Raw genomic sequence first — 56274 nt, 5'->3', positions numbered from 1 at the left:
GCGAAGGAAGCGCTGACTGCCGGACGCAAGGTTGTGCTCGGCGTGCGGCCCGAGCATGTGAAGGTGGACGAGGAAAACGGCATTGCCGAGTTCCACGAGGCCGTCGTCGATATCGAGGAGCCGATGGGTGCCGACAACCTGCTGTGGCTCAAACATGCCGGGCATGTGATGTCGGTCAGGATCGGCGGAACGCGGCGTTATGCGCCGGGTGCCCGCGTGCGCCTGAGTTTCGACATGTCGGTGGCTTCGCTGTTTGATGCCACGTCAGAGGAGCGCATCTGAGCGTTCTGTCCCAGCGTCCCGGTTTCGGCCGGGACGTGCGTCTCGGTTGAGGATCAGGCACCATGGAACATTCGAACGGCGACATCATCGATCTTCACGGCGAGTGGCAGCTGGCATCCGCCGATGGCGAACATGGTGCAAGCTTCACCTTGCCGGGCGACGTGCATTCGGCGCTGGTGACATCAGGCATCATTCCCGACCCGTATTTCGGTCGCAATGAAGAGGTCGTCCAATGGGTCGCCGAGCGTGACTGGACGGTCGAGCGCAGCTTCGTCGTGCCGGATGCCTCCGGCAGCTGGTATCTCGACATCGACTATCTCGACACGGTCGCCGTCGTCTTCGTCAACGACGTGCCGGTTTTGTCGGCCGATAATTGCTTCCGCCGTTACCGTCCGGACATCTCGGCCGCCCTCCAGCCCGGCGAGAATCGCATCCGCATCGTCTTTCACTCAAGCATAACAGCCGGCGCCGAACGCCAGGCGCGGCAGCCGTTCTATGTGCCGTACCAGAAAGGCAATTCGCCGATCCCGAACGGCAACATGCTGCGCAAGCCGCAATGCCATTTCGGCTGGGACTGGAATATCGCGATTGCGCCGCTCGGCCTCTATGGCACGGTTTCGGTGAAAAAGCTCGATCCGGCGCGCATCGAACATGTCGAGACCGAACAGCTCCACCATGCCGACGGTCGCGTCGATCTCAAGGTGACCGCCACGATCCACTCGGTCGAGCCTGCCGTCGTGCCGGTGCATTTTGCCCTGGACGGCGAGAGGGTCCGCCTCGATGTTGGCATCAATGCCGGCGAAACGAAGGTCGTTTATGTCTTCGAGGTCGACAAGCCGCGGCTGTGGTGGCCGGCCGGCAACGGCGAGCAGGCGCTTTACACGCTGACCGTCGATCTGCCGACCGAGACCGTTACCCGCCAGATCGGCTTGCGCACCGTCGAGCTGATCACCGATCCCGATGCGGCCGGCAGCCGCTTTGCTCTCAAGGTCAATGGCCGCGAAATCTTCTGCCGTGGTGCCAACTGGATTCCGGCCGATGCGCTTTATTCGCGGAGCTCGGTCGCCAAGACCGACGACCTGCTGCAATCGGCCGTCGATGCGAACATGAACATGATCCGTATCTGGGGCGGTGGGTTTTACGAAGCCGATTGGTTCTACGATCTCTGCGACCTCAAGGGGCTGATGGTCTGGCAGGACTTCATGTTTGCCTGCAATCTCTATCCGTGCAGCGACGATTTCCTCGCGAATGTTGCCCACGAGGTCGATTATCAGGTGCGCCGGCTCGCCTCGCATCCGTCGATCATGCTCTGGTGCGGCGACAATGAACTGGTCGGCGCTCTGACCTGGTTCGAGGAATCGGTGAAAAATCGGGACCGCTATCTGGTTGCCTATGACCGGCTCAATCGGGTCATTGAACAAGGTGTGCGCAAGGCCTTCCCGCAAGCCATCTGGTGGCCGTCGAGCCCGGCGTCTGGTTATCTCGACTATGGCGATGCCTGGCATGCCGATGGTTCGGGCGACATGCATTACTGGTCGGTCTGGCACGAGAACAAGAGCTTCGACAATTATCGCAGCGTTCGCCCCCGCTTCTGCTCGGAGTTCGGTTTCCAGTCCTATACCTCGCTGCCGGTGATCGAGACCTTTGCCGACAAGGCCGATATGAACATTGCCTCGCCGGTGATCGAACTGCACCAGAAGAATGCAGGCGGCAATGAGCGGATCGCCGGCACGATGTTCCGCTATTTCCGCTTCCCCAAGGATTTCGCCAATTTTGTCTATCTCAGCCAGATCCAGCAGGGACTGGCGATCAAGACGGCTGTCGATTTCTGGCGGTCGCTGAAGCCTCATTGCATGGGCACGCTCTACTGGCAGCTCAACGATACCTGGCCGGTGGCCTCGTGGTCGAGTCTCGACTATGGCGGCAGCTGGAAGGCGATGCATTACATGGCGCGGCGGTTCTTCCAGCCGGTGGCAGTCGCGGCAATCCCGTCCGATGACGCTGCGTCCCTGACCCTATCCATGGTCAACGACACGCTCGATCCGGTGACGATCGACATGAACCTGTTCACGCTGACACTCGACGGTAAACGTAGTCCGCTGAAGAGCGTTCAGGGCGATTGCGGCCCGGATCGCGCCGAGGTCCTGCTGACGCTCGACACCACGGAGATCCCGGTCGACGGAATGCTCGCCTGGAGCTTCACAGCATCGAACGGCATGCGTGGCGAGGGGCATTTCCTCAACGGCACCTACAAGTCGCTCGACCTGCAGTCGCCGGAACTCACGACCGGTGTCACGGCGCTTGCTGACGGCTCATTCGAGATTGCGGTCTCGGCAAAGGGGCTCGCCCTGTTCGTGATGATCGAAAGTGCCACGCCCGGCCGCTATAGCGACAATGCCTTCGATCTTTCAGGCGGCGAAACCCGGCGGATCGTCTTCACGCCGTCATCGACCATGGAGTCCGGCGTGCTGCCGGACTTCCGCATCTACGATCTGCACTCCTGCCAAGCGGCGGATTGACCAACTTCAGGGACATAGGCCCGGCCGACGGCACGGGCAGCATCGAGGAGGAAATACCCATGACGAAACTCGGCTTCCAGCTTTACAGCGCCCGCAATTTCCAGCCGTTCAGCGACATCCTGCCCAAGCTTGCTACGGCCGGATATGGCGCCGTCGAAGGCTATGGCGCAATGTATGCGGCGCTCGACGACGCCGGTCTCGCAGCATTGAAGTCGGATCTCGATACGAACGGCCTCACCATGCCGACAGCGCATTTCGGTCTCGACATGATCGAGGGTGATCCGGCCAGGGTGGTCAAGATTGCCAAGGCACTCGGCATCGAAGCGATCTATTGCCCGTATCTGCTGCCTGACCAGCGGCCGAGTGATGCGTCCGGCTGGTTCGCCTTCGGCCAGCGCCTGCAGGCGGCGGGCAAGCCGATCCGGGACGCCGGTCTCATTTTCGGCTGGCACAATCACGACTTCGAATTCGCCACGCTGGAAGACGATTCGACGCCGCAGGAGCAGATCCTGGCCGGCGGTCCCGAACTCGACTGGGAAGCCGACATTGCCTGGGTCATCCGCGGCAAAGCCGATCCGCTCGCCTGGATCGAAAGCTACGGCAAACGCATCAGTGCCGTCCACGTCAAGGATATTGCGCCGGCGGGGCAAAATGCCGATGAAGACGGCTGGGCCGATGTCGGTCACGGCACGGTCGACTGGAAGGGGCTGATGCAAGCCTTGCGCGGCACCAAGGTCAAATATTTCGTCGTCGAACATGACAATCCGAAGGATATCGACCGGTTGATTTCCCGTTCGATCACGTCTTTCAACGCCTACTGATCCCTATCAAAGCAGGACATTTCCCATGGCACGCGAACTCGGCGTCGGCATCATCGGATGCGGCAATATCTCGACCACCTATTTCTCGCTGGCACCGCTCTTCCGGGGGCTGAGAGTGCTGGCCTGCAGTGACCTCAACATGAATGCGGCCGAACTTCGGGCCGACGAATACGGCGTCAAGGCACAGACGCTCGATGAGCTGCTCGCCAATGACGAACTCGATATCATCGTCAACCTGACCATCCCCGATGCGCATTACAGTGTCTCCAAGCGCATCCTTGAGGCGGGCAAACACGTCTATTCGGAAAAACCCCTGGTGCTGACGCTCGAACAGGGCGAAGACCTGCGCCGGATCGCCCGCGACAAGGGCTTATCCGTCGGTTGCGCGCCGGACACCTTCCTTGGCGGTTCGCATCAGCTGGCACGCGCCCATATCGAGAAGGGCGGTATCGGCCGGGTCACCTCCGGCACCTGCCATGTGATGAGCCCGGGCATGGAGATGTGGCATCCCAATCCCGATTTCTTCTTCCTGCCTGGCGGTGGCCCGATCCTCGATCTTGGCCCTTACTACATCGCCAATCTCGTCAACCTGATCGGCCCGGTGAGGCGGGTCGCGGCCCTGACCTCGATGGCGAGCGAAACGCGCACCATCACCAGCCATCCGCGTGCAGGTGAAACCATTCCGGTGAAGACGCCGACGAATATCCATGCGCTGCTGGAATTCGAGAACGGCGCGACGATCACGCTGTCTGCGAGCTGGGATGTCTGGTCGCACCGCCATGCCAATATGGAGCTTTACGGCACAGAGGGCTCGCTCTACGTACCCGATCCGAATTTCTTCGGCGGCGCCGTCGAGGCATCAGGGCGCGACAAGAATATCCAGCCGCTCGATGGCTGGGATCATCCGTTCGGCGTCAACAATCAGGAAAGCCCGCAGGGTGCACGCGCCAACTACCGCACCGCCGGTCTGGCCGACATGGCAATCGCCATCCTCGAAGGCCGTGACGCGCGCTGCTCGCTCGATCGGGCGCTGCATGGCGTGGATGTGATGACCTCGATCCTGAAGTCGGGCGAGACCGGAAATTTCATCACGTTGACGACGACATGTACCCAACCGGCTGCTCTCGGGATAGAAGAGGCGCAAGCGCTGCTTCGCTAAGCGATTGCATCAGCATTCCGGAGGAAAGACATGACCTGGACCCCAGCCGAAGACCGCTACGCGCGGATGACCTATAACCGTTGCGGGAAAAGCGGCCTCAAGCTGCCGTCGATCTCGCTCGGTCTGTGGCACAATTTCGGCGATGACACGCCGCACCAGACCAAGCAGGCGATCTGCCGCAAGGCCTTCGACCTGGGGATCACACATTTCGATCTCGCCAACAATTACGGCCCGCCTGCGGGTTCGGCCGAAAGCGCCTTTGGCGAGATCCTGCGCACGGATTTTCGAGGGTTGCGTGACGAGATGATCATCTCGTCCAAGGCTGGCTACAACATGTGGCCGGGTCCCTATGGCGAATGGGGCAGCCGCAAATACATGATCGCGTCCTGCGACCAGAGCCTGAAGCGGCTGGGGCTCGACTATGTCGACATCTTCTACTCGCACCGCTTCGATCCCGATACGCCGCTGGAGGAAACCTGCGGCGCGCTCGATCACATCGTCCGGTCGGGCAGGGCGCAGTATGTCGGTATCTCGTCCTACAATTCGAAGCGCACGCGCGAAGCTTATGACATCCTGAAAAGCCTCGGCACGCCGCTGCTCATCCACCAGCCGAGCTATTCGATGATCAACCGCTGGATCGAGGAAGACGGGCTGGTCGATACGCTGGAAGAACTTGGCGTCGGTTCGATCGTATTTTCGCCGCTCGCCCAGGGCATGCTGACGGCGAAATATCTCGGCGGCGTTCCGGAAGGCAGCCGGGCGGCGCAGGACAAGTCGCTCAATCCCGACTTCCTCACCGAGCGCAATATCGAGAACATCCGCGGCCTCAACCGCATTGCTGAACGCCGCGGCCAGACGCTCGCCCAGATGGCGCTTGCCTGGGTGCTACGCGGCGGACATATCACCACGGCGCTGATCGGCGCGTCCAAGCCAAGCCAGGTAGAGGATTGCGTTAAGGCGATCGAGAAGCCCGATTTCACTGCCGAGGAACTGGCCGAAATCGATGTCTTTGCCAAGGATGCCGACATCAACCTGTGGGCAGCGTCGGCGGAGCGCAAGGGACCGGCGCGCAAGAAGAAGTAACACTCTCTCCCCCCTTGCGGGGGAGAATGGGATTTCAGCAGCTTAGCGACAGCTAAGTGCTAGAAATCCCAAGAGAGGGGCAGGTCAGGCTGGCATGCCCCTCTCTTGAAAAATCTAGAGCTTAGCCTGCGGCTAAGGCTCTGATTTTTCTTCCTCTCCCGCAGGGGGAGAGGTAACTGCGGAGGAGGAGACACAGATGATCAAGAACCCCATTCTGCCCGGCTTCAATCCGGACCCGTCCTTTATCCGTGTCGGCGAGGATTATTACATCGCCACCTCGACTTTCGAATGGTATCCGGGCGTGCAGATCCATCATTCCCGGGATCTGGCCAACTGGACGCTGGTGTCGCGTCCGCTCAGCCGGGCAAGCCAGCTGGACATGCGTGGCAATCCCGACAGTTGTGGTGTCTGGGCGCCGTGCCTGTCCCATGCGGATGGTCTGTTCTGGCTGGTTTATACCGACGTCAAGCGCTTCGAAGGCAGCTTCAAGGATGCGCATAACTACATCGTTACGTCACCGACGATCGAAGGCCCCTGGTCCGATCCGGTCTATGTCAATTCGTCGGGTTTCGATCCGTCGCTGTTCCACGATGACGACGGCCGCAAGTGGTTCGTCAACATGCAGTGGAACCACCGGGGGAAGGCGAACAACACGATCGGCAAACATCCGGCCTTCGACGGGATCCTGCTGCAGGAATGGGATTCCAAATCCGGCAAACTAATCGGTCCGATCCGCAATATTTTTGCCGGAAGCCCGCTCGGGCTGGTCGAGGCGCCGCATCTGTTCAAGCGCAATGGCTGGTACTACCTGACCACCGCCGAGGGCGGAACCGGCTACGAACACGCCGTCACCATGGCGCGCTCGCGCAGCATCGACGGCCCTTACCAATTGCATCCGAACCAGTATCTGATCACGTCGAAGGACAATCCCGAGGCCGTGCTGCAGCGTTCTGGCCATGGCCAGTATGTCGAGACGCCGGAGGGCGAGGCCTATCACACCCATCTTTGCGGCCGGCCGCTTGCGCCGAAACGCCGCTGCACGCTCGGGCGTGAGACCGCCTTACAGAAATGCGTCTGGAAGGACGACGGCTGGCTCTATCTCGAACAGGGCGGCGTCGTGCCTGCGGTCGAGGTGCCGGCGTTGAAGGGGGCGGTAAAGCAGCCCGAACCGGACGAGATCCTGCGGACTTTCGACACTTCCGGGCTGCCGCCTGAGTTTCAGTGGCTGCGTACGCCCGAGCCGGACCGCATCTTCAGCCTCACGCAGCGGGCAGGGCATCTGCGTCTGTTTGGCCGCGAAAGCATCGGTTCGTGGTTCGAGCAGGCGCTGGTTGCCCGTCGGCAGGAGCATCATCGATTTCGCGTCGAAACGCGGCTCGATTTTTCGCCCGAAACCTATCAGCAAGTTGCCGGCATCACCCATTATTACAATCGCTACAAGTTCCACGCGCTCGGCATTTCGACCGACGAGGAACTCGGCCGTTGCCTGATCATTCTCTCGGTTCCGGGTGACTACCCGGCCGGCAAACTGACATTCCCGATCGGCCAGGGAATCGCGATTGGTAACGGTCCGGTCGACCTTGCGATGGACATCGTCGATAACGACCTGCAATTCTTCTGGCGGCTGTCGGGATCGGCGGATTGGCATTCAGTCGGGCCGGTTCTGGATGCCGGCGTCGTCTCGGACGAAGGCGGCTTTGGCGAGCATGGCTCGTTTACCGGCGCTTTTGCCGGCATGTTCGCCTTCGACATTACCGGCCGGGCAAAACCGGCCGATTTCGACCATTTTCTCTATCGCAGATTATGAAACCAACGCCGGCCCGATCCGGGCAGCAAGCGCTTGCGAACCGGTGATAGCCGCTGAAAGGAGACGTCATGACGCGGTATCTGGTGGCCATTCATCACCCCGACGACTACGATCCATCGATCGCCGAGGACGAGGCGATGTCGCGCGACATCGACGCGCTCAACGACGAGATGGTGGCCGCCGGGATCCGGATTTTCGTCGGCGGCCTGCACCCAGCAATCCGCGCGACATCGCTAACGCCGCAGCCTGACGGCGCGGTCCTCACCAGCGATGGACCTTATCTGCAGACCACCGAGCATGTCGGCGGCTTCTGGGTGCTGGAAGCTGCCGACATCGACGATGCGCTGGCATGGGGCCGCAAAGCCGCCATTGCCTGTCGCGCGCCGGTCGAGGTGCGTGCCTTTCACTGACGAAGGACTTCGCTGCAGGCAACGGGCATGCGAATGCGCCTATGCCAGTCGCTCCGCATGCCACTTCAGGTGATCCTCCATGAAGGTTGAGATGAAGTAGTAGGAATGGTCGTAGCGCTCGTGCATCCTGAGCGTCAGGCCGATATCGGTGCCCTTGATCGCCTCTTCGAACAGCCATGGCGCCAGTCCGGTTTCGAGGAAACTGTCGGCCTTGCCCTGATCGATGAGGAATTCCGGGAATCGGGCGCCATCCTCGACCAGCGCGCAGGCATCGTATTGCCGCCATTTCGCCCGGTCCGGGCCGATGTATTTTTCGAACGCGTCCTGCGTCCAGTCGGCGGTCAGCGGATTGACGATTGGGGCGAAGGCCGAGCAGCTCCTGTAGCGGTCGGGGTTCTTCAGGGCGATGGTCATGGCGCCGTGGCCGCCCATCGAATGGCCGAATATGCCCTGGCGGTCCATGTCGGCGCGGAACTGTTCGGCGATCAGCGCCGGCAGTTCCTCGGTGATGTAGGAATACATCTGGTAGTGTTCCGCCCAGGGCATTTCGGTGGCATTCAGATACATGCCGGCACCCTTGCCCATCTTCCAGTTGGTCAACTCGTCCGGCACGTCGTTGCCGCGCGGGCTGGTATCCGGGCAGACGATGATCAGGCCGAGTTCGGCGGCCATGCGGCGGTATTCGCCTTTCTCCATCACATTGGCATGGCTGCAAGTCAGCCCGGACAAATACCAGAGCACAGGGCGTTTCTCGGTAATCGCCTGGGGCGGCACGAAGACGGCGAAGGTCATCTCGGTCCCGGTGATTTCGCTGTCATGGGAAAAGACGCCCTGCATGCCGCCGAAGGCAGTGTTCTGGGAAAGAATCTTCATCGGTCTTCCTTGTGGTGTCCTGTGGGTCGTGTCGGTCGATCAACCGGCGAGCGCGACGGCCGCATTGACGGCCGCGGCGATCAGCACGGTGTTGAAAAAATAGGAGGTGGTGGCGTGGATCATGTTGAGCTTGCGCATGGCCGTGCTGGTGATCCCAACATCGGCGGTCTGCGCCGTCATGCCGATGACCAGGGCGAAATAGACGAAGTCATGGCCGCACGGTTCCGGTGATCCTGGAAACTCGAGCCCGCCGCGATGGGCAGGGTGGCTGCCCTTGGTTGTCGGGTCGGGCTTCCAGAAGACATGGGCATAATGCATCGCCGCCATCGTGTGGATGGTCAGCCAGCCGAAAATGACCGATCCGGCAGCCGTGAACAGTTCCAGCTGGCCGCCTTTGACGTCGCGATTGAGCACGGCGAACAGGGATCCGATGGCGGCCACGATGGCGAGCGCTGTGACGACCAATATGACGAAGGCCGGGGCATCCGCTGTCTCGGCATGCTGGCGCAGAAAGGCCGGCGTCAGGCGCCGCAGTCGCGACCAAGCGAGCGTCAGATAGGTGATGAAAAATACGATCGCCGGTCCTTCGACGGCAATCGATGGCTCCAGGCGCGCGATTACCGGCAGGGCGATCAGGGTCAGCGCACCGGCACCCATGAAACTGCTGTAGCGGTGATTGAGGATCCAGTTGCGCTCTTGTGTCATCGGTTCATCCGGTGATGCCTGACGATAGCCCGGGTGGGCGTCGTCACTTCTTGAGGCGGCGGCAGAGCCTGTCAAGCGTTTCGAGGAAGGCCGATCGGTCGCGCGGCGAAAACGCGGCATTGTAGCCCTTGCTCTCGCCGGTCTCGCGCAGATGGGCGCCGAGATCGCGCATCGCGGTCGCCATGCCGATATTGGCAACGTCGAAAACCCGGCCGGTCGGGCCGGTGACCTGCGCGCCCGCCGCCACGCAGCGGCCGGCCAGCGGTACGTCGGCGGTGATGACGATGTCCTCGGGGCCGGCGCGTTCGGCAATCCAGTCGTCGGCCGCGTCAAAGCCGCTGGAGACGATGACATTCTTCACCATCGGGTCGCGCGACGGACGCAGGCCGGAATTGGCGACGAAGGTCACCTCCATATTGTGACGTTCGGCCACTTTGAGGATTTCCGGCTTTACCGGGCAGGCATCGGCGTCGACATAGATCATCAAATGGTTTCCCGGCACATCGGCCGCATGGTCAGTTTACGGCGACCTTGGTGGGGCGGAACATATCGACATGCGGAATGCCGTCTTCCAAATATTCCGCCGAACAGGCCTCGAAGCCGAAGGAGGCGTAGAATGCCTTCAGATGGCTCTGAGCCGACAGGGCAATGGTGCAGGCGGGGAAACGTTCCTCGCAGAGCGTGATCGCCTCGCGCATCACCGCATCGCCAAGCCGCTTGCCGCGGTGCGCTGGCGACACCACGACCCGGCCGATCTTGGCCGGGCCAGCGGCTTCTGCGGGCGCAAAGATCCTGGCGGCTGCCAGCAGATCATTGTCCTGCATCAGCCGCAGATGCAGGGCATGCTTGTCCTTGCCGTCGATCTCCGGATAGGGGCATTTCTGCTCCACCACAAAGACATCGACCCGCATCTTCAGCAGGTCGTGCAGTTCCAGCGCGGAGAAGTCTTCCAGTCTCCGCGCATCGACCCGGTAGCTTTCCGCAGTCATCAGTAGACCACGACGCCGCGAATGCTTTCGCCCGAATGCATCAGCTCGAAGCCCTTGTTGATGTCTTCCAGCGGCATGGTGTGGGTGATCATCGGATCGATCTGGATCTTGCCGTCCATGTACCAGTCGACGATCTTCGGCACGTCGGTGCGGCCGCGCGCGCCGCCAAAGGCGGTGCCCATCCAGTTGCGGCCGGTGACCAGCTGGAACGGTCGCGTCGAGATTTCCTGGCCGGCGCCGGCGACCCCGATGATGACCGACTTGCCCCAACCGCGGTGCGAGGCTTCCAGCGCCTGGCGCATGACCTTGGTGTTGCCGGTGCAGTCGAAGGTGTAGTCGGCACCGCCGATCAGGTCGCCGTTGCGCTTTGTCATGTTGACCAGATAGGGCACGATGTCGTCGCCGACTTCCTTCGGATTGACGAAATGCGTCATGCCGAACTTTTCGCCCCAGGCCTTGCGGTCATTGTTGATGTCGACGCCGATGATCATGTCGGCACCGGCCAGGCGCAGGCCCTGCAGCACGTTCAAACCGATGCCGCCGAGACCGAAGACGATGGCGGTCGAACCGATTTCGACCTTGGCGGTGTTGATCACGGCACCGATGCCGGTGGTCACGCCGCAGCCGATGTAGCAGATCTTGTCGAACGGTGCGTCCGGGTTGACCTTGGCCAGCGCGATCTCCGGCAGGACGGTGAAATTGGCGAATGTCGAGCAGCCCATATAGTGATGGATCTTGTCCTTGCCGATTGAAAAGCGGCTGGTGCCGTCCGGCATCAGGCCCTGGCCCTGCGTGGCGCGGATCGAGGTGCAGAGATTGGTCTTGCGGCTGAGGCAGGAATAACATTCGCGGCACTCCGGCGTGTAGAGCGGAATCACGTGATCGCCCTTCTTCACCGAGGTGACGCCGGGTCCGACATCAACGACGATGCCAGCGCCCTCATGGCCGAGGATGGCCGGAAACAGGCCTTCCGGGTCTGCGCCAGAAAGCGTGAAATCGTCGGTATGACAAATACCTGTGGCCTTTACTTCAATCAGAACTTCACCCGCGCGCGGGCCTTCCAACTGAACGGTCATGATCTCCAGCGGCTTGCCAGCCTGTACGGCAACGGCGGCGCGAACGTCCATGGTATATTCTCCCTAGCTGATGTGTCGGCGCGACATTGGCACGGCGGGCCAAGGACGCTCAAGGGCCTTTGGCCCGCTTTTTGGTTCGCCGCCGCTTTTGTGATGGTAGCGCTTACAAAACCGGATCGACCGGCCGGATCAGTGGCACGTGCTGCGCCGCGTCGATGCGCATCTTGCCGGTCAGGCGCGGGTCCTCGGTCACCTCGACAAAGGTGCCGTAGGGCTCGAAGCCGGAGCGGCGATAGAAGGTGATGGCGCCCGGATGATCGAAATGGCAGGTGTGCAGCCAGAGCCTGGTGATCGGCTTTGCCCAGGCCTTGTCCAGCGCCTGGTTCATCAGCCAGCGGCCGGCGCCCTGGCCGATCGCTTCCGGTACGAGGCCGAAGAAGACCAGTTCGCATTCGCCAGGCTCGCGGAAATCGAGTTCAAGGATGCCGACCGGCGCCCCGTCTTTCATCGCGGCGAAGAGCTCGATACCGGGATCGGCAAGGGTGGTCCTCAGCTCGTCATCCGGCATGATCAGCCGCGATACCCACATCCAGTCTTCGCCGACGCGGCGAAACAGGCTGCGATACTGGTCAAGGTCGACATCGATCCAGCGCTCAAGCGCCAGATCTGGGGCTGCCGTTGGCTTTGCAGATTCGAGCCTCTGGCGCATTTCGAGGCAGGTGACGACATTGGCGATGGTGCCGGCGGGAAGGGCGGAGTAGCCGAGCGGCAGAATGGGATTGTCGGTTTTCATGGCTCTTTTGGAGCCAGTTCGGGCCTTGAAGTCAAGATCAGTATCCCGTGTCAGACGATTTTCCTCACCCTGTGCCGGGCTCAGCCAAACAGCCTGTCGCAGGCATAGATCACCGCATAGGCATGGATGGAGATTGCCGAATAGAGGCCGAACCCGGTCATCAGCCGTTCCGGTCCGGACATCGGGATCAGTTCGTGGCGCGGCTTGATCGTGCGGGTCCGGATCATGCTCAGCAGCGTGAAAATCGCCAGCCCTGACACTAGCACCATCGAGGGCAGGCCAATGCGCCAGCAGGTCCACAAGATCACGCCGGTAATCCCGAAACTGCCCAGCGCCAGCATTTTCTGACTGACGAAGATCTGCCGCAGGACCTGGCCGCCATCGAAGCGGTAGGTAGGCAAGAGGTTGAGCAAATTGAAGGCGCCGAGGATCACCAGAAAGATCAGGATCGGTCCTTCCGTTGCCATGTGGTGGGGAAAGCCCAGCACCGACTGATGCCCCGCGACGATGATCGGGACCAGCAGAGCCGATACGCCGGCGCCCATGAGCGCACAGGTGGCGACTTCGAACAGGCTGTTATAGGGCCGCCCGCCGATTGCGATGCCGCCGAGGAACGGGATGAAGACCATGCGCACGCTCGGATGGCCGAAGGCGCGATAGGCGACCACGTGGCCAAGCTCGTGCAGCACGATGACTAGGGTCAGGAAGGTGGAGATCATCAGACCGGCCGGGTTGAGGCCGAAAAACGGCCAGAGCAGCAGGGTGGAGGCGATGACCAGCAGCGTCTGCCAGAACGGGTGTTCGATATGGGTTCTGCCGGTATGCACGCGTCCCTCGACGTGATCGTCCAGAGCCTGCAGTTCGCGGCGTATGGAAAACAGGCGCAGCAGGTAGAAGGCAAGTCCCCGATAACTGTCGGTTTGTTCGAACGTGACCAGCGCACCCTGTTCTGCCGGTTCGATCTGGCGGCTTTCTCGGTATCCGGCCCAGAAGGATTGGTCCAGCGTGCTGTCGGAGACCACGCGCAGATCGCAGGCGAAACTGCCATTGGCATTCATCGAGGCACGGTCGACGATCATGGTCCGCTTTGTCGGCTTGCCGTTGCGGTCCGGTTGGCGGTAGGCGAATTCGACACGGTCCGGATGTCCTGCCACCGGTTCGACGGCGATGACCGACGGGTGCCAATCGGTCAAGGCGCCGGCCGGCCGGGTGATGTTCCACAGATCCTCCGGGCGCTTGCGCACCGTGCGGCTGACGCGGATGGTGCGGCGGCCAAGCGGTGCTGCCATCATCAGCCAGAGCAGGCCGAGATTGATCACGAGCAGGATTATTGCGGCTTGATGTGTCGCCAACACTGTCTCCTCGGGCCGGGAATGGCAGATGCCACCCTAGGCCGCATGTCTTATGTTTGAGTTTCTGGGATTGCTAAAATACAAGACAAAAACGACCGGGGCACCGGCTACGTCGCGCCTTTCAGGCGGCATGGCTCTCGTCGAGAAAGACCGAGTCCTGCACCTTCAGCCACCGGATGCCACGGTTGTCCGGACCTGGCGGCGGCGGTTCCATGCGACATGGCAAGAGATGGTCGAGAAAAGCCGACCACCGCGGATCGTCCGACGGGCTGTTCGGCATAAGTGCAGTGACCTCATCGGAGGTCAGGACACAGTCTGGAACCATAGGAATGGGTGGAAGAAGAATGTCGTTGGCCGACAGCTTCTGTGTTCCGGCAATGACACATGCCGGAAACGAGAAGCGAAACTCGCTCATGTTTCTCTATCCTGTTTCATCATGAAACTGGCGATCAGGATAGATATCGATCCATTGCGATTTCGCTAAAGAAATACGTTAGCAATATCTTATTGGCTTGCGCCGACGTTCCGATCGCCCGTGGCCCGTTTCTGCTCGCGCCAAAGAATGAAGAGACCCGAGCCGACGATGATCAGGATACCGAGCCATTTCGAGGCACTCGGAAACTCGTCGAAGAACAGATATCCGAGTGCGACAGCGGCGATGATCTCGAAATACTGGAACGGCGCCAGCACCGACAGCGGCGCCATGCGGAAGGCACGCACGACCAGAAGATGGATGAAGCCGGATATCGTGCCCAGCAGTGTCAGCAGCAGTAGGCCGAGCCAGGACGCGGGCAGGGAGACGGTAAAATTTGCATCGCCGGCACTGGTTCCGATCGCGAGCGCTGCGGTCATGAACAACGTACCGCCGATCCCCGCCAGTGTCTGCATGGTCATCGGCGAATCGGCGTCTCCGATCGCTCGGTTGAGGAACATGTAAAGCGCAAAAAGGAAGGCACAGGCGACCGGCAGCAGCGCCGTCAGGCCGAAGATCTCGTAGCTCGGCTGGATCACGATCATCGCGCCACCGAAGCCGACGACAATGGCGAGCCAGCGGCGCCAGCCGACCTTTTCGCCCAGAAACATCGCTGACAGCGCTGTCAGGATAAACGGTTCGACAAAGTAGATGGCGAAAACGTCGGCGAGCGGCATGTATTTGACGGCCATGAAGAACAGCAGGCTCGCGGCGCCATGCAGTGCGCCGCGCAGAAGGTTCATCCACGGCCGCTTGGCCGCGAGCGCTGAAATTCCGCGCAGTGCGAGCAGGAAGGGCAGGGTCGAGGCAAGCTGGAACAGGAAACGGTAGAATGTCACCTGGGCCGGCGACATGCCTTCGACGGTTGCCATATATTTGGCAATGGCATCCATCACCGGCAGGACCAGCATGCAACCGGCCATCAGGACCATGCCGCGCAGGGGATTGGACGAAGAATTCGACGGCTGCATGATGGTTGCCCCTGGCGATTGTCAGGCCATCAAGCACAGGCGCCAAGGCAGATCAAGGAACGGGAGCTGCCCTGCCCGTCGTAGCAAACAGGCAACTTGTCGGTTTCTGGCGATTTCCTGCATGTGCATGCCGTTGCCGGGGTGGCGGTCCAATGTTAGCCCTCCTATATTCGTCTGGAGGATGCAAAAGACTGGCTGACAACCGGACGCTCCGGTACTCGGCGGTTTGCCAAGGGAGGACGGTGCATGCCGAACCGCAACAGCGCTTCAAGGATGATCGATTCGAGCGATGATACGCTGGGTGGGCGTCTATCGACCGCGCGCGATGCGGCGGGCATTTCACTCGTCGATCTTTCCAATCGTCTCGGGGTGAGGAAGGAAAGCCTGTTGAACTGGGAGGCCGATCGCTGCGAGCCACGCCCATCCCGGCTGATAGACCTTGCCGGCATTCTCGGCGTGTCGCCCATGTGGCTGATCACCGGCCATGGCTACGGTCCTCTGGAGGAGACCGACGAATTGCCGCTGGAGGCGCTCCAGGTGCAATTGCGGCGGCTGAATGATGCGCATCAGGAATGCGGTCGGCTGATCCGCCAGATCAGCCAGCAGATCGAACGCTACGAGGACCGGCAGAATGGTAAGCGGGGCCTGTCCGATCTCGATGGTCCGGTGATCGGCCGGGCTTGATGCATCAACCCTGATTGTCGTTGACGGTGCCGCCGAAAACCTGTTCGAATGCATCGCGCAGCCGCATGTCGACATCGGTCATCATCACCGGCAGCCCGAGATCGACAAGGCTCGTCACACCATAGGAGCTGATTCCACAGGGCACGATGCCCGAAAAATGGTCGAGGTCCGGATCGACATTGATCGAAAGGCCGTGAAAGCTCACCCAGCGGCGCAAGCGGATGCCGAGTGCCGCGATCTTGTCTTCGGCCATCGTGCCATCGGGTAAAAGCGGCTTTTCTGGCCGGCGCACCCAGACGCCGACCCGGTCCTCGCGGCGCTCGCCACGGACATTCATGCTGTCGAGCGTGCGGATCACCACTTCTTCGAGGGCCGCAACATAGGCGCGCACGTCCTGACGCCGCCGCTTGAGATCGAGCATGACATAGGCAACGCGCTGGCCGGGGCCATGATAGGTGTATTCGCCGCCACGTCCGGTGGCGAAGACCGGAAAGCGATCCGGCTGGATCAGGTCGGCGGAATCAGCGCTGGTGCCGGCGGTATAGAGCGGTGGATGTTCGACCAGCCAGACGAGTTCATCGGCCGTGCCATCGGCAATGGCCGCCACCTGGCGCTCCATTTCGGCCACGGCTTCTTCATAGGGAACAAGCCCTTCGGTGATCCGCCAGCGAACGGCAGGACAGCCCTCGGCCGCCTGCATGGAAAGATCGAGATCGGTGCGTTGCATGAATTTTGCCTTCGGGTGAAAACCCTTGTTTTCCCTTTACTTGGCAAGAAAGCCCCCGGAGTTCAAGGGGAGTTGGGCGCTTGTCGTTGCTGGGTGTTTCCAGGCTTATCCACCGGTTGAACCGATTTTTCAAAAATCTGTCACAGCGGGCTTGTGGACCCCGGATGCTTTTGCTACATGCAGCCCCGCCGGAGCAATTCGGCGCCTACCACGATGCGGTCGTGGCGGAATTGGTAGACGCGCAGCGTTGAGGTCGCTGTGTCGCAAGACGTGGAAGTTCGAGTCTTCTCGACCGCACCATCTGACTGAAGAAAAGCCCGCTTTTGCGGGCTTTTTCTTTGTCTTCTGTCCCACGTCAGAACCATGCATGGGACACATTCACTCGATCCATCGCGCCTAAAGCAAGCTTCCAGCGCTCGACTCGTCGCGTGTAGACCTCGCTGGTCTTGGCTTCTGAGTGGCCGAGGATGGCCATGATTTCGTATTGGCTGCAGCCCAGTTCTGCGAGCAGCTCGGCCAATCCCTTGCGCACACCGTGGGCAGAGAGATGGGGCAGTCCTGCGTCGATGCACCAGCGCTTGAACATCGCCGACATGCTGTCTCCGCTGGCGAACGGCTTGGCGCCTCGGGCGAGGACGTATATCTGGCCCTGCACCTTTGGCGCCCGCGTTGCGGCCTTCAGCGGCGGCAGGAGAGGGATAGTCACCTCCGACGAACCTTTCTTCATCGGCATCCAGCGCAGCGCCTCGATGCCGTCCAGTAGGCACTCGTGCCGCCGTCCGAGCATAGTCAGGTCTTCGATTCGGCATCCGGTCCAAAGCAGCACCGACATGGCGACATGAGGCGTGGCGCCATTCTTGTGCGTCTCGAAAAACTTTCGGACGTCTGCCGCCTTCCACGGCTGGGCGCCGTCGCCCTTTGTGTAGACGCGATCAATGCCGCGCGCCGGGTTTTCTTTCAGATACTTACGCTTAAGGCCCCAATCGAACATCACGGCGACGGCCTCGATGAAGGCGTCTGCCTGGGCTGGCGTCGAGCCCATCTGGTCCTGCATCTCGATCAGCCGATGCTGCGGGATCTCCATGACCTTGTCCGGATCGGCGACCAGGCGCTGCAGCAGGTTGAGCTTCTTCTTCACCGTTTTGGGGCTGGTGGTTCCGGCCTTCACGCGCTCCTCAAGGTATTCGAAGTAGGAGGCGACGAGCCAGCCGATTGAGCGCGGCCTCGCCAGTTCTGATTCCTTCTTGATCACCTCAGGCTGAAAGCCGAGGCGCGCCAGCCGGTACTGCTTCTGAAACTCATCATGACCGGGCCCGCAAAAGATGCGGATCCGCTTCTTGACGTTGCCCTCTGGGCGCACGCGATAACGCACACCGCCGGAGGGCAGCTTCTCGACGAGAAGCCCCCGATAATTGACCTTCATGGATGACCTCACCATTCCTTGAGGCCTCCATCCTTTTTCGGGGACGGTCGAGCGGCAATGGGCCCGCAGTGGATTTCAATTTGTCCACCGTTTACGCACACCTTGTCCACAGATAGACCAGCTTCGCAAATCGCCGTCAGGGTAATGCGCAGAGCTTTTTCACTCGCGCGTGTTCGGCGCGTGCTTTCCTTGCTGATCGGCACGGCGATGGCGGCGTGTTTGGTCATGCCACCGTCCCTTGCGATTGCAGATCCCAGATAAGTATCGCGCGAACCGATGCGTCGGGGCATGCAATGCCGACGGCGATTCGGCTATTTGCTGTCACGAAGTACGCGTTGCAATCGAAGCCGGTGCCGGAATAGGAAGTCTCGCCACAGCAGATGACAAGATCGACGCGCTCGGCCTTGTAGCAGGGGGACGCATCGGTCGCGGCGAGTTCGTCGGCGGGTGCGGAGGTCATGTCTGCCCCACCTCCCTCATTGCCGGTGTGGGGGCGTGGCGGAAAGTCAGTGATGGCGCCGTGCCCTGCTGTCGACCAGGCGTCACATTGGTCGGGTAGCACCATGGCCACGTCTTCTTCAACCATGCGCGGCCACTGGTGGAATTTTCTAACCTTCCTCGCGGAGCGCTCCTTGTTGAATTCGTCCATAGTCAGTTCGCGCAGCCATTGAACTGCGGCGTCAAAGTCGTCAATCTCGTCCGAGAGCGCTCTGCGGTTTGGCTTTCCGTCCGCTGGCTCTCCTTGGTTGAGGCCTTGGATTATGCAGCGCGACAGGATACTTGCCGGTTCGGAGGTTTCTTCGCTTGCCTTGCCTAGCGTCTGGTGGATGAGGCCGCTCGGCTCGGGCTTCCAAAGAGTGTTGCTCATCTGGGCCTTCAGTCGAAACACATCCCTTGAGTCCAATGAAGCCCTGCGAGGAGGACGCAGCGATGGATAGGATCCATGGCAGCTTTGCGGCTTTCCATCCTTCTGGGAGAGGCACGGCCACTCTTCTTCGAGATGTCTGTAAGGGTTGTTAACGTCGGCCTCCTGCGTTTTCTGCAGTTCGAGCCGATTGATGAGAGCCTCGCTCTCGAGGGCGGTGATGACGTTCTGCTTAGCCATTCTGCGAGCCCTCCAAAGTTGCTGGCGCATTGACCAAACTGGCGATGGCGTCGATTTCTTCCGCGGTATGCCGAAGGGGCTTCGGGGGCACATCGTAATTCTTCGATCCGCGTTGGCTCAGAGCGCGTGGAGCGCGTCAGAGTGAAGCGTGATCAATTCCCCAATTCGAGTTTTCCCCACACGCTTGCAGGAAAGCCGCGATGTTCCTTGCTGCGTCCTCCAGGTGAGCTGGCCGCCGCAGCGCCGCTTATTCGATCTCATCTGCACGGGTGCGACGAAAGTTCTACACCTCCGCATATAGATGATCGCAAGCCCCGCTGGTTGCCTCGTTGTGGAGCAGTCATGGACTCAATAAAAGGCTATATAAACCAATAATTTACGAAGGTTCGTTTCGATCCGGGATAGCGCCAAGCTACCTCTTCAGCAGTCAGGTAGGTGGGATCTTCCATCACGGCAACTCCATGGAGACATGGCTTTATTGGCTTTGGTACCGGTTCGGACTAACAGCCCGGCATCGGCAGAGAATTGACCAAAAAATCGGCTAAGGGAATGCGAATTTCCGGGTGGCATTGAGCAAGCACGATCAGAATGGCATGTTCTCGGCGGCGACTTCGCGTTCTTGCGTAGTTTTTCGTAGCCGACCAAAGAGCTTGCGTTGAACGAAGTTTCGCGGTTTTCGCAAAGCAGACTTGATGCAACCTCTTTGGAAAGGGAGCCAAGGGGTCTTACCCCTTGCCCTGGTGCTCCGGCCTTCGTCATTACATGGGCGAAAAAATCGGCCGCGCACATGGGACGCGGCCGGACCTCGATGGGAACATGCACGCCATGACCAACATGATGCGCTGGCGCAAGGGAGGTGGCGAACGGCGACGGGCCGATCGCGCTGCTCGGCCCCGTCATATCAGGACCGGTGGTGACCATCAGAAGGGACAAGGCCATGTGCCACACCAGGGATGGCAGCCCGGCGAACCTGCCCAATGCCACGCTGGCGGGTGAGGCGACGAAGACGGATGGCTCGATTTGATCGTGTTGACAGTTGTGTCGATGTCGGGCTGCTGCAACATCGGCCCGGATCCCATGACGCATGAGAGCGAGCATCGAAAGGTCCGGGCAAAGGGGCCGCACGGATCGGCAAAGGTTCAACGGCCAGTATAAACTGAAGGCCTTGCGCCGCGTGAGCCGAAACGCCTTTGTCCAGAGGCAGGCGAGGGTGTCGACACCTACCATGACGCGGTTGTCTCTCTGACTGACGAGAGTGCGCCCAACACGAACTCGATTGACCTGGTCTGACCGAAGACCGGCGGCAAATGGCCGCCTCGATCTCAGTTCCGCAACGTCGTTCATCCGCTTTTTTCCGCCGCCGGCGCAGCCGGCTTTGCATCGCGAAATCAAAATAGCGGTTGCCCGACGCCCTCCATGTCATTGCGGCCCAACAAGCCACCCCATTGCGCCAAGCGCAACAGGGAGCCCCGGGGGTGCGTCTCGATCATCTCCGGTCGTCCGACCATCATCGAGATCGCGATGGGCGCGATCCGATCAGCAAAAAGGATATATCATCATGGCAACGATCGGCACCTTCACCCGCACCGACAATGGCCTCACCGGCTCGGTCAAGACCCTCACCCTCAACGTCAAGTCGGTGAAATTCGTGCCCGCCGAGGGCGACACCGAAAATGGCCCGGACTACCGCGTGTTCGCCTCCACTGTGGAATTCGGGGCCGCGTGGAAGAAGCAGTCCGACAAGGGCAATGCCTATCTCTCCGTCAAGCTCGACGATCCGAGCTTCGCCGCTCCCATCTATGCCAGCCTGGTCGAGGCGGAAGGCGAGGAACTCTCCCTCATCTGGTCGCGCCGCCGCACGGCCAACGGATAAGGTCAACGGCCAGGCCCCGCGAAAGCGGGGCTTCGCCATGCTCAGGTCCGCCGCCACTGCTCGAAAATACGGAGAGCTCCGCTCCCTTTGTCCTGACCGGCTCCACAGGAGTTCCGCCGATCCTTGCGGGGAGCAAGGGAAACTTTTCCCCTTGCTCCCCGCAAACGCCGCCTGCGCATGGCAGGCCCGCCGCTCAGCAGAACGGTACTGATCCCCATAGGCGATCTCCGCCATTGCGTTCCGCTCAAGCCTGGCAGGCCGGCCATGCTCGCCGGCATTTGCCCCCTCCATCCCCGCGCGCTCACGCGCCCCCGGAAAGCATGTCGAGGGACATGCCTTCGGCACCAACGTGAAAAAACAGGAGCAAGGTCATGAATTTCAACGATAACTTCCAGATTGGCCAGCAGGTCGCCGAGGGGTTCCGTGTCGACGTGTCGCGTGGTGTGCATAACAGCCGGGTTTCGTCAGAATGGTTTTCGCGCCCCGACGATGAGCGCTACCTGTCGTTGACGGACCTCTATGACAGTGTGAAGGCGAGGGCGGATCGTGCTACGACCCGCACCGTGGAAAGCCGCGCCGTGCGGGTCGAGGCGAGCCGTGACAATGCGGAACGGCTGGCGCTGATCGTGCCCGGACGTGATCAACCCATCGCCCCGACGCATTGGAGCTTTGGTCAGCTGTGCAGCCTTGTCGGTGCACCCTCCACCTATATGCGGCAGCTGCCTGCGCCGTTGGCTGGCATCAATCTGCAGCATGGCCTGCTGTCGCACCGCGCTGAGCTTGTGAAGACCTACGAAGCGGATACCGGCCGCATCGAGCTTCGGGCAGTGACCGGTCCCGACTACGGCAGGATATTCGACCATGAACTCGTGGCGGCGGTGATGAAGATCGCCGGCAATGGCGTGGGCGATACCATGTGGAAAGTGCCAGGCGTTCTGGATTGGGGGTCGATGACGCACAACCCCTTCGTGGATATTACCAAGGACACAACGACGCTTTATGCCAGTGACCGGGACGTTTTCCTGTTTCTGGTTGATGACACACACCCGATCGAGGCCGGACGCCTGCCAAACGGCGATCCTGACTTGTATTTTCGAGGCTTCTATTGCTGGAACAGCGAAGTCGGCGCCAAGACGCTCGGCATCGCCTCCTTCTATCTTCGCGCCGTGTGCATGAACCGCAATCTGTGGGGCGTCGAGAGTTTCGAAGAGATCACCATCCGCCACAGCAAGTTCGCCGCGCAGCGCTTTGCTTATGAGGCCGCACCGGCATTGACGAACTTTGCCAAGTCGAGTGCTGCGCCTTTCGTGGCCGGGATCAAGGCGGCGCGGGACAAGATCGTCGCCCGCACTGACGAGGACCGTGAAAGCTTCCTGCGCAGGCGTGGGTTCTCGAAAGCGGAAACCGGCCGGATTATCGAGACCGTGTTGCGCGAGGAAGGCCGTCCGCCGGAAAGCGTCTTTGATTTTGTGCAAGGTCTGACAGCCCATGCCCGCACGAAAACGCATCAGGACGGGCGCCTTGAACTTGAGGCAAAGGCAAAGCTCCTGCTGGAGCGCGCGGCATAAACGACAGGACCGGGCGCAGCGTTGCTAGGACGTCGCGCCCGGTTCCACCCCGAAAGCGTGTGCGCTTCGATTTTGTGGCCGATCGAAGGTCACCCGAAAAGCTGTAGCGCATCGCGAGCGGCTGCGGTGCCCGACGCATCGTCGCCGCTCGCCGGGCGTCGCCCGGCTCGCAAGATCACCCACTGGCCCCGCGAAATGACCATGGAGCAAATGTTCCAGGGCAGTCGGCACTCGTGCCGTAGTGCGGCGAAAGGGTCTGACAACTCCTGATATGTGAGGAGGGACGCAAGCGCCGACTTGTAGGAAAGTCGGAGAAAGCGAAAGATCACGGGAGATTGCGGCATGACCCAGTCAGACGCGAACCATTCGTCTGCGGCGATCACGCCAGGTGGAACGACTTCGCGGTCCCTGCAGGTTGGCTCCGGCACGGCCATGGCCCATCACGGCGAAATTCTCCAGGGTGTCTTTCCAGACGATGATGGCAGACTTCACCGTGGCCTGCTTACGCTCCCGCTTCCCGGCAAACAATCGCATGTCACATTCTGGCCTGATGCCGGACCGGGCATACGCACTCGCCCCGAAGGGAGAACCAAGGCCGCCCGCGCAGCCCGGCTCGCGCTTGATGCGCTGGGGTATCCAGATGCCGAGGGCTGCCTGACAATCGAAAGCACGATTCCGCTTGGGTGTGGCTACGGATCGTCCACCGCCGATGTCGTGGCGAGCATTTACGCCATTGCGGCGGCGGCCCATTCGCAGATCAGCCGCACGACCTTGTGCCGCCTTGCCGTTGCTGCCGAGACCGCGACAGATGCGATTGCCTTTGTTGGACAGGCTGTGCTGTTTGCCCATCGCGAGGGGAGGGTGCTCGACTATCTGCCCGGCGATTATCCGCCGCTCTATGTCATCGGCTTTTCCTCATCGGAAGACGAACCGGTTGACACGGTCGACATGCCACCCGCCCGCTACACCAGCACGGAGATCGAAACCTTCAGGGTTCTGCGGGGCCATGTGCGCCACGCGATTGCGCAGCAGGATCCCAGATCAATCGGCCGCGTCGCAACAGCCAGTGCGCGGATCAATCAGCGTCATCTGCCGAAGCGTCGGTTCGACGACCTCGTCCGGCTGGCGCAGACCGGCGGCGGCCTTGGCGTGCAGGTGGCTCATAGCGGTAACCGCATGGGCATCCTCCTCGATGCGCGCGACGACAGCGCAGCCGATCGGGCCGAGAGCATTGCGCATGCTGCCAAGAGGGAAGGGTTCACCGATATCATCCGCTTCGTGGTGAATGCGGACGGTGCGCCGGCATGGGTGCTGGAATGACCATCGAAAGCTATCTTTCGGATTTTGAGACGCCCCGGATCGTCCCGCTCTCAGCAAACCTCCATGCCGCGCAGTTTCGCCTGATGAAGCTGCTGCCTGCCCGTTTCATGCTGGATCGGGCCGAAGAGCGCGGGCTCCTGAAGCGAGGCAGTCATATCGTCGAAACGAGCTCCGGCACCTTTGCCCTGGCGCTCGCCATGCTGTCGGTCGAGCGTGGCTATACGCTGACGATTGTCACTGCCACGAGCCTCATGGATGCGTCGTTCATGGCGAGGCTGGAGCAATTGGATGCATCCGTGATCCTGGTCGAAGATGAGAACCGCACTGGCAATCAGGGCGGCCGCCTTGCCGCACTTCATCGCGTCTTCGACAGCCGACCGGATGCCTTTGGCCGCAACAATATGATAATCCCGACAATCCTGCCGCCTATGCGCGGCTTGCTGAAATCCTGGTCGAGAAGGTCGGCCGCATCGACTGCCTTGTTGGCAGTGTCGGATCGGGCGGCTCGCTGTGTGGCACGGCAAGCTATCTGCGCCGGCTGTTTCCGGGGTTGCGGGCAATTGCGGTGGATACGAACAACAGCGTTCTGTTCGGGCATCAGGCTGGTCCCCGTCTGCTGCGCGGGCTCGGCAACAGCATTGTGCCGAAAAACCTGGATCATGCCCTGATCGACGAAGTACACTGGGTCGGTGCGTTTCAGGCGTTTGCCGCCACCCGGGACCTCTATCGTCATCACGCCATGTTCTTCGGTCCGACCAGCGGTGCTGCCCATCTCGTGGCGGACTGGTTCGCCAGAACGCACCCGAACCAAACTGTCGCTGTGATCCTGCCGGACGAGGGTTATCGCTACCAGTCCACGGTCTATTCTGACGACTGGCTGGAAAGTCTTGAAGGATGGCCGCCTGAGAGGAAAGCCGCACCGTCGAAGCTCTTGCGCATCGCGCCGGCGCGCGAAGACGCTTGGACGCATATCGACTGGTCGCGGCGGCGGCTGCAAAACGGTTGATCCCATAGCAGTACCGAGCAGCAGGGCAGCGCGGGACATCGTCGTTCGAGCGAGGCAACAACTCGCCCCACACGGAACGCTTTTGCCGGGGGAGGTCGATCCCGGTTTCCGCTTCGCGGCGCGATGCTAAACCTCCTGCGGCGTCCCTGTTTCCGTCAAGAAGCGTGTCGAGAATTCCCGCTTTCACGGCCCTTCAGGCAGGGCCGCCGCTATGCTGAAAGCTCCGATACTCTTCATTTTCTTTTGTAAAGCGGCCATCTGCAGGGCATCGATATGGAGCATATCCATCCGGGGCCGACCTGCCTTATCCAGATCCTTCGCCCAGGAGAATGGCGAGCAGTTCATGCCGCGTGTCGGCGAAGGGATTGACGACCGTTACGCCGCCCCAGGTAAAGCCCTCATGCATATCTTCCGACAACAGGACACGGCAACCAGCCTGCGAGGCGACCGTGAGGATGACGGCATCCCAGATGCTGAACTGGTGATCGCTGACGAGATCCATGGCCGTCACCATCGTCTCGGCCGTGGTGGCCGCAACCGGAAACGTATCGCGCCAGCCAAGCACCGCATCACGCGCATCGCCGCGACTTCTGCCTGCCTTGCGCACCAGGACGTTGAAGAGTTCACCGAGGGCCTGAACCGGGATCACGACCGATGTCTGGGAAATCCGTTGCAGCAGATCAAGCGCAATATCCCGCTTCTCGCTGTTGTTCACGCCCTCCGCATAGGCGAGAACATTGGTGTCGAAAGCGACCTTCACGCTTAGTCCTCGTAAAGCTCATCGCGCGACCAACGGCCCGCTTCGACGACCGGCTGCTTGGCAAGGCGGGACAGCAGGGCAGAGCGCGCGCCGGATGTCGTTTCCTCCTTTGCGTCCGCCGGCAGGATACGGGCGACAGGCTTGCCGTGGCTGGTGACCACATAACTGTTTCCCTCCCGCACACCCCGCAGAAGGACGGAGAAACGACGATTGGCATCTGCGGCAGAAACGGCTTCGTCCATGATGAACCTCAGAAAGTAGTGATATAACCTACAATAGGATCCAAGGCCAGGTTTGACAAGATGTTATGGGGGTTGCAGCAGCGAGCAGCGGGCACAAGCATGACTCCGGATTTGACGCTTAGAGATCCAGTCCTGAGCGTGGGTAGCTGGCCGGTGAATATGAACCCTGCCTCGGGACAATGGCGCGATGATCGGACATCGCGCCATTCTGTGTCAGCATGGCTAGCCTGCCATCCGGGTTTTCAGTCTCTTTGCCAGCGGGGCCATCAAGACGGCGATCGTGAAGAGGATCACCGTCAGGCTGATCGGACTGTCGAGGAAAACCAGTGGATTGCCGAGGCCAAGGATCAGCCCCTGTCGGAGGTTTTCCTCGAACAGCGATCCGAGCAGGAAGGCGAGCAGCAGCGGAGCCAGATCGAAGCCGGCCTTGCGCAGCCCATAGGCGATGAAGCCGCACCCGATCACCACCCCGACATCGAACAGACTGTTGTTCATGCTGAATGCGCCGATGACGCAGAAGAGCACGATGAGCGGCGCCATCATGGTCTGTGGTATCCGCAAAAGCAGCACGAATACGCGGATCAGCGGTACGTTGAGGATAATCAGCATGGCATTGCCGACCAGCATGCTGGCCACGATGCCCCAGAAAAGCTCGGGATGTTCCGTCAGCATCTGCGGACCCGGCACCACATTCTGCATTAGCAGCGCGCCCATGATGATGCCGATGACCGCATTGGCCGGAATGCCAAGGCAGAGCATGGGAATGAAGCTTGCCTGGGCGGCGGCGTTATTGGCGCTTTCCGGCCCCGCGACACCCTCGATTGCGCCCTTTCCGAAACGTTCCGGCGACTTGGAGATCTTTTTCTCCAGCATGTAGCTGGCGAAACCGGCAACGAGTGCGCCACCGCCGGGCATCAGCCCGAGGAAGAAGCCGAGCACCGTCCCGCGTGCGATCGGTCCGGTCGAAACCTTCCAGTCCTTTGCTGTCGGAAGCAGGTCCCGCAAACGGTAGGACGGCATCGGCGCGGTGTCGGGCGATGCCTTTCGCTCGATCAGCATCAGCATTTCGCTGACGCCGAACAGACCCATGGCAAGGACAGCGATGTTGAATCCGTCGCGCAGATAGCTGACCCCGAAGGCGAAGCGCTCCTCGCCGGAGATCAGGTCGACGCCGACCGTCGACAGCAGAAGACCGAGCGAGACCATCGTCCAGGCCCTGATGCGCGACCCTTCGCCGATGCTGGCGGCCAGGACCAGGCCGAGCGCCACGATCGATGTCTTTTCGATGGGGCCGAAGGCAAGAGCAACCGAGGTGAAGGCCGGACCAACGATCGTGATGGCAAGGGTCGCACTGATGCCGGCGATGAAACTGCCAAAGGCGCTGATGCCAAGGGCGGCGCCCGCGCGGCCCTGTTGCGCCATCGGATAACCGTCGAAGCAACTCACAAGGCTGGCGGCTTCGCCCGGCACGCGCATCAGGACAGAGGTGATGGACCCGCCATAGAGCGAGCCGTAATAGATGCCGGCGAGCAGGATGATGGCGCCGGTTTGGTCGAGCATCATCGTGACCGGCAGCAGGAGGCTGACTGTCGCAGAGGGCCCAAGGCCTGGAAGAACGCCGACGGCTGTTCCCAAGATTGCGCCAAGCAGCGCGATGGCGAGGTGGGTGGGTTCGAGCGCTATGCCGAGACCCATGACCAGTTGCGAAAAGGAATCGAGCATCACAGGCTCCATTCGCCGCGCGGAAGCGGCACAGACAGAAGCCCTTCGAACAAGCCCCAGGTCGAAAAGGCAAAGGCGAAGGCCAGAAGCAGTGACCAGGTCCAGTCCATCCGTTCGATGAACCTGAAGACGGCAACCAGAAACAGGAATGCCGAGAGCGCAAATCCGATCAATTGCAGCATCAGGCAGAAAAGCCCAAGGGCTGCGCAATAGGTCAAAAGGCGGGGAAGCTCGACGGGTTCGGTTGCTGCCGTCTTCTCCAGGTTGCATCCGAGGCTTGTGTAAACCAGGAGAAGTGCGGCCAGAAAGGGGAACAGGCCTGAACCGGGTTCTCCATAGGCCCAAAGCTGGAGATTGGCGGCGTTCACCGCCGCGCCAAGGCCAAGGGCCATCAGGGTGTAAGGGACAAGGCGGGCGATGTTCATAGACGGATCCCCATCTCATCGATCTGTTGCCCGATCCGCGTATAGGCCTGCCCGGCCATTTGCGTAAATTCATCGCTCTTCTGGAACAGCGGATAGCCGTTGATGACCCGGATGAAGTCGGCATACATCGGACTGGCGATCATCTCGCGGATCGCATCTTCCCACCAGGCAATGATCTCCTGCGGCAAACCGGCTGGTCCAAACAGGCCATAGGATGCCGGAATGGCAATCGGATAACCCCGCTCGGCAAAACTGACCATGCCAGCATGTCCCGCATTCGGATTGGGGCTGGTTTCGGCGAGCAGGCGCACGGAGCCGGCGGCCAGATGCGGGCCGAAGTCCGATGACACGACCATATCAATATGGCCGCCCAACAGGGCCGTGACAGCATCGGCACCGCCGCGGAATGGCACGAAGGTCGCAGCGGCCTTCTCCGTGCGGAATGCGGCATCGGTTGCGATATGGGCAAGGCCCCGGGGTGCCGCGGTTGCCCACCGCAGCTTTGACGGTTCCTTTCGGGCATAGTCGAGAAGTTCGTCCCAGGTTTGGAAGGGGCTGTCGCTGCGCACGAAGCAGGGCACCGAGATCCCGGCATAACTTGCGATATAGGTGAAATCGCGTGTGGAATCGTAAGGGACTTTCTGAAGATGCGGAGCAACAAGCAGGGGGCTGACCGAATAGAGTGACAGGACCGATCCATCAGCGGGTGCGCGGCGCACCTGATCCGTCGCGATCGTGCCACCAGCCCCTGGACGAAAATCTGGTGTGGCCACGACACCGCGTGCCTCTTTGACATAATTGGCAACAACGCGGGTGGCGATATCGCCGGCACCTCCGGCAGCAAAGCCGACAATCAGAGTTGGATTCTCCGCTGGATAGGCGCTTTTTTGCGACCATGACATGCGCGGTGCGATCGTCGTCAAAAATGCGGTCGCTGCTATAAATTTTCGTCTTTCCATAGGCATAACATTCCCCTTCTTCTTAAAATGCGTGCGCGCGGCCGGCCCATCAGGGCCTTTGTCAGGCCATTCCTCCGTTTGCGAAGACCGAGAGGGCGCTCTCGACATCGCCAAAGGGCGATGCCGTGTCCGGCGATGCGGATCGGTCAGTGTCCTTCAGGCCGGATGCCGTCACTACTGCCACGACCATTTCATCGCGGTCGATGATGCCTCGCTGTCTGGCCTCTCGGATTGCCGCAATCGGGATCGTCGAGGACAGTTCGAGAAACAGGCCTTCGGTGGCGGCGACTTTCTCCTGCAGGGACACCAGCCCCGCATTGGAGATCGCCAAGGCTGCGCCTTTCGTTTCGCGCAGTGCCTTCAGCGCCTGGAAGGTGCTGCGTGTCGCGCCGATCGACACGGCCAGCGCGTCAAAGGCTGCAGGCATATCCGGGATACGATCCGTCTTCTGCGCGATGGCCTGTTCCAGCGACCCGTGCACCTCGGCTGCCAGCAGTTTCGGCATCTTGTCGATCGCGCCTCGCTGAAGCATCTCGCGAAAACCGAGCCAGACGCCGGCCAAAGCGTCGCCGTAACACACCGGCAAGGCGCACCAGTCAGGGGGCTTGCCGCCCATCTGTTCGACGATCTCGAACGCAATCGTCTTGTAACCCTCGATGCCGATCGGATGGCTGCCGACGACGGGGTGGCGATAGGGTGAGGTCGCAAACCATCCGAACCGCGCAACACCTTCCGCCAGAAATGCCCAGCGGTCTGACTTGTTCTTGAAAGGCACGACCTCGGCTCCGTATTTCCGGATCTGCGTCAGCATCGGGCCGGCCGATCCGGCAAGCGTTGCGACGACACAGGGCAGTCCGGCCCGCGCGGCATAGGCAGCAAGCGATGCCCCAGCATTGCCAGTCGAACTGGTTGCCACCAGTTTTGCGCCCGATTGTACGGCTGCCGTGATCGCGACGGTCGAAAAGCGATCCTTGTGCGACCAGGTCGGATTGCAACCCTCGTTCTTCAGGAGAAGACCGGGGATGCCGATGGCTGCGCCAAGCTTTGTCGCCGGCAGCAGCGGCGTGAGGCCTTCGCCAAGGGAGATCGCATCCTGCCGGTCGAATGGCAGGCTGTCCGAATAGCGCCAAAGCGAGGGCAGGGACCTGTCCGAGTCGACCGGTGGCCGGCCAGCGGCACGTCGATAGACCATATGGAGGTTCGATGGCGCCTCAGAAAAGCAGGTTGGGCACCCCTTGGAATCGATCGCGAGATCGAGGGGGAAGTCTTGCCCACATCGGTAGCAGGCATATGCCGCGGCGCGAGCCATCAGCCCAGCACCGTCATGCTGGTGCCGTTGTTCGACAGCATCTCCGCGCCGTTGGCCCGGACGACGAGCATGTCCTCGACCTGCAGGCCGATCCGACCGAGCTCGTAATAGGGCGTCTCGATGCAGACAACCATGCCTTCTTCAAGCACGTCACTGCTTGTCGCCGAAAGCAGCGGCGCGTCGTAGCCGTCAAGGCCGATGCCGTGTCCGACATGGCTTCGCTGATAGTGAGCGATGCCTTCGCTCCGGACGGTCTCGACAACAGCCTCGAAGACATCGCTGGCAGCAACGCCCGGCCGGATCAGCTCGATGCCGCGTTGAACGCCCTTGTTCAGGGCATTGTATTTCGCCTGGATGTCCTTGGAGGGTGAACCCAGGCTGGCGATGCGGGCAATATCGGCACGGTAATTGCCATAGTGACCGCCAACGTCGAAGCGGATGATGTCGCCCTGGCGCAGCCGTCGCTCGGAGGGCTGGACGTTCATGAGGGCGCTGCGTTCGCCGAAACCGATACACCCGAGGACAGGGACAGCATCTTCGCGAACCGTTTGGCCGTGAAATGCACGGGCGAGCTCGATTTCGGTCACGCCCTCGGTGGCGATGGCGAGTGCCGCCGCGACCGACCGTTCGGTAATGGCCGCGACCGTTCTGAGCCGGTCGATCTCCAGTGGCGTCTTGACGGCACGGACGTTGCGAAAGAGCGATGCCGCCATGACCCATGTCACACCGGGCAGGTCGCTGCGCAGTCGTTCGGTGTCGCCGGGGAGAAGCCCCATTTCGTCAATGCCGATCCGGGCTTTCTCAAGCCCGGCCTGCCGGATTTCCAGGACAAGGGCCTTGATCGCATCACCGTCGTCGCCAAGGGCATGAAGAGCCACCTGACGGGCGCTGACCGGGTCGAGCTCAACAGACGGCGCGTGATCGATGGGGAAGGCGCCATATCGGCGTATTCTCGCTGTCACCTGTTGATCCGCCACTAGGTCCAGAGTCGATGTGCCGGCGATGACGACAGGCTGCCCATCTGCGTCACCTGAAGTCCAAACGACGAAAGCCTGCGGGCCGCGCCGTATCCATTGTGGCAGCGACCAGAACCCGCTGGTGTAGAGAACATTCTCCGGCGCGGTGGCCACGATGGCGTCGAGTTGATGTGCGGACATCGCCGCTTGCAGCCGCTCGTGATTAAGCAACATCGGTCTCTGGCCTCCCTTTGCTCGAATGCGTATCGTCGAACCCCATGGCTTTGGAAATGCGGGCTGCGGCACCCAGCACTTTCTGCGCAATGTCGGTGATCTTGGTCTTGGGTTGGAGCACGCGGGGGAAGGCGACGCTCATCCCAGCGATGGTGCCGCCGCCAGCATCGTAGATCGGTGCTCCAACGGAGATCACACCCTCGATATTTTCCGAAATCGCCGTGGCGTAGCCGAGTGATTGGGCTAGGTGCAACTGTTCGAGCAAGCTTCCCAGGCTTGTCAGGGTTCTTGACGTGCGGGCCTCGTACGGGCCTTCCCCGAGGAGGTTGGCGACTGCGTCATCCGACAGGTTGAACAACAGTGCCTTTCCCAGCGCCGTCGAATGCAGCGGCATCACTTCCCCCGGCTGCGCGCGGATGACCACCGGACTGTCGGACTGCACGGCGAGCACATAGACGCCCGTGGCGCCTCGCCGCAGGCCCAGAAATCCGTTGAACCCGCTGTCCGATGCCATGGTCTGCAGCTCAGTCTCCGTGAGCGACAGCAGTCGCCCGCGCTGAAACACGTGCTGCGCCAGCCCGAGGACGGCGTAACCAATCTGATAGCGGCGGGTATCTGCGTCTTGCTCGACATAGCCCTGCGAGGCCAGCGTGTTGAGCATGCGCTGAGCGACGGCGGGGCTCAGATCCAGCCGGCGCGCGACTTCTCTGACGCCGAGGGCTTCGTTCGAGCTCTTCAGGAGGCCAAGAATGTGAAGGCCCTTTTCGAGGGACAGGCTGTTAGACATTTCATGTTCCTATTATCGAAACAGTGTTCCATATAGTGTACAATAGACGCACTCTCTCCCCGTCGTGTCAAGGCGAATGTTCACTATAGTGTGTCGTCATAGAGTGTACGGACACCGAAAAATCATCCGATGGATATACGGGCGATTGTCGGTCTCAATGTATTGCGCATCCGGCGCGAGCGGGCTCTGTCTCAGGAAGAGTTGTCGCACATCTCTAAGCTGACGCGGGCATATCTCAGCGGACTCGAGGCGGGCAGGCGCAATCCGACAATCGTGTCCCTCAGTCGTTTGGCTGAGGCCCTGGGCGTCGACGTGAAAGATCTCGTGTCTTAAACATCGCCGATGCGGCCATTTTAATTCATGATGAATATCAATTAACTATGCGGGTTTTCTGTAGCGATTTCTACGGTTCAATGCCGCTTCACTGGTTCGGGAACCTGTCGTCGTATCAGGACTTCGACATCGATCTGCATCGCAGCCGAGATGGCCTCAAGCGCGTCAAGCGTTGGTGAACTCAGCTCCCGTTCCAGCTTGCCGATATAGCTTCTGTCGAGACCGGCAAATACCGCAAGGCGTTCCTGCGACAGCCCCCGTTGCTGTCGACAAAGCCGAAGATTTCTCGCAAAAATCGACGTGAGTTTCATGAGCAAGAAAAATCAGAATACGGCTCCGCCTGCCACCTACTATAGTCATCAATCGCGCATTCCGGGACTTGTGCCGCCGAAACTTTGATGATGATAATCGCCTCAAGGATTGTTGTTCTTTAGAACGTTTCCGGCGATCCTTTTGCGACGTATTCCGCAAACTTCCGCATGTGTTGCGGTCATGGAATCTAAATCGACACGGGCCGCGTCCGTCAGGCGAGGCTCATGATTGCCTTTTCATGCCTTTTGCTCGTGAGACGACGAATGATTGGTCTATCAATTTCACAGTTCAGAAAACTGACGCCCCGGGAAGTTGAAGTGCTCACCTGGACGTCGCAGGGCAAGACGGCCTGGGAAGTGTCCGTCATCCTGAGCATTTCGAAAAACACTGTGCACACCCATCTTCGAAATTCGAAAGACAAGCTCGACACGTCGAATGTCGTTCATACGATTGTTGAAGCAGTGAGGCGGAATCAGATCAAGATCTGACGTCGTGCCATAGTTAACCTCCCCATCCATTTCGTCCGTACATCGCTCCGTTTTGTCCCAGCCGCTGCTGACCGTGTGGTCAGCGGCCCTGTGCTTCCTGTTGTATCGCGTAGGAGTGCCCCCATGGTTTCCGAGACGGTTTGGTCGTCGCCGCAGTTCGCCAGTCAATTCCCGCCGCTTGACCGCAGTGGCTTTGCCTTCGAATTTCTCAGACGAAACACTGACTATCGATCTGACTTTGCAGCCATTGCCAGTCAGGGCGGCACTGTGGCGAAACGCGACGCCCTACAGGGTCTGACGTCCCGTTGGGGGATTGCCTTTCGCGCTGGATCCTGATGTCCCCGCATGGTTGGCGCACCCTTTTTGGCGCCCAGATCTGGACCCGGAGGCCATCGTCGTCGCAGAAGCGCCAGCCGGATTTTCAGGATGCCTCGAATTTGATCCGAAAGACCTGCCTGTATCGGTGAGGGGAACGGATCGCGACAGTGCCGTCTACATTCCAGCCTCTGGGACGAGCGACAGTTTGCGGATGTGGTTTGCCGGGAGGTCACCGCCCGCCAGACTGGCTGTCATGCTGCCGTTGGACCCTGACCTTGAGGTTCGTCTGCACAGCCTGCGACGAATGCACCGATGGCTGACACGCAAGCCGGCGGGTCCAGCCATGCGCCAGCAACAGATTTCAGCGTTTCATCGCCATCGCCTCATTCTGATGCTGAGGATCCTGGACGGGCTTCGTGACGGTGCCTCGAGGCGCGAGATCGCCAGTGTCATATTCGGTCGGGACGTGCGCTCCATCTCCGCCGTCGACTGGCAAAATACCTCGGCGCGTCGGCACCTTGCTCGTCTGATCGCTGAGGGCAGGGGCTATGTCAGCGGTGGCTACCGTCGCATCTTGCGGGGTGGCCCAACCAAGGGACAACTTTTCCACAACGCCGCTCATGAGCGCACCAGTTCCGCCTGACTGGTGAGGCCGGCATTCGATCGCCGGGGACAGGTTGCTTGTTGGCGAATTCTGTCACTCCGTCGGTCCGCAGTTTTTTCGCCATTGTCGCAATAGACCCGCCGCATTGAAGGTGGCCGCGATGGAGGCAGACGATGCAGGAAAAAACCGACAGCACCTGGCCGCGCTTCGTGCGCACCGCGGAAGCGGCCCGTCTTCTCGATCTTTCGCCCCGCACGCTCGAAAAGCATCGCTGCGATGGAACCGGGCCGGTCTATCACAAGCTCGGCGGCCGCGTCGTCTATGCCGTCACCGACCTTCATGCCTGGATTGACGCATCTGCACGCCGGTCCACGTCGGAGGCCGCTTCGAGCGCCCGCATGCCGCAAGTGTCGATGGCCGCTCGCGCCATTGGCATGACGCGCTGATCGCCGCGATGACCGGGCACAGGACATATCAGGGGCAGCAGCTCGAGCTGTTTCAGCCAAGCGGCGGCAATATTGCCGCCCGCGATGCACAGGACCTCATGTCCTGGCCGTTCTTCTCACTGGCCAAATCCCGCCGCGTGGCGCCGATCGACTTTCGCATGGGCGATGTAGCGATCCGCGTGGAGGCAACCGCCGAACACGGCATGGCGACGATCTGGGACGCGGACATCCTGATCTGGGCTGCGTCGCAGATCGTCGAAGCCCGCGACAACGGTCTGCGGACATCACGGCTGATGTCAGCGACGCCTTATGAAATCCTCACATTTATCCATCGAGACGATTCCGCCCGCAGCTATGAACGGCTGAAGGCAGCGCTCGACCGACTGCAATCCACCACGATCGCCACCACGATCCGCCAGCCGTCCGAACGGCGCAGGCACCGCTTCTCATGGATTGCCGAATGGAAGGAACGGCTTGATGCGGAAGGCCGCCCGTTCGGCATCGAGCTTATCTTGCCGGACTGGTTTTATGCCGGGGTCATCGACGATGCGCTGATCCTGACCATCGACCGGGATTATTTCGATCTGAGGGGTGGCTTTGAGCGTTGGCTCTACCGGCTCGTGCGTAAACACGGTGGCCGCCAAACAGGGGGCTGGAGCTTCGATCTGAAGCACCTGCACCTGAAGTCCGGCAGCCTCTCGCCCCTTAAGCACTTTGTCTATGACCTGCGCGGCATCGTCCAGCGCCAGCCGCTGCCTGGCTACCGACTTGCGCTCGTGACCGATCCGGACGGCCGTGTGCGGCTGACCTTTCAACCAACCCTAACCGACCCGTCTGGCATTGCCGCGTTCCGCGCGCCGCGCCGCCGGACGATCAGACTGTGAGCAAGCTGTGGACAGACCCGTGCTATCGAGGACCACCAGGCCCGTGCTATCGGGGACTGGATTCCCGTGCTATCCGGGACCGAAATCGGACTTAAGCCTCCGTATTCCTTTTGTTCTTCGCTCCCCTAACGTTCCTAACCTGGATTCCTTCGGAATCTTTCTAACGGACCGCCCTGTATCGGCGGCCGGTGGATCGCCGGCCACGCCATACGTTTGCCCCGATGCGGCATCCCTCTCCACCTCTGCTGCGGGAGGACGGCGATGAAGACGGGTGTACAAGCTGAAAACCTTCCGCCCGTCCAAACCCTGGTCGAACTGACATGGCGCGAGAAGCGGATCGAACACTGGATCCGCTTTGGCCGGATCGCTGAAGAACAGCGCATCGATCGTCACCGCCGTATCGTTGGCTTTGCTCCGGGTAGTGTGTTGGCCTTCGTCCGTTGGGCGGCGAACGATTACGGCACGGTGGTTTCCCGTATCGACATCCTGCGCGCCGTGGCAGCAGGAGAGGCGTTCCAGACGCTGCCCTTCGTGCGTCCCGGCGGCGACATCCTATTGCGCATCCACGGTTGGCCGAAGGTCGAAACAGTGCTGAACACTATCGACGCGATCGAAGCACTGGGCATCGATCCGGCCGACGTCGCTCCAGATCACTGGCGACATCTCCACAACCGCCTCAGCGTCAACGCGCCGTCTCGGGCCTACAGCCGCGAACAGCATCGGGCTTGGCTCAAGCGTCGAAGCTTCCCCTCGATTGCAGACACCACCACTGGCAACGATCGCGATGGAGAGACACCATGACGCGCTTCGCCTGGGTAGTAGCGACATATTTTTCCGCACTCGCCACCGGCGTTGCGGCATTCGTCGATCCACCGAAGACGCTGATCTGGAACGCCAGTGCCAGCGCGCCGCTCGGTCTTTATCGGGTCGTCCCGGTCGATCGCATCGAGGTCACCGATCTGGCAGTGATTATGCCGCCCGACGAACTGGCAAACTTCCTGGATGAGCGCCGCTATCTGCCGAAGGGCTTGCCGCTTCTCAAGCGCGTGCTGGCGCTCAGTGGCACCGAAGTTTGCCGCTCCGGCGCTGACATCATCGCCTACGGGATGGCTTACGGACAGGCCCGCGAACGCGACAGCCAAGGCCGATCGCTGCCCGTCTGGCGGGGATGCCAGCAGATCGCCGAAAGCGAAGCCTTCTTCATGAACTGGGACGCACCCGACAGTTTCGACAGCCGCTATTTCGGGCCGCTTCCCCTCACAACCGTCATCGGTCGGGCGCTTCCGCTCTGGACGGTCGGCGATCCCCATCCGGCTCCAGGCAGCCTCCACGAGTCGGTATTCCGCGAGCCGAAATGCTCGTCCCTTCAGCAACGAAAGGATTACCCATGACCCAGATTGGTACGTTTACCCGCAACAGTGACGGCTTTTTCGGCCGCATCCGTACGCTCACCCTCGATGCCGAAGTGACCATCCTGCCAGCCGATGAGACCGACGCTGAAAATGCACCAAACCATCGCATTTTCAGCGATGGCATTGAGGCTGGCGCGGCATGGGACCGCACCGGAGAGAGGGCAGGGGCATATCTATCCGTGACCATAGATGATCCGGCCTTTGTCGAGCCGATCCGTGCCCGGATGTTTGCGTCCGACACGAACAAGGATGTCTGGGTCCTCCACTGGACGCGCAAGAGCAGGCGCGACGAACAGGGGTGACCGTCATGCGCTGCCATCCTTCTGGCAAAGCGACAAGTGTAATCCCCTTGAGCGATCGAGCTGTGGTCAATCCCCTCGACCCGATTGCCTGCAAGCAAGCCGGCGCGCGCAGCGAAGGTCAGGGGCGGAGGCCTGTTTTCCGGGAAGTGGACACGTCATCAGGTGTCGCCCGTCCGGAAAATGTCGGTCGCAGGCGAAGCCGTGCCCTTGACCGCAGCGAGCACGATGGCAGGCTGATGGTGTTTCGGGACGGCGGTACTCACGCTGCCGTTCCGACGATCACGGCGATGTTCGTCGCGGTCATCCTGAGCGTCACGCAGCCATGCGTGGCGTCAGCCGATCCTCTGAAGTACGATGCTCTGTCGGATCGCGCAGTCACGGTCGCCCCGCCGTCTGATCTATGGGCAATGCACATCACGGACGCTGCCCGACGTTTTGCGATTTCCGAACGGTGGATAGGCGCCGTTATGCAGGCTGAAAGTGACCATGATCCGCTTGCCGTCTCGCCGAAAGGCGCGATGGGGCTGATGCAGATCATGCCCGCGACTTGGATGGAACTAAGCACACGGTATCAACTCGGCGGCGATCCCTATCAGCCGCGTGACAACATTTTCGCTGGCGCTGCATATCTCGCAGAGCTGCATGATCTCTACGGCTCGCCGGGTTTCCTCGCGGCCTACAATGCTGGCCCCGGCCGCTATGAAAAACACCTTGTCTCTGACGAACCCCTGCCGGCCGAGACCGTCGATTACGTTGCGAAAATCATGTCGCTGATCGACGGGGATAAAGCCGCCCCCAAGGGCACAGTTGTTCACCCGTCGCGCCCTTCATGGTCGATTGCGCCGCTGTTCGTCGCGCGTTCCCTTGCCGGGAATAGTGATGATAACAAGACCGTCAATCGCCCCTCCGATCGTTCCTCTAGCGCTCGTACGATCGTCGATCTGTCGGCGCTCGCACCGCCGTCCGATGGCCTGTTTGTGCGCCGCAACATCGAACAGGAGGCATTGCGATGATTGTCGTGGTCTCTGTTGCTGCTTGGGGCTGGATCGTAGGGATTGCGGTGTGTGGAAGGCCAGCGGGAGACACGACCGAGGCAAGGCGAGATAAAAGCAGGCGATGTGTGCCTGCGTTCGGTCCTGTGTTTTCAGGGACATATAGTGCATTTGCGCGAGGTGCGCCTGATCGGCGCAGCCTGCGCATTCGCCATTTCGCCAAGGTTTTCCGCGCGATTGCGCGATGTGTGGGGCCTCAGCCATGAGCGGCGAGGACGAATTTCGCATACGGCCAGGCCGTATTCGCTCTACCCGCGCTCAAGCTGCCCGGCCCTTCATCGCCCAGGCCCTTGCGGCCGCTGAGCGGGCCGGAGGCATGGTCTCGCGCTCCGGCAAGATCAGTTCGGGGCGCCGCTCGCGGTACGGGCGTGGCCAGCGCGCGACCGTGCAGGCCAACCGATTGCTCACCGGCCGATCACGCAACACGGTCATCAAGACGCGCGTCGTCCGTCATAGCGCTCGGGCGACGCCGCTCGCCGCCCACCTCAGCTATCTCCGGCGCGAGGGCGTCACCCGGGATGGGGAGAAGGCCCGGGTGTTCGGACCTGAGACCGAGGACGCCGATCCCAAGGCCTTCGCGGAACGGTGCGACGGCGACCGGCATCACTTCCGGTTCATCGTCTCGCCCGAGGACGCGACCGAGATGTCCGACCTCAAGACCTACGCCCGCGACCTGATGGGGCAGATGGAGAAGGACTTGGGCACCCGCCTCGACTGGGTCGGCGTTGACCACTGGAACACGGATAATCCGCACGTCCATATTATTCTGCGTGGCCGTACCGATGACGGCCAGGACCTCGTCATCTCCCGCGACTATATCAAGGAAGGCATGCGCGCCCGCGCACAGGATCTCGTCACCCAGGAGTTGGGGCCGCGCACCGATCACGAAATTCGCCGCAACCTCGAACGGCAGATCGAGGCGGAACGCTGGACCAATCTCGATCGTCAGCTTGCCCGAGACAGCTATCGCACCGGCGTCGTCGATCTCGCCCCGCAGCCTGACCGCCAGCCCGACGAATTCCACACGATGAAAGTCGGTCGGCTGCGGATGCTGGAGACGCTCGGCCTCGCAGATCAGGTCGGCCCCGGGCAATGGGTCGTGGTGGACAATGCCGAGGCGACTTTGCGCGAGCTGGGAGAACGCGGCGACATCATCAAGCGCATCCATCGCGGTCTGACCGAACGCGGTATCGAGCGCGGCGCTGCCAACTATGTGCTCGCTGGCGAAAGCCTCGACGATCCTGTGGTTGGGCGGCTGGTCGATCGTGGTCTCGATGATGAGCTGAAGGGCACGGCCTATGCGGTGGTCGATGGCATCGACGGGCGCACTCATCACATCAAGCTGGCCGACCTTGATGCCGCTGGCGACAGCGCGCCGGGCTCGATCGTCGAGCTTCGCAAGTTCGATGATGCACAGGGCCGCCGCCGCGTCGCGCTCGCGGTCCGCTCCGATCTCGACATCCAACGGCAGGTTCATGCCACCGGCGCCACCTGGCTCGACCGGCAGGCCATCGCCCGCGATCCCGTGGCGCTCGGTGGCGGCGGTTTCGGCGCTGAGGTGCGTGACGCGATGGACAGGCGCGCCGAACATCTCGTTGGCCAGGGTCTCGCCGAGCGGCAATCTCGTGGCGTCAGCTTTACGCGTGGTTTGATCGAGACGCTGCGTCAGCGCGAGGTGGACGCCTTTGGCCAGAAGCTGGCGACCGAGACCGGCAGGCCCTTCACCAAAGCCGGTACCGGCGAATACGTCGCCGGCACATATAGGCAGCGCTTCGCACTCGCCTCCGGTCGCTTCGCCATGATCGATGACGGCCTCGGCTTCCAGCTCGTGCCCTGGACGCCATCCCTCGAAAAGCAAATCGGCCAGCATGTCTCCGGCGTCTCGCGCGGCAACAGTGGTGTCGACTGGAGCTTCGGGCGCAAGCGTGGGCTCGGGATGTAATCCAATAAAGAAAGGAACGCGCCATGTCGGCGACCAAGATCCTCTGGGGCCAAATCATCACCGTCTGCCTGATCGTCCTCATGACGACCTGGGCGGCGACACAGTGGACAGCATGGCGGCTGGGGTTCCAGCCGCAGCTCGGCGTGCCGTGGTTCGAATTGGCCGGCTGGCCAGTCTACTATCCGCCGGCCTTCTTCTGGTGGTGGTACTTCTACGATGCCTACGCTCCGCCAATCTTTGTCGAAGGTGGTTTCATTGCCGCGTCCGGGGGCTTCATCGCTGTTGCCGTGGCGATCGGCATGTCGGTCTGGCGAGCACGCGAGGCAAAAAATGTCGAAACCTACGGCTCCGCCCGCTGGGCAGGTCCAGACGATATCAAAGCGGCCGGTTTGCTCGGCGCTGATGGCGTCGTGCTCGGTAAGCACGATCGCGATTACCTTCGCCATGACGGGCCGGAGCATGTGCTGTGCTTTGCCCCCACGCGGTCCGGCAAGGGCGTCGGGCTGGTCGTGCCGTCGCTGCTGACCTGGCCGGGCTCCGCCATCGTCCACGACATCAAGGGCGAGAATTGGACGTTGACCGCTGGCTTTCGCGCTCGCCATGGTCAGGTGTTGTTGTTCGATCCGACCAACGCGAAGTCTGCTGCCTACAATCCGCTGCTGGAAGTCCGCAAAGGGGAATGGGAGGTTCGCGACGTCCAGAATATCGCCGACATTCTCGTGGATCCGGAAGGCTCGCTGGAAAAGCGCAATCACTGGGAGAAGACCAGTCACGCGCTGCTGGTTGGAGCGATCTTGCACGTCCTCTATGCCGAGGCTGACAAGACACTCGCTGGCGTCGGGGCCTTCCTGTCTGATCCAAAGCGGCCAATCGAGTCGACGCTGGCCGCCATGATGAAGACGGCGCATCTGGGGGAGGCCGGGCCGCATCCCGTCATCGCGTCCGCCGCGCGTGAGTTGCTGAACAAATCCGATAACGAGCGATCCGGCGTACTATCGACTGCCATGTCGTTCCTTGGGCTCTATCGTGATCCCGTCGTCGCCGAAGTCACGCGCCGCTGTGATTGGCGCATCGTCGACATCATCGGCGGAAAACATCCGACCACGCTCTACCTCGTGGTGCCACCGTCGGACATCAACCGCACCAAGCCGCTGATCCGTCTGATCCTCAATCAGCTCGGTCGACGCCTGACCGAGGATCTGCAGGCGAAAGGCAACCGCCATCGGCTTCTCCTGATGCTCGACGAATTTCCGGCACTCGGCCGCCTCGACTTCTTCGAGAGTGCGCTTGCCTTTATGGCCGGATATGGCCTCAAGGCCTTCCTGATTGCGCAGTCGCTGAATCAGATCGAGAAGGCTTATGGTCCGAACAATTCGATCCTCGACAACTGCCATGTGCGCGTCAGCTTCGCGACCAATGACGAACGCACGGCCAAACGGGTATCCGACGCGCTCGGCACCGCCACCGAGATGAAGGCGATGAAGAACTATGCCGGTCACCGGTTGTCGCCGTGGCTGGGGCATCTGATGGTCTCACGCTCCGAGACGGCACGGCAGTTGTTGACGCCGGGCGAAATCATGCAGCTTCCGCCTTCGGACGAGATCGTCATGGTGGCGGGTGTCCCGCCGATCCGGGCGAAGAAGGCTCGATACTACGAGGATAGCCGACTTCAGGAGCGTGTTCTGACCCCGCCGACGCTGACCAAGCCAAAGGCAGGGCAAGCCGACGACTGGAGCAGCCTGGCCCTGCCCAGGCCGCCAGACCTGAATACACGCATCCCGACGCAGGAGGTGGCAGACGACGACCCGACGGAATCCGAGCGTCGGCATCAGCCCGAACTCAGCCGGACGAAAACCGTCGAACGTAAGGATGTGATCGAGAATGAGTTTGAGATCGATCCTCGCGACGAGGTCGAAGAGGACGCCGCCCGTTTCAGCCGCATGAACCAGACCATGCGCCAGGTGGCGCGGCAGGCCGCGCTCGACCCGGGCGATGGTATCGAGCTGTAAGGAGACGATTGTGATAAAATCTCCGAAGAAGCAGCGCCTTTCTGTCTATCTCGATCCTGACGTCATGAAGGCGCTTGTGGTGTATGCTGCGCGGCGCGATCAATCGCTATCACTGATCGCCGAAGCGGGTATTGCGTCTTTCCTGTCGCCGGACGCGGCTGAGCGACAGGAGGCCGCTACCACCAAGCGACTCGACCAGCTGGACCGCCGCATGACGCGCATGGAACGCGACCTCGGCATTGCCGTCGAAACGCTGGCAGTTTTTGTTCGTTTCTGGTTGACGACAACCCCAGCGCTGCCAGAGCCTGCCGCGCAGGCGGCCCGGGCCAAATCAAGCGAGCGCTATGAGGCGTTCGTCACCGCCTTGGGGCGAAGACTCGCGAAAGGTCCAAAGCTCAGACAGGAAGTTTCCGAGGATATTGGGCAAGGAGGCCACGAAGACCGTTGATCGTGTCTCACACGCGATCTGTGTACCGCCGCGTTATCGTATAAAGCGCTTGGATCCGACGATCGACGGCATGCCCGACTGGCCGTCTAGTCGCGATGGCCCTTCCATCATCCCCAAGGGTCTTTCCGCCCGCCCATGGGTCAATGACATCTAGTCCGAAGCCTTCGAAATCCTTGGTGTTGCGCGTCGCAAGGGTCAATTGGTGCGCGACGGCGGTCGCTGCAATCAAGCCGTCCATTGAGGCGAGCCCGCGACCACTTCGCTTGGCAAGAGCCATAAGATCACCCCAAGCCAAGGCGACAGGCGCATCCACCGGAACAGTCCTGTTTTCGAAGCGTTGAGGCAGATCATGCGTGAGCCATTCGTTAAGGGCGTCGCGCTTTCGCCCAGCATCCATCAGCGCTTCACCGCGGCGAATTTCAGCAATCGAGGCGATGCTGTTAAATGTGAAAGAGCGCTTGATCGCATTGAGGTTACATCGAACACTGGCGGCCATTGCAGTCCGTTTCTCAAGTCGGGCTGCTTCCTTGTCGTTCAGTCGCTCCGAGGCAACAGCCTTTCACTCGAACTATCCAACTGCCGGGTTGAATAAAGTCCGGAAATCCCGTATTTTGCGGAAAACAGGAGGCGTGGATGACTTCGACTGTGACGGCGGCTGCCGTATCCAAGAATTTTGGCGCCTATCAGGACGCCGCCGTGCGTGAGCCGGTGATCATTACCAAGAACGGCCGGCCGCGGACGGTATTGATTGCCTACGAAGACTATTTGCGCCTGGCCCGCCGCGACCGACGTGTCGAGGTCACCGCGATGCTGGGCGACGACGATCTGGCAGTGGTCGAAGCGTCGGACATGGAGCCGGGTTTAGATCACCTCGATCGCGAACTGGTGACTAGCAAGAATGCTGCCAGCTGAACCGAAAGTCGGCTGGATCTTTCGCTATTCCTACCTTTGGCACTGGCAGCATCTGGAAGGCCGTGAAGAAGGCGACAAGGATCGCCCGGTTCTCGTGCTGGCGCTGGTTGCAGCGCTTGAGGATGGAACTCCCGTTGTGCGCGTGTTGCCGATAAGCCACACGCCACCGTTCGATCCGGCGGATGCCATCGAGATACCGTCGGCCACCAAGCGACGCCTCGGTCTGGACGACGAGCGGTCATGGATCATGCTGACGGAAAGCAATCGCTTTGTCTGGCCGGGGCCCGATGTTCGGCCGATCGACAGCGAGAGCGGCTATCACGGGCCTTTGCCGCCGGCACTGTTCGATCAGGTGAAGCGTCGATTTGTCGAACTGGCCAAAAGCCGGCGCCACCAGGCGACTGCGCGCAGCGAATAGGCCGTGAAGTCCTTGCGGTTTTCGCGATGTGCGGGCTTGTCGTGATTATGACCGGTCTTGACCCGCATCGCCTCGGGAGATTCGATGCGGATATCGATATCTTCCGAGAAGCGGTTGATGATGCGGTTGCCTTTGGAGAGCGATGTGCCGCCCTTCAGCTCGAACCGCATTTTCAGCTGCTGCAGGCCCTACAGTCAGTGCATGATCCAGTAGTCTTTTTCGACCAGCACCGGCTGAACCTTCATTGCCTCGGCGACGATGCGCAGCAGGGACGCGAAATCCTTATGGTTATGCAGGAAATCAGTTGGCATGCGCGCCCGCTACAAGGCCGTTGAAGAATTTGCGGGTGCGCACCATGCCATATTCCTTGGCAGCACGGGTACCGACGCCGCCTGCGGCAAGCGTGCCGTCACAAGGCGCTCATGGATGAACTGAACAAAACCGCCGGGGACAAGGTTGCTTTAGTGATTTCGATGCAATCTTGGATTGCCCAGTGATTTTCGAGGCCGATGGCGGGTGAGATGGCTCGCCGAAGCACAAATATTGAAAGTCGTCGACAAATCGAGTTATGGGCCGCACCGAATAGTTACATCCACCGCCTGACCTTTGTCACCGGGTAACCTGTCAGAAAGCCGGTCATAGATGATCGTGCAAGGTTTCGCGGTGGGAAGCGACACTTGATCGCCGGGACGCATTGTATGCCATTCATCGTCGATCTTGAATGGCGAACTCACACTGCTGGCGTCGCCAACTGCAATCAGCACCTGCTCGTCCGTGACATAAGCGGTTTCGTCTTGGAATATACGATGTTTTTCCGTAGTCGGTTTCGTGAGCGAAGCCAGATCCGGGCGTGTCTTTTCAGTATTCTCCACCTGATTTTCAGTGTTCTCCACCTGATAAGTGTCGAGCTCTTTCGGATTTGCATTGGATTCGGTTGCGTATTCTTTGCTGCCGAAGACGGTTGTGCCTGTCAGTTGTGCGAAGCTGACCAAATTGATCCAATTCGGTGAATCCAGATAGCGCCACTGTATGTGATCTGCGGTACTGCGCAGCTCTATGCTGCGGCCATCGTCGCCACGGTCGCCTTTTTCCCCTTTGAGGCCCGTCTGTGACGACTGACCGGATGTCTTGTCGAGTTGCCGACTGAGTGTTTCAATCTGCGCTTCCAGTTGAATGATTTTCGTCTGGGATGCGTCGAACTGGTTCTTCAGGTTTGAGCCGTAGATCGAAACACTTCCAATGACGCCGATGAAGCCGAGTATGGTGGCGCCTGATCCCGCAAACTGCTTCAGTTTTTCGAAGGGTGACGTTGCGGACTCGTTCTGCATCGAATTGAATGTCCCTTTTTGATGCTTCGCCAACGATCAGAGATTAGCAATTCAGTCAGACGAGATCCATTTCCGTTGCGTGTCCGATCTGGTCCGGCATTTATGTCGCTCACCTAGAGTTTGATGTCCGCAGCCGCTGCGACCGGGCTCGGTTTCACCCTTGCGTCGAGCAACGCGCGATTGTGAAGGTTGTGGTCGAAGAGCCAGCTCCACAGGACTGACGTATTGCCATCGGGAATCTTCTCGCCGGCAAATCCGAGCTGGTAGGTCTCCTGGAAGCGCGCGGTCAGCGAAGGCTTGCAGCTTTCGCTTTGCGGCGGAACGGTAAAGCCCCATGAAAGGTTCTGGAGCCTGCGCAGGAGGCGTATCTCGGCCGCTATCAACGGGTCGTCGAGAACCTGCTGCTGGCTGACCTGTCGGGTCATCAGTGGTGCTCCTTCGATGACCGCTGCGCCAATCCAATTGATGTTGTATGGCGCGCCGGCATCCGCACACATGCCGATTTGCGCAGTCTCGCCCCAGCGCCAGTTGTCCGGTTGTGGCAACTCACCGTATTTCTTCGAAAGCGCAGCCAGGACCTGGCCCTGCGTCAACGATCCGAGCGGCGAGAACAGGCTGCGCGCGACGGCATAGACCCTGGGTTCCAGTGCCATGGGCCCATAAAGAATACCGACGAGGTCCGTGCCTCCAGCACCGACATACAGTCTCGCGCTTTCCGCAATGGCCGATGGATCAGCGCTGTCGCCCTTGAGTTCGAGCACCCGTTCAATCTTGATCTGTTCGCGTAAAATCGTCTCGGCCTGCGCCTGGCTCATACCCACTTCAACACCAAGGATGCTCAGCGATGCCGTTTCGACGGGCTTGCGTTCGACAGCTGCATCGATGGCGAACGTCGCCATGATGGTTCTCGGCTTGACGGCGGTCTTTTCTCCGAACCATCGGACTTCTGTCGGCACTGTGTCGAGAATGACGATCGGCTTGCCATCGCTGGGGTCCTTGCCGATCACCGCCCGCCGGATGTCGAGATCCAGGCTTATCGCCCGCGGAAACGCCTGGCTTGGCGGTGAAGGCAGGTTGTCGAGCGGGATGAAGACGTCTTTGCGTGCAGTCGGTGCCAACTGCTGGGTGAATGTGAGTATCGTCTTCGGCGTGACCGAGCGCCCGTCGAGGATGATCTGTTGATGAAACAGATAACCGCGATGTTGCGCGAAGCTCTGCTGGTCGATCCCGAGCTCGCGGAATGCGTCCAGGTAGGCTTGTGCCGGAGCCCCCTGATACTTGCTGAAGCCCGAGATATCATCGATGTTCTCGTAGATCAGTTTCTCTGGAAGGGTTTCTATCCTGAGCTCGGTCCAGCGCCGGAACTTTGGGCCGAGGCGCTTGACGTCGGCCTCTGTCAGTTGTCGGTAGTTCTTCGGAAAGAACCTGCCCCAGGGCGCTGGATCGGTGTGGATCACATCACGGCGATCAGCTTGTTCCTCCTCCCATCGGATCGACAGGAGCGCGCGAAGAGCATCCTCGTCGATGGGCGTCTTGCTGTATTTGGCAAGCAGAAGTGCCGTGGTTTCCGTATTAAGTGGAAGGCGTTGCGGTCTCAGTTCAAGAGCCACAGTCTCCTGACTGTCATCCTGGGTGGCCGCCGGCGTCGTGACCGTCGAATAGAGAACACGGTCGCGACGTTGGGGATCCATCAGCATGATCTGCTCGATCGAAACATCCAGTCTGGCAAACGGCGTCTGATCAGTCGACAACGCCTCGGCGCGAACCGGCTTTATCTTGAACAGGGCCGGGAAAGTGCGGCCGGGCCGGTCCTTCACTAGGCCTTTGGCTGCCAGGGGCGCGATGGGGAGAGCAGTCAGCGCCTCCGAATTCTCGGTCTCAATCTGGATCTGTCCCTCGGCGAGCTGTATGATATCGGGCGCGAGCGTGATGGCGAAACTGGCTGCAGTGATGGGAAATGCCTGAGCACCGTCATAGGTCCCCAACGTAACCTCTCCCATCAGGTAGAGGGGTTTCGAAACGTCCACCTTGCTGGCGGCCAACATGTCTTCGCCTTCCTGCACCGCCGCCTCGCGGGTGAATTCGTCTTTTTCCACGACAAAGCGCGACGCTGTCACCAGACGGCGCGAAAAACTTGGATCGGCCAGGCGTTCGGCGGTGATCGCAGCAATATTCCATCGTGACAGATAGGTACCGTCGGGGGCTTGGCTCCCGGGGAGCGCCTCCACCGGAGGCACGAACTCTGAAAGGTCCAGGGCCATGATGCGGCGTGTGAGGCCCGGGTCTTCGTAGAGACCGACCGCCGTGACCGTTCCGCTCATTTCGGCCTGGATCTGACCGGCTTCGAAGACGCCTATCCTGTCTTCGCGCAGTGCAACCTGTATTGCGCGCAGCTCGAGATCGAAGCCGTAATAGGCCGTGATTCGCCCCTGGTTTTTCTTCGCCTGCTGCACGATCCGTCGGGCAATGGTCGGATCGACCTTGACGAAATTCGGGAAATCCCCCTTGAGATTGGTCCTGAGACGGATGCCCGGTAAAAACAGATTGTTTCCAGGCCCTGCGCTGAAAGCGCGCCGCTCCAGGTCATAGGCCTTGAAATCTGCCGGTGTCGCAACGCGCGTCGCCACGGGGAGGCGAGGCGCATCCGCCTTGAGCTGCGGAAGCAGATCTCGGTTGAAGCGGGTGACGACGTCCTCCTGCGCAAACGGATCGATTGCAATCTTGCGCAGTTGTTCCAGTTCGTTGCGGCCTTCCGGGAAGAGCGTTCGATAGACGCTGGGCTCGGCATGCGCGAGCGCGATATTTCTGGCGGTGCCGTAGGACTTCGGTGGGACGGGAAGCTTGGAGATCGCCAGCAAGCCTATGGCCTTTTCGAGATTGGACGGCTTGTCGGTGCTCGATGCGTTTTGCGAGGTGATGAAGACGCGGCCAGCCTGTTGGCTTAGCCCGAGGCGGGTCCATGACGTCAGATTGTTCGTCGCAATCGGCTTTTCAGTTTGAGCGGAAGCGGGTTCCGGTTCCGCGAGAACCTCCATTTTCTGCAGCAGCGATCCCAAGCCATCCTCGAGAGCCTTTGGCTTCAGATGCAGACCGGCGCTCTCAACAATGCCTTGCGCAAAGATGCTTCTTTGACCGTACTGATCGTTCTCGGCCTTGAAGTTGCCGATCCTGAACCGCACCGCCATGAACACCGATCGGCTTCCGGTGGCGTTTAACCTGTTGGCGAACGCCACGGCGTCGTCCTTGGCCATCGGTAAGTTGAGGTCCGAACGCCAGCGTCCCGTCTCCACGATCAACCGGCCGCCGACGGCGTGAAATTGCATCTCGGACCCGAATTCGCCTTTGAGCAGCAGCGGGAAGTGCCCCTTGTCAAAGTCATAGCTGCCGATCTCAACCATTCTGACGCGGGTCACGATCATCGGTTTTGTGCTGGCATGTGCCGCCACAAAACTGCGCAGAGTTTCAATTGCCCTCGCCTTGTCGAATTCGGTGCCGTCCCGGTAGGATTGATAGATCGGCGCGATTTCGGCCGGGTTCCAGGCGCCTCTTTGTCGCTGGGCAAGGCGTTCAAGCAGGAATTTCAGGAATTCATCATCGTTCTGTAGCGCGGTATCGGCACCCAGGATGCGTCGAATGACCTGCTCGTTGAGTTCGGCTTCGGCACCATTGTACATCGTCGGCCCTTGCGGCCAGTCGAAATATTCGCCTTCGATCTCGGCTGCAGCGAGTTCTGCGCCGCCGGTTGTGCCAGTCGCCGAGCCATCTTGTGCTACATCCTCGGACATTGGCCCGCCGTCTGCACCCGTAGCATCGAGCGCCAATCGCAGGGCTTCCTGCGGCGGGGTCTGGTTCGCATCAAGACCGAGACCGGAAAGAAAGGCCACCACAGCCGCCGCCGTCTTGCGTCCTGCCCGCCCGTCGATGGCCCCTATATCATAGCCCAGATCCGCAAGCGCTTGCTGTAGGTCGGCCATCTCGTCCGACGTGAGCGGGATGTCGCCCGCCGTCGACAGCACGGTGTCTCCGGCGTTTTGACCCATCAGGCGATCGAACTGGGCGCGGGTCAGCACTCCGGTCGGTTTGAGCCCTTGCGAAGCCTGGAATTGTCGAATGGCCTCTCGCGTGCGTGGTCCTGGCTGGCCATCTGGCTCTCCGACATCGTAACCAAGCGCACCTAACTGGACTTGTGCGGCATAGAGCTGATCAACGCTCAAGCCTGAGCGTGCGTCCTGTCGGTGGGTCGAGCGCCTTGGGGACGGGGTGTTCCTGTGACTGCCGTCGAAGAGCTGCCAAAGCGCGTTGCCTCCAACCCGGCCCAGAAGTTCATCCGCATAAGCCACTGCTGGATAGAATGCCAGCCACAGAGCAAGGCTCCAAGTTGCCGCCGTCGCTATCGACATGGATCTCCCCCAATTTCCTAAGGGGCCACGATAGGGTCCGCCAGCGGATCCCGGCAAGTTGGCCGGGATACCGCTTTGGACGTAGCTGATCCACCAATTTTTGGCTCGCCTAAGGATCTCTGACGACTTTGGTTTTTCGCAATACTCCGCATGCGGATTCTTTGCTTGGCAGGGTAGGACATCCGCAGGCTCCACCCGATCAGCTCTTAAACAACACGGGAAGGTCGCGGCGTCCGTCCACGACCCGGACTATCTCGACGGTATGAACAGGAACATCAACGGCGTCGGGTCTTGTCTCATAGAGTGTCCACAATGCCGGTTTCGACCGGCCATTCTGCGAGGCATTTTCTCACCTGTTTTCTGGCAAGGCCTGGGCATGCTCCAACTCCGAGATCGACCGGTCGGCGCGGGGATGAAGGGACTAAGCTCGGATACCTGATCGGGCAGGCGGGCTATTTCCATGAGGGTCATCGCGCCGTCGATGACTGTTTCGCGCTGTTGGAGGTTCTCGCTCGGGAAGTCGATGGATCGGCTTCCACCGCTTTTGCCGAACTCTATGGAGCAAGCCAGAGGTCGCGTGTCCGGATATTTGCCGAGAACAGCCCCTTCGATATGAAGGACCACCTGAAGACTCGAGGCTACCGGTGGTCCGACGGCAGCGACGGCCGTCCCAAATCCTGGTGGATCGAGGTGGGTGAAGAAGCGCTCGACGAAGAGCGCTGCTATCTCCGGGCCGAAATCTACCGTTATCCAGACGCCGATCCGCCCATCAAACGCCTCACTGCCTTCGACCGGTTCCGGGCCTGACAGCCCCTTCGGCACATCTCTGATTGGACCTATGTCTTGAGCGCATGGCCGACCTGAGACCTTGTGCCTTATCGACGTGCGGACAAGAGCCTATATCCCAATCATCGAAACGACGTTGGAACCAAGGCAAGGTTGCTGGCGTCAAGAGACCTCACGAAAGGGGATCATCATGAACGTAGCACGCTCCTTCAACAACTGGCGCAAGTACCGTCAGACCGTTGACGAACTCGGCCGCATGAGCTCACGCGAACTGCAGGACCTCGGTATCAATCGCGCCGACATCCGCAGCGTTGCCCGCCATTCGGTCGCCCGCTAAGCGGCTTTTTCCAACTTGTCGAACTGATACTACGCCCGCTGATGACGCGGGCGTTTTTGTATCTACTTGCCACGATGGCCTGAGTTGGAGATTTCTTTCGTTATGTCAGGAAGAAGCCTTACATATTTCGCATAGCTGCACTGCAGCAAAGTCTATTTAATGTGCGGAGAGAATGGGTATCTTGGTTTCATCGAAGCAATGCACCTCCTCCCGCAGAGCTTCGAATTCAGACGGCCCACTCCTCCTCCCAAGGGGCGTCTGTCGGAACAGCGGCACTCCTCCTCCCAGTCGCTGTTCGGTTATTTTCGGAAAGCCTGCCGCACCTCCTCCCGCGGCAGGTTTTTTCGTTTCAGGACCGCCGTCTCAGAGTTCGAGAGCGAGCTGTGGTTCTTGCCCGCTCTCTTCGGTGTTCAGCGATGACAAGGTGATCCCAAGCAGCCGCACCGGATGTTTGAACGGGAACACTGAGGCGAGCAGGGTCTCTGCTATCTCCAGGATCATGTCGATGTCCGAAAAGGATCCCGCCACGGTCTTGCTGCGTGTCGCCTGGCTGAAATCCGAATACTTAATTTTGACCGTGATCGTCTTTCCCGTGATGTCGTGCGCCTCGCAATACCGCCAGACCTTCTCGGCCATGGGTCGCAGCTCGGCTTTGGCCAGATCGAGATTGTCGATGTCCTCGATAAACGTGTCTTCCGCGCCAACCGATTTGCGGATGCGATCGGGTCTGACGCGGCGTTCATCGATCCCACGGGCAATGCCATAGAAATACGGACCGGACTTCCCAAAATGCTGCTGAAGGAAGGCGAGCGACTTTGATTTGAGATCGAGCCCCGTTTCAATCCCGTGCTGTTTCATCCGCTCTGCAGTCGCCGGTCCCACGCCATGAAACTTCTTGACGGGCAGGGCTTCGACAAAACCCGGGCCGTTCTTCGGCGTGATGACCGCCTGGCCGTTCGGCTTGTTCAGGTCGCTCGCCATCTTGGCCAGAAACTTGTTGTAGGAGATGCCGGCCGAGGCATTGAGGCCGGTGACCGCCTTGATCTTCGCGCGGATCTCCAGTGCTATCTCGGTCGCGATCTCCATGCCTTTCCGGTTTTCGGTGACGTCGAGATAGGCCTCGTCGAGTGAAAGTGGCTCAATCAGGGGCGTGTACTCAGCAAAAATCTCTCGGATCTGCTGCGAGACCTGCCGATAGACCTCGAAACGCGGTGGCACGAAGATCAGATCAGGGCATTTCCGCCTGGCGGTCACCGATGGCATGGCGGAATGCACACCGAACGTCCTTGCCTCGTAACTTGCCGCCGCCACGACGCCACGAGCTGCTGATCCACCGACGGCCAGTGGCCGTCCGCGCAAGTCCGGATTGTCGCGCTGCTCAACCGAGGCATAGAAGGCATCCATGTCCACATGGATGATCTTACGCACCGGGGCGCTATCCATCGCTTCGGCTCGCAAAGTGTCCGGCGGTGCATCGCGTTCGGGTTGTTCGCTGCCCCGGTTGTGACGATTGGCGATGCTCAAAGCAACTGACCTTCATCGTCCAAATTGGGTTTGGGCTGAGGTGGTACGATCACCAGCATATTGGCGGGGAGGGGACGTTGCAGATGGCGGGCCTCCTCCCTGGGCGTTGTCAGCCAGATATCGACTTCCTCCGGCGTGGTCAGAATTGCCGGCATGGCTTTTTCATGGATGGGAGAAACGATCTCATTCGGCGACGTCGTCAGAAACCCGAACAGTTCGTATTCCTGCTCACCATCCCTGACTTTGCGTACACCCTTCCACGGTGTCCAGAGCCCCGCGAAGAACATCAGCGGCCGATCCTCGTTGCCGGCGAACCACGCATTCGGCATACGGCCGCCTTCGACCTTGCTGGCCGGATCCGGCTCTGCAAAGGAGGTGAACGGAACGACACAGCGGCTGGTGCTGCCAAGCCAGCGGCGCCAGTGAGGCGAACCGACATTGCGGATATTGGTGACACCAGGGTCGTATTTCTTCACATAGGCCGGTGGAGAGGGCATGCCCCAGGTTGCGCGCGCAATCTCCCGGTTCCCGTCCTTGGCTACCCGAACAACCGGTGCCTGATAACCCGGATAGACATCAAAGCTTGCTTCATTCCAGCCCGCGTGATCCCTGATTGCCTTTGTGAACTGAAGAACCGCCTCACGGGTGGTGGTCACATTGTAAAGATTGCACATTCGATCCTCCTATTTCCACATGGCGCGCATGCGCTCCGCGACATCGATGCGGATCTGCTGCGCGCTTCGCTCTGACCTGGTGGCCGAGACCTTTGGCCATGTCGTCACTTCGAAGAATTGCAACAGCATTGCCGGGATGAACCGCGTCCTTGCCGCATAAACGTGCCGATCCCCTTGAACGTTCTGACCGTGGGTAAAAAACCGCTGCGGCGTGATCAGCGAAAGGCTGTCTCTTGCGCGCGTCATGGCAACATAGAGCAGCCGGCGCTCTTCCTCGAGTTCCTGGGTCGTGCCGGTTCCAAGATCAGAAGGTATGCAGCCGTCGACCACATTGAGCATGAACACCGCTCGCCATTCCTGGCCCTTGGCCGAATGAATGGTCGAGAGGATCAGATAGTCCTCGTCAAGCAGAGGTACCCCGGCCTGATCGCTGGTGGCATCCGGCGGATCAAGCGTCAGTTCGGTCAGGAAGCGTTCGCGCGAGGGATAGCCGCTGGCGATCTGCTCAAGCTGGAGGAGATCGGCCTTGCGGGTCTCGGCATCTTCATGGATGCGATCGAGATGCGGCTCGTACCAGAGGCGTGCCTGCCCGATATCGGACGGCCAACCATCTTCGGTCTTGCGCAGGCCTGCCAGCAACTGAACGAAACCTGTCCAATCCTGGCCGGTCTTGGGCGGGGGTGAGATTTCGGCAAGGGCAAGCAGCGGCTCAGGATCGGCCGCAATCGTCTCGAGAATGTTGCCGGCCGTCTTCGGCCCGATCCCAGGTAGCATCTGCAGCAGCCGGAAGCCTGCGACCCGGTCGCGCGGGTTCTGGGCAAACCGCAGCACCGCCAGCATGTCTTTCACATGGGCGCTGTCGAGAAACTTCAGACCGCCGAACTTGACGAAGGGAATGTTGCGGCGGGTGAGCTCGACCTCGAGCGGACCGCTATGACTGGATGTGCGAAACAACACCGCCTGGTTCTTCAACGTCATACCCGTCTCGCGATTGGCAAGCACCTGGTCGACAATGAAATTTGCCTGCTCGGTTTCATCCTTGACAGTGACGAGCTTGGGTCGCTCCAGCGATTGCCGGTCGGTCCACAGGTTCTTGGTGAAGCGCTCGCGCGCCAGATCGATCACGCCATTGGCGGCCGCCAGGATCGGCTGCGTCGAGCGGTAGTTACGATCAAGCGTGATGACGTCAGCGGCCGGGCTGAAGGAGGATGGGAAATCGAGGATGTTGCGAACGGTTGCCGCCCGAAACGAATAGATCGACTGCGCATCATCGCCGACCACCGTCAACCCACGTCCCCCAGGTTTGAGCGCCATCAACACCGAGGCCTGAAGCCTGTTGGTATCCTGATACTCGTCGACCATCACATGATCGAAGCGATTGCCGATATCGTCGGCCAGATCGGGATCGCTGACCATCTGCGCCCAGTAGAGCAGCAGATCGTCGTAATCGAGCACGCTCTGGGCCTGCTTGGCTTCGACGTAAGCGGCAAACAGCTGCTTCAGTGGTTCTTCCCAAGTCGCCACCCAGGGATAATGCTGGCGCAGGATCTCGTTCAGCGGTGACTGCGAATTCACCGCCCGCGAATAGATCGACAGGCAGGTGCCCTTGGTCGGAAACCGGCTTTCGGTCTTGGAGAACCCGAGCTCGTGACGGGCAAGGTTCATCAGGTCGGCGCTGTCTTCACGATCATGGATGGTGAAATCGACGTTCAGCCCGATCTGTTCGGCATAGATCCGCAGCAGCCTTGCGCCAATCCCATGAAACGTGCCCGACCAGGAAAGCGCATCGGTGAGCACGCCTGAATTGGCGCCAAGCACCTGTTTACAGATACGCTCGACGCGGCGCGACATTTCCGAGGCTGCCCGACGGGAAAATGTCATCAGCAGGATTCGCCGCGGATCGGCGCCGTTGACGATCAGATGCGCGACCCGGTGCGCCAAGGTATTGGTCTTGCCGGACCCGGCGCCGGCGATGATCAACAGCGGTCCTGCCACCTGTCCGTCTGCCAGTCCAACGCCATGTTCCACAGCCTGCCGCTGTTGCTCGTTCAGTTTTTCCAGATAGGCAACCGTCATGCCATGATCCCCGATAAGTGCCTGTCTGTTCTGGCCGTTTTGGGCTGGATGCCCGTCGCTTGTGCCCAGCAACCCGCCATCCCCATATTAGCCGCTACGAGAATCAGCATTGACTCATGTGGCGGATAAGAACAAATAAAGAACATAACAGCCGCGATCGCTGCTGGAAAGCCCTGAACAGTATCGAGAAGATATCCGCAGCCTATGCATGACTCCGCCCTCAACCCGACCATCGCAGATCTTCGCGAGCGCATCCAGCGCCTCGAAGGGACAGCTGTGCGCAGGGGTGAGGTTCTGTCATTCGGTCTTGCCGATATCGACGCAAAACTACCCGGTGGTGGGCTGGCCTTCGGTGCCCTGCATGAGGTGGCCGGTGGAGGGGCAGATGCGGTCCATGGGGCAGCGGCCGCTCTGTTTGTCGCAGGCATCGTCGCGCGAACCAAGGGCGACGTCCTCTGGTGCCTGACACGGCCGGATCTCTTTGCGCCGGCTCTCGCCCAGGCGGGGCTCCATCATGACCGGGTGATCTATGTCGAGGCGGACCGGGAAGAGGACGTTCTGACGAATTTCGAGGAGGGCCTGCGTTTCGGCGGGCTTGGCGCTGTTGTCGCAGAACTGGTGCGACTGCCGATGACCGCCTCCCGGCGGCTGCAGCTTGCAGCCGAGGCTTCGGGAACGATCGGAATTGCGCTTCGACGATGGCGGCGCCCGACGGAGGCCGCGGACTTCGGTCAACCCACGGCCGCCACAACCCGCTGGCGTATCAGCGTCCTGCCTTCCGAGCCGCTTCCCGTGCCGGGCATCGGGCGGGCGAGATGGCTGGCGGAATTGATCAGAGCAAGAGCGGGAGAAGCCGC

Annotated in this window: 58 protein-coding genes, 1 tRNA gene and 3 pseudogenes (1 of these 62 only partly in view); 33 read left to right on the top strand and 29 right to left on the bottom strand. The window is 60.6% G+C overall.

What is annotated here, in order from left to right; genetic code table 11:
- From PDO_RS04990 to PDO_RS04960, 7 genes are all read left to right on the top strand, one after another.
- Nucleotides 1-282: the final stretch of an ABC transporter ATP-binding protein gene (locus PDO_RS04990; protein ID WP_007598611.1), read on the top strand. The gene continues 807 nt to the left of window position 1, outside the view; 282 of the gene's 1089 nt are visible here — the last part of the coding sequence; its start codon lies beyond the left edge, outside the window; it ends in the stop codon at nt 280-282.
- Nucleotides 283-344: 62 nt separating this feature from the next.
- Nucleotides 345-2801, top strand: a complete 2457-nt coding sequence (locus PDO_RS04985; protein WP_007598609.1) for a beta-mannosidase — start codon at nt 345-347, stop codon at nt 2799-2801.
- 59 nt (nt 2802-2860) lie between these two features.
- Nucleotides 2861-3622, top strand: a complete 762-nt coding sequence (locus PDO_RS04980) for a sugar phosphate isomerase/epimerase family protein (protein WP_007598607.1) — start codon at nt 2861-2863, stop codon at nt 3620-3622.
- Between the two features lie 25 nt (nt 3623-3647).
- Nucleotides 3648-4781 carry a Gfo/Idh/MocA family protein gene (locus PDO_RS04975; RefSeq protein ID WP_007598604.1) on the top strand — a complete coding sequence of 378 codons (1134 nt, stop codon included), beginning with the start codon at nt 3648-3650 and terminating at the stop codon, nt 4779-4781.
- A 30-nt stretch (nt 4782-4811) separates the two neighbouring features.
- On the top strand, nt 4812-5864 hold the full coding sequence (gene mgrA / locus PDO_RS04970; protein ID WP_007598602.1) for an L-glyceraldehyde 3-phosphate reductase: 1053 nt from the start codon (nt 4812-4814) through the stop codon (nt 5862-5864).
- A gap of 196 nt (nt 5865-6060) precedes the next feature.
- The gene (locus PDO_RS04965; RefSeq protein ID WP_007598601.1) at nt 6061-7671 is read left to right on the top strand and encodes a glycoside hydrolase family 43 protein; all 1611 of its coding nucleotides are present in this window, start codon (nt 6061-6063) and stop codon (nt 7669-7671) included.
- Between the two features lie 68 nt (nt 7672-7739).
- Nucleotides 7740-8081, top strand: coding sequence for a YciI family protein (locus tag PDO_RS04960; RefSeq protein WP_007598600.1), 342 nt, complete (start codon nt 7740-7742; stop codon nt 8079-8081).
- A 39-nt stretch (nt 8082-8120) separates the two neighbouring features.
- Here the strand turns inward: PDO_RS04960 and fghA are convergent, their stop codons facing one another.
- The 9 genes from fghA to PDO_RS04915 all read right to left on the bottom strand — a co-directional run bounded on the left by fghA (nt 8121) and on the right by PDO_RS04915 (nt 15312).
- Entirely contained in the window at nt 8121-8954 is an 834-nt protein-coding gene (fghA, locus tag PDO_RS04955; protein ID WP_007598599.1) for an S-formylglutathione hydrolase, read from the bottom strand.
- 39 nt (nt 8955-8993) lie between these two features.
- A complete protein-coding gene (locus PDO_RS04950) occupies nt 8994-9659 on the bottom strand; it encodes a DUF1345 domain-containing protein (protein ID WP_007598598.1) in 666 nt (221 codons plus the stop codon).
- 43 nt (nt 9660-9702) lie between these two features.
- Nucleotides 9703-10143: a YaiI/YqxD family protein gene (locus PDO_RS04945; RefSeq protein WP_007598596.1), complete on the bottom strand. Its 441-nt coding sequence runs from the start codon at nt 10141-10143 to the stop codon at nt 9703-9705.
- A gap of 31 nt (nt 10144-10174) precedes the next feature.
- A complete protein-coding gene (locus PDO_RS04940; protein WP_007598594.1) occupies nt 10175-10648 on the bottom strand; it encodes a GNAT family N-acetyltransferase in 474 nt (157 codons plus the stop codon).
- Nucleotides 10648-11775 (bottom strand): S-(hydroxymethyl)glutathione dehydrogenase/class III alcohol dehydrogenase, encoded by a 1128-nt coding sequence (locus PDO_RS04935; RefSeq protein ID WP_007598592.1) that lies wholly within the window; start codon nt 11773-11775, stop codon nt 10648-10650. Before PDO_RS04935 ends, PDO_RS04940 begins: the two co-directional genes overlap by 1 nt.
- Before the next feature lie 112 nt (nt 11776-11887).
- Entirely contained in the window at nt 11888-12517 is a 630-nt protein-coding gene (locus tag PDO_RS04930; RefSeq protein ID WP_007598586.1) for a GNAT family N-acetyltransferase, read from the bottom strand.
- An 80-nt stretch (nt 12518-12597) separates the two neighbouring features.
- Entirely contained in the window at nt 12598-13872 is a 1275-nt protein-coding gene (locus tag PDO_RS04925) for a zinc metalloprotease (protein ID WP_458574636.1), read from the bottom strand.
- A gap of 118 nt (nt 13873-13990) precedes the next feature.
- Nucleotides 13991-14284, bottom strand: coding sequence for a hypothetical protein (locus tag PDO_RS04920; RefSeq protein ID WP_007598582.1), 294 nt, complete (start codon nt 14282-14284; stop codon nt 13991-13993).
- 89 nt (nt 14285-14373) lie between these two features.
- Nucleotides 14374-15312, bottom strand: a complete 939-nt coding sequence (locus PDO_RS04915) for a DMT family transporter (protein WP_007598580.1) — start codon at nt 15310-15312, stop codon at nt 14374-14376.
- Between the two features lie 246 nt (nt 15313-15558).
- On the opposite strand from PDO_RS04915, the gene PDO_RS04910 reads away from it, so the two are divergent.
- Entirely contained in the window at nt 15559-15996 is a 438-nt protein-coding gene (locus tag PDO_RS04910; RefSeq protein ID WP_007598579.1) for a helix-turn-helix domain-containing protein, read from the top strand.
- Between the two features lie 4 nt (nt 15997-16000).
- On the opposite strand, the gene lipB is transcribed toward PDO_RS04910, so the two are convergent.
- Nucleotides 16001-16723, bottom strand: a complete 723-nt coding sequence (gene lipB, locus PDO_RS04905; protein ID WP_007598578.1) for a lipoyl(octanoyl) transferase LipB — start codon at nt 16721-16723, stop codon at nt 16001-16003.
- Nucleotides 16724-16938: 215 nt separating this feature from the next.
- Here lipB and PDO_RS04900 point away from each other — a divergent pair.
- A tRNA-Leu gene (locus PDO_RS04900) sits at nt 16939-17023 on the top strand.
- Nucleotides 17024-17078: 55 nt separating this feature from the next.
- On the opposite strand, the gene PDO_RS04895 is transcribed toward PDO_RS04900, so the two are convergent.
- From PDO_RS04895 to PDO_RS28530, 3 genes are read right to left on the bottom strand one after another with little or no spacing between them, the layout of a single operon-like run.
- Nucleotides 17079-18146 carry a tyrosine-type recombinase/integrase gene (locus PDO_RS04895; RefSeq protein ID WP_244426349.1) on the bottom strand — a complete coding sequence of 356 codons (1068 nt, stop codon included), beginning with the start codon at nt 18144-18146 and terminating at the stop codon, nt 17079-17081.
- 8 nt (nt 18147-18154) lie between these two features.
- Entirely contained in the window at nt 18155-18373 is a 219-nt protein-coding gene (locus PDO_RS27750; protein WP_007598576.1) for a hypothetical protein, read from the bottom strand.
- Nucleotides 18370-19251 (bottom strand): hypothetical protein, encoded by an 882-nt coding sequence (locus PDO_RS28530; RefSeq protein WP_007598575.1) that lies wholly within the window; start codon nt 19249-19251, stop codon nt 18370-18372. Before PDO_RS28530 ends, PDO_RS27750 begins: the two co-directional genes overlap by 4 nt.
- Before the next feature lie 1558 nt (nt 19252-20809).
- Here PDO_RS28530 and PDO_RS04885 point away from each other — a divergent pair.
- The 4 genes and pseudogenes from PDO_RS04885 to PDO_RS29315 all read left to right on the top strand — a co-directional run.
- Nucleotides 20810-21124: a DUF736 domain-containing protein gene (locus tag PDO_RS04885; RefSeq protein WP_007598571.1), complete on the top strand. Its 315-nt coding sequence runs from the start codon at nt 20810-20812 to the stop codon at nt 21122-21124.
- Nucleotides 21125-21495: 371 nt separating this feature from the next.
- On the top strand, nt 21496-22692 hold the full coding sequence (locus tag PDO_RS04880) for a hypothetical protein (RefSeq protein WP_007598565.1): 1197 nt from the start codon (nt 21496-21498) through the stop codon (nt 22690-22692).
- 342 nt (nt 22693-23034) lie between these two features.
- Nucleotides 23035-24012: a GHMP family kinase ATP-binding protein gene (locus tag PDO_RS04870; RefSeq protein ID WP_007598562.1), complete on the top strand. Its 978-nt coding sequence runs from the start codon at nt 23035-23037 to the stop codon at nt 24010-24012.
- A 421-nt stretch (nt 24013-24433) separates the two neighbouring features.
- A pseudogene (locus tag PDO_RS29315) lies at nt 24434-25018 on the top strand (pyridoxal-phosphate dependent enzyme); the annotation flags it as partial.
- Between the two features lie 304 nt (nt 25019-25322).
- Here PDO_RS29315 and PDO_RS04860 read toward each other — a convergent pair.
- The 8 genes from PDO_RS04860 to PDO_RS04825 form a co-directional block, all read right to left on the bottom strand.
- Nucleotides 25323-25778 carry a PIN domain-containing protein gene (locus PDO_RS04860; protein WP_007598557.1) on the bottom strand — a complete coding sequence of 152 codons (456 nt, stop codon included), beginning with the start codon at nt 25776-25778 and terminating at the stop codon, nt 25323-25325.
- Nucleotides 25779-25780: 2 nt separating this feature from the next.
- Nucleotides 25781-26020, bottom strand: coding sequence for a type II toxin-antitoxin system Phd/YefM family antitoxin (locus PDO_RS04855; RefSeq protein WP_007598556.1), 240 nt, complete (start codon nt 26018-26020; stop codon nt 25781-25783).
- 222 nt (nt 26021-26242) lie between these two features.
- Nucleotides 26243-27742 (bottom strand): tripartite tricarboxylate transporter permease, encoded by a 1500-nt coding sequence (locus tag PDO_RS04850; protein WP_007598551.1) that lies wholly within the window; start codon nt 27740-27742, stop codon nt 26243-26245.
- Nucleotides 27742-28167: a tripartite tricarboxylate transporter TctB family protein gene (locus tag PDO_RS04845; RefSeq protein ID WP_007598545.1), complete on the bottom strand. Its 426-nt coding sequence runs from the start codon at nt 28165-28167 to the stop codon at nt 27742-27744. Before PDO_RS04845 ends, PDO_RS04850 begins: the two co-directional genes overlap by 1 nt.
- Nucleotides 28164-29126, bottom strand: coding sequence for a tripartite tricarboxylate transporter substrate binding protein (locus tag PDO_RS04840; protein ID WP_037072645.1), 963 nt, complete (start codon nt 29124-29126; stop codon nt 28164-28166). The genes PDO_RS04845 and PDO_RS04840 overlap by 4 nt, the downstream gene beginning before the upstream one ends.
- A gap of 61 nt (nt 29127-29187) precedes the next feature.
- Nucleotides 29188-30318, bottom strand: a complete 1131-nt coding sequence (locus PDO_RS04835) for a threonine synthase (RefSeq protein WP_052023386.1) — start codon at nt 30316-30318, stop codon at nt 29188-29190.
- Between the two features lie 116 nt (nt 30319-30434).
- Nucleotides 30435-31625, bottom strand: coding sequence for a M24 family metallopeptidase (locus PDO_RS04830; protein ID WP_007598542.1), 1191 nt, complete (start codon nt 31623-31625; stop codon nt 30435-30437).
- The gene (locus PDO_RS04825) at nt 31615-32412 is read right to left on the bottom strand and encodes an IclR family transcriptional regulator (RefSeq protein WP_007598541.1); all 798 of its coding nucleotides are present in this window, start codon (nt 32410-32412) and stop codon (nt 31615-31617) included. The genes PDO_RS04830 and PDO_RS04825 overlap by 11 nt, the downstream gene beginning before the upstream one ends.
- Before the next feature lie 129 nt (nt 32413-32541).
- Between PDO_RS04825 and PDO_RS04820 the strand changes: the two genes are divergently transcribed.
- A complete protein-coding gene (locus tag PDO_RS04820) occupies nt 32542-32745 on the top strand; it encodes a helix-turn-helix domain-containing protein (protein WP_007598539.1) in 204 nt (67 codons plus the stop codon).
- A 77-nt stretch (nt 32746-32822) separates the two neighbouring features.
- Here the strand turns inward: PDO_RS04820 and PDO_RS04815 are convergent, their stop codons facing one another.
- Nucleotides 32823-33056, bottom strand: coding sequence for a helix-turn-helix domain-containing protein (locus tag PDO_RS04815; protein WP_037072644.1), 234 nt, complete (start codon nt 33054-33056; stop codon nt 32823-32825).
- 264 nt (nt 33057-33320) lie between these two features.
- Here PDO_RS04815 and PDO_RS04810 point away from each other — a divergent pair, with 264 nt between their 5' ends.
- The 12 genes from PDO_RS04810 (at nt 33321) to PDO_RS04760 (ending at nt 42962) form a co-directional block, all read left to right on the top strand.
- The gene (locus PDO_RS04810; protein WP_007598537.1) at nt 33321-33545 is read left to right on the top strand and encodes a helix-turn-helix transcriptional regulator; all 225 of its coding nucleotides are present in this window, start codon (nt 33321-33323) and stop codon (nt 33543-33545) included.
- A gap of 123 nt (nt 33546-33668) precedes the next feature.
- The gene (locus PDO_RS28215) at nt 33669-33881 is read left to right on the top strand and encodes a transcriptional regulator domain-containing protein (RefSeq protein ID WP_007598535.1); all 213 of its coding nucleotides are present in this window, start codon (nt 33669-33671) and stop codon (nt 33879-33881) included.
- 193 nt (nt 33882-34074) lie between these two features.
- The gene (locus PDO_RS04805; protein WP_348225816.1) at nt 34075-34506 is read left to right on the top strand and encodes a DUF2285 domain-containing protein; all 432 of its coding nucleotides are present in this window, start codon (nt 34075-34077) and stop codon (nt 34504-34506) included.
- Nucleotides 34507-34640: 134 nt separating this feature from the next.
- The gene (locus tag PDO_RS04800; RefSeq protein ID WP_007598531.1) at nt 34641-34913 is read left to right on the top strand and encodes a helix-turn-helix transcriptional regulator; all 273 of its coding nucleotides are present in this window, start codon (nt 34641-34643) and stop codon (nt 34911-34913) included.
- Nucleotides 34914-34921: 8 nt separating this feature from the next.
- Nucleotides 34922-35797, top strand: a complete 876-nt coding sequence (locus tag PDO_RS04795; protein WP_007598530.1) for a replication initiator protein A — start codon at nt 34922-34924, stop codon at nt 35795-35797.
- 261 nt (nt 35798-36058) lie between these two features.
- Nucleotides 36059-36598 carry a DUF2840 domain-containing protein gene (locus tag PDO_RS04790; protein ID WP_007598529.1) on the top strand — a complete coding sequence of 180 codons (540 nt, stop codon included), beginning with the start codon at nt 36059-36061 and terminating at the stop codon, nt 36596-36598.
- Complete coding sequence (locus tag PDO_RS04785; protein ID WP_007598527.1) at nt 36595-37188, top strand: S26 family signal peptidase; 594 nt, start codon at nt 36595-36597, stop codon at nt 37186-37188. The genes PDO_RS04790 and PDO_RS04785 overlap by 4 nt, the downstream gene beginning before the upstream one ends.
- Nucleotides 37185-37511 carry a DUF736 domain-containing protein gene (locus PDO_RS04780; RefSeq protein ID WP_007598525.1) on the top strand — a complete coding sequence of 109 codons (327 nt, stop codon included), beginning with the start codon at nt 37185-37187 and terminating at the stop codon, nt 37509-37511. The genes PDO_RS04785 and PDO_RS04780 overlap by 4 nt, the downstream gene beginning before the upstream one ends.
- Before the next feature lie 47 nt (nt 37512-37558).
- Entirely contained in the window at nt 37559-38524 is a 966-nt protein-coding gene (locus PDO_RS04775; RefSeq protein WP_244426348.1) for a lytic transglycosylase domain-containing protein, read from the top strand.
- 241 nt (nt 38525-38765) lie between these two features.
- Nucleotides 38766-40505, top strand: coding sequence for a relaxase/mobilization nuclease domain-containing protein (locus tag PDO_RS04770; RefSeq protein WP_007598520.1), 1740 nt, complete (start codon nt 38766-38768; stop codon nt 40503-40505).
- 23 nt (nt 40506-40528) lie between these two features.
- A complete protein-coding gene (locus tag PDO_RS04765) occupies nt 40529-42514 on the top strand; it encodes a conjugal transfer protein TraG (protein ID WP_007598518.1) in 1986 nt (661 codons plus the stop codon).
- A gap of 10 nt (nt 42515-42524) precedes the next feature.
- Nucleotides 42525-42962, top strand: coding sequence for a hypothetical protein (locus PDO_RS04760; RefSeq protein ID WP_007598516.1), 438 nt, complete (start codon nt 42525-42527; stop codon nt 42960-42962).
- A gap of 133 nt (nt 42963-43095) precedes the next feature.
- Here PDO_RS04760 and PDO_RS04755 read toward each other — a convergent pair.
- A pseudogene (locus PDO_RS04755) lies at nt 43096-43434 on the bottom strand (PIN domain-containing protein); the annotation flags it as partial.
- A 161-nt stretch (nt 43435-43595) separates the two neighbouring features.
- On the opposite strand from PDO_RS04755, the gene PDO_RS04750 reads away from it, so the two are divergent.
- Complete coding sequence (locus PDO_RS04750; protein ID WP_007598511.1) at nt 43596-43874, top strand: type II toxin-antitoxin system Phd/YefM family antitoxin; 279 nt, start codon at nt 43596-43598, stop codon at nt 43872-43874.
- Nucleotides 43861-44292 carry a hypothetical protein gene (locus PDO_RS04745; protein ID WP_007598506.1) on the top strand — a complete coding sequence of 144 codons (432 nt, stop codon included), beginning with the start codon at nt 43861-43863 and terminating at the stop codon, nt 44290-44292. Before PDO_RS04750 ends, PDO_RS04745 begins: the two co-directional genes overlap by 14 nt.
- Here PDO_RS04745 and PDO_RS28905 read toward each other — a convergent pair.
- Nucleotides 44223-44450: a nucleotidyl transferase AbiEii/AbiGii toxin family protein gene (locus tag PDO_RS28905; protein WP_348225815.1), complete on the bottom strand. Its 228-nt coding sequence runs from the start codon at nt 44448-44450 to the stop codon at nt 44223-44225. The genes PDO_RS04745 and PDO_RS28905 overlap by 70 nt on opposite strands.
- Here PDO_RS28905 and PDO_RS28900 point away from each other — a divergent pair.
- Both PDO_RS28900 and PDO_RS29240 read left to right on the top strand, forming a co-directional pair.
- Nucleotides 44340-44627 (top strand): hypothetical protein, encoded by a 288-nt coding sequence (locus PDO_RS28900; RefSeq protein WP_244426352.1) that lies wholly within the window; start codon nt 44340-44342, stop codon nt 44625-44627. The two genes, PDO_RS28905 and PDO_RS28900, sit on opposite strands and share 111 nt — an antisense overlap.
- A complete protein-coding gene (locus tag PDO_RS29240) occupies nt 44602-44727 on the top strand; it encodes a hypothetical protein (protein ID WP_007598503.1) in 126 nt (41 codons plus the stop codon). Before PDO_RS28900 ends, PDO_RS29240 begins: the two co-directional genes overlap by 26 nt.
- 131 nt (nt 44728-44858) lie before the next feature.
- On the opposite strand, the gene PDO_RS04735 is transcribed toward PDO_RS29240, so the two are convergent.
- The gene (locus PDO_RS04735; RefSeq protein WP_007598501.1) at nt 44859-45620 is read right to left on the bottom strand and encodes a hypothetical protein; all 762 of its coding nucleotides are present in this window, start codon (nt 45618-45620) and stop codon (nt 44859-44861) included.
- Nucleotides 45621-45733: 113 nt separating this feature from the next.
- The gene (locus PDO_RS04730; protein ID WP_160167020.1) at nt 45734-49834 is read right to left on the bottom strand and encodes a peptidoglycan-binding domain-containing protein; all 4101 of its coding nucleotides are present in this window, start codon (nt 49832-49834) and stop codon (nt 45734-45736) included.
- 494 nt (nt 49835-50328) lie between these two features.
- On the opposite strand from PDO_RS04730, the pseudogene PDO_RS04725 reads away from it, so the two are divergent.
- A pseudogene (locus tag PDO_RS04725) lies at nt 50329-50827 on the top strand (3'-5' exonuclease); the annotation flags it as partial.
- A gap of 169 nt (nt 50828-50996) precedes the next feature.
- Nucleotides 50997-51143, top strand: a complete 147-nt coding sequence (locus tag PDO_RS26935; protein WP_007598493.1) for a DUF1127 domain-containing protein — start codon at nt 50997-50999, stop codon at nt 51141-51143.
- A gap of 363 nt (nt 51144-51506) precedes the next feature.
- Here PDO_RS26935 and dinB read toward each other — a convergent pair whose 3' ends face one another.
- The 3 genes from dinB to PDO_RS04710 all read right to left on the bottom strand — a co-directional run bounded on the left by dinB (nt 51507) and on the right by PDO_RS04710 (nt 55417).
- Entirely contained in the window at nt 51507-52586 is a 1080-nt protein-coding gene (gene dinB, locus PDO_RS04720) for a DNA polymerase IV (RefSeq protein WP_007598491.1), read from the bottom strand.
- A 77-nt stretch (nt 52587-52663) separates the two neighbouring features.
- Complete coding sequence (locus PDO_RS04715; protein ID WP_007598489.1) at nt 52664-53341, bottom strand: SOS response-associated peptidase; 678 nt, start codon at nt 53339-53341, stop codon at nt 52664-52666.
- 9 nt (nt 53342-53350) lie between these two features.
- The gene (locus PDO_RS04710; protein ID WP_007598487.1) at nt 53351-55417 is read right to left on the bottom strand and encodes an ATP-dependent helicase; all 2067 of its coding nucleotides are present in this window, start codon (nt 55415-55417) and stop codon (nt 53351-53353) included.
- 204 nt (nt 55418-55621) lie between these two features.
- Between PDO_RS04710 and PDO_RS04705 the strand changes: the two genes are divergently transcribed.
- Nucleotides 55622-56274 (top strand): ImuA family protein (locus PDO_RS04705; protein WP_007598486.1); only part of this gene is annotated, 653 nt, incomplete at its 3' end.

The sequence above is a fragment of the Rhizobium sp. PDO1-076 genome, assembly GCF_000247475.1.
Taxonomy (GTDB): Bacteria; Pseudomonadota; Alphaproteobacteria; order Rhizobiales; family Rhizobiaceae; genus Allorhizobium.
The sequence above is the reverse complement of the archived record's forward strand: the minus strand, read 5'-3'. Positions and strand labels throughout refer to the sequence as shown.

Bases quoted from the DNA above. Each gene is read 5' to 3' on its own strand.
- PDO_RS04985 (WP_007598609.1), top strand. From the start codon at position 345: ATGGAACATTCGAACGGCGACATCATCGATCTTCACGGCGAGTGGCAG.
- PDO_RS04980 (WP_007598607.1), top strand. From the start codon at position 2,861: ATGACGAAACTCGGCTTCCAGCTTTACAGCGCCCGCAATTTCCAGCCG.
- PDO_RS04975 (WP_007598604.1), top strand. From the start codon at position 3,648: ATGGCACGCGAACTCGGCGTCGGCATCATCGGATGCGGCAATATCTCG.
- mgrA (WP_007598602.1), top strand. From the start codon at position 4,812: ATGACCTGGACCCCAGCCGAAGACCGCTACGCGCGGATGACCTATAAC.
- PDO_RS04965 (WP_007598601.1), top strand. From the start codon at position 6,061: ATGATCAAGAACCCCATTCTGCCCGGCTTCAATCCGGACCCGTCCTTT.
- PDO_RS04960 (WP_007598600.1), top strand. From the start codon at position 7,740: ATGACGCGGTATCTGGTGGCCATTCATCACCCCGACGACTACGATCCA.
- fghA (WP_007598599.1), bottom strand. From the start codon at position 8,954: ATGAAGATTCTTTCCCAGAACACTGCCTTCGGCGGCATGCAGGGCGTC.
- PDO_RS04950 (WP_007598598.1), bottom strand. From the start codon at position 9,659: ATGACACAAGAGCGCAACTGGATCCTCAATCACCGCTACAGCAGTTTC.
- PDO_RS04945 (WP_007598596.1), bottom strand. From the start codon at position 10,143: ATGATCTATGTCGACGCCGATGCCTGCCCGGTAAAGCCGGAAATCCTC.
- PDO_RS04940 (WP_007598594.1), bottom strand. From the start codon at position 10,648: ATGACTGCGGAAAGCTACCGGGTCGATGCGCGGAGACTGGAAGACTTC.
- PDO_RS04935 (WP_007598592.1), bottom strand. From the start codon at position 11,775: ATGGACGTTCGCGCCGCCGTTGCCGTACAGGCTGGCAAGCCGCTGGAG.
- PDO_RS04930 (WP_007598586.1), bottom strand. From the start codon at position 12,517: ATGAAAACCGACAATCCCATTCTGCCGCTCGGCTACTCCGCCCTTCCC.
- PDO_RS04920 (WP_007598582.1), bottom strand. From the start codon at position 14,284: ATGAGCGAGTTTCGCTTCTCGTTTCCGGCATGTGTCATTGCCGGAACA.
- PDO_RS04915 (WP_007598580.1), bottom strand. From the start codon at position 15,312: ATGCAGCCGTCGAATTCTTCGTCCAATCCCCTGCGCGGCATGGTCCTG.
- PDO_RS04910 (WP_007598579.1), top strand. From the start codon at position 15,559: ATGCCGAACCGCAACAGCGCTTCAAGGATGATCGATTCGAGCGATGAT.
- lipB (WP_007598578.1), bottom strand. From the start codon at position 16,723: ATGCAACGCACCGATCTCGATCTTTCCATGCAGGCGGCCGAGGGCTGT.
- PDO_RS04895 (WP_244426349.1), bottom strand. From the start codon at position 18,146: ATGAAGGTCAATTATCGGGGGCTTCTCGTCGAGAAGCTGCCCTCCGGC.
- PDO_RS27750 (WP_007598576.1), bottom strand. From the start codon at position 18,373: ATGACCAAACACGCCGCCATCGCCGTGCCGATCAGCAAGGAAAGCACG.
- PDO_RS28530 (WP_007598575.1), bottom strand. From the start codon at position 19,251: ATGGCTAAGCAGAACGTCATCACCGCCCTCGAGAGCGAGGCTCTCATC.
- PDO_RS04885 (WP_007598571.1), top strand. From the start codon at position 20,810: ATGGCAACGATCGGCACCTTCACCCGCACCGACAATGGCCTCACCGGC.
- PDO_RS04880 (WP_007598565.1), top strand. From the start codon at position 21,496: ATGAATTTCAACGATAACTTCCAGATTGGCCAGCAGGTCGCCGAGGGG.
- PDO_RS04870 (WP_007598562.1), top strand. From the start codon at position 23,035: ATGACCCAGTCAGACGCGAACCATTCGTCTGCGGCGATCACGCCAGGT.
- PDO_RS04855 (WP_007598556.1), bottom strand. From the start codon at position 26,020: ATGGACGAAGCCGTTTCTGCCGCAGATGCCAATCGTCGTTTCTCCGTC.
- PDO_RS04850 (WP_007598551.1), bottom strand. From the start codon at position 27,742: ATGCTCGATTCCTTTTCGCAACTGGTCATGGGTCTCGGCATAGCGCTC.
- PDO_RS04845 (WP_007598545.1), bottom strand. From the start codon at position 28,167: ATGAACATCGCCCGCCTTGTCCCTTACACCCTGATGGCCCTTGGCCTT.
- PDO_RS04840 (WP_037072645.1), bottom strand. From the start codon at position 29,126: ATGGAAAGACGAAAATTTATAGCAGCGACCGCATTTTTGACGACGATC.
- PDO_RS04835 (WP_052023386.1), bottom strand. From the start codon at position 30,318: ATGGTCTATCGACGTGCCGCTGGCCGGCCACCGGTCGACTCGGACAGG.
- PDO_RS04830 (WP_007598542.1), bottom strand. From the start codon at position 31,625: ATGTTGCTTAATCACGAGCGGCTGCAAGCGGCGATGTCCGCACATCAA.
- PDO_RS04825 (WP_007598541.1), bottom strand. From the start codon at position 32,412: ATGTCTAACAGCCTGTCCCTCGAAAAGGGCCTTCACATTCTTGGCCTC.
- PDO_RS04820 (WP_007598539.1), top strand. From the start codon at position 32,542: ATGGATATACGGGCGATTGTCGGTCTCAATGTATTGCGCATCCGGCGC.
- PDO_RS04815 (WP_037072644.1), bottom strand. From the start codon at position 33,056: ATGAAACTCACGTCGATTTTTGCGAGAAATCTTCGGCTTTGTCGACAG.
- PDO_RS04810 (WP_007598537.1), top strand. From the start codon at position 33,321: ATGATTGGTCTATCAATTTCACAGTTCAGAAAACTGACGCCCCGGGAA.
- PDO_RS28215 (WP_007598535.1), top strand. From the start codon at position 33,669: ATGGTTTCCGAGACGGTTTGGTCGTCGCCGCAGTTCGCCAGTCAATTC.
- PDO_RS04805 (WP_348225816.1), top strand. From the start codon at position 34,075: ATGTGGTTTGCCGGGAGGTCACCGCCCGCCAGACTGGCTGTCATGCTG.
- PDO_RS04800 (WP_007598531.1), top strand. From the start codon at position 34,641: ATGCAGGAAAAAACCGACAGCACCTGGCCGCGCTTCGTGCGCACCGCG.
- PDO_RS04795 (WP_007598530.1), top strand. From the start codon at position 34,922: ATGACCGGGCACAGGACATATCAGGGGCAGCAGCTCGAGCTGTTTCAG.
- PDO_RS04790 (WP_007598529.1), top strand. From the start codon at position 36,059: ATGAAGACGGGTGTACAAGCTGAAAACCTTCCGCCCGTCCAAACCCTG.
- PDO_RS04785 (WP_007598527.1), top strand. From the start codon at position 36,595: ATGACGCGCTTCGCCTGGGTAGTAGCGACATATTTTTCCGCACTCGCC.
- PDO_RS04780 (WP_007598525.1), top strand. From the start codon at position 37,185: ATGACCCAGATTGGTACGTTTACCCGCAACAGTGACGGCTTTTTCGGC.
- PDO_RS04770 (WP_007598520.1), top strand. From the start codon at position 38,766: ATGAGCGGCGAGGACGAATTTCGCATACGGCCAGGCCGTATTCGCTCT.
- PDO_RS04765 (WP_007598518.1), top strand. From the start codon at position 40,529: ATGTCGGCGACCAAGATCCTCTGGGGCCAAATCATCACCGTCTGCCTG.
- PDO_RS04750 (WP_007598511.1), top strand. From the start codon at position 43,596: ATGACTTCGACTGTGACGGCGGCTGCCGTATCCAAGAATTTTGGCGCC.
- PDO_RS04745 (WP_007598506.1), top strand. From the start codon at position 43,861: ATGCTGCCAGCTGAACCGAAAGTCGGCTGGATCTTTCGCTATTCCTAC.
- PDO_RS28900 (WP_244426352.1), top strand. From the start codon at position 44,340: ATGACCGGTCTTGACCCGCATCGCCTCGGGAGATTCGATGCGGATATC.
- PDO_RS29240 (WP_007598503.1), top strand. From the start codon at position 44,602: ATGCGCGCCCGCTACAAGGCCGTTGAAGAATTTGCGGGTGCGCACCAT.
- PDO_RS04735 (WP_007598501.1), bottom strand. From the start codon at position 45,620: ATGCAGAACGAGTCCGCAACGTCACCCTTCGAAAAACTGAAGCAGTTT.
- PDO_RS26935 (WP_007598493.1), top strand. From the start codon at position 50,997: ATGAACGTAGCACGCTCCTTCAACAACTGGCGCAAGTACCGTCAGACC.
- dinB (WP_007598491.1), bottom strand. From the start codon at position 52,586: ATGGATAGCGCCCCGGTGCGTAAGATCATCCATGTGGACATGGATGCC.
- PDO_RS04715 (WP_007598489.1), bottom strand. From the start codon at position 53,341: ATGTGCAATCTTTACAATGTGACCACCACCCGTGAGGCGGTTCTTCAG.
- PDO_RS04710 (WP_007598487.1), bottom strand. From the start codon at position 55,417: ATGACGGTTGCCTATCTGGAAAAACTGAACGAGCAACAGCGGCAGGCT.